This window comes from Devosia salina (assembly GCF_019504385.1).
GTDB lineage: Bacteria > Pseudomonadota > Alphaproteobacteria > Rhizobiales > Devosiaceae > Devosia > Devosia salina.
In genome coordinates this window covers 3,495,703-3,552,250 of sequence record NZ_CP080590.1, presented here as the reverse complement: position 1 = coordinate 3,552,250, position 56,548 = coordinate 3,495,703, and the positions used below count along the sequence as shown (strand labels likewise).

At 64.9% G+C, this 56,548-nt stretch carries 50 protein-coding genes and 2 tRNA genes (1 of these 52 cut by a window edge); 25 read left to right on the top strand and 27 right to left on the bottom strand.

Annotated features, from left to right (window positions below; all coding sequences use genetic code 11):
• Positions 1–174 precede the first annotated feature (174 nt).
• On the top strand, positions 175–1,359 hold the full coding sequence (locus tag K1X15_RS17415) for an alpha-hydroxy acid oxidase (protein WP_220304853.1): 1,185 nt from the start codon (positions 175–177) through the stop codon (positions 1,357–1,359).
• A gap of 33 nt (positions 1,360–1,392) precedes the next feature.
• Here the strand turns inward: K1X15_RS17415 and K1X15_RS17410 are convergent, their stop codons facing one another.
• From K1X15_RS17410 to K1X15_RS17400, 3 genes are all read right to left on the bottom strand, one after another.
• Positions 1,393–2,199, bottom strand: a complete 807-nt coding sequence (locus tag K1X15_RS17410) for an anti-sigma factor family protein (RefSeq protein WP_220304852.1) — start codon at positions 2,197–2,199, stop codon at positions 1,393–1,395.
• Positions 2,196–2,702 carry a sigma-70 family RNA polymerase sigma factor gene (locus tag K1X15_RS17405; RefSeq protein ID WP_220304851.1) on the bottom strand — a complete coding sequence of 169 codons (507 nt, stop codon included), beginning with the start codon at positions 2,700–2,702 and terminating at the stop codon, positions 2,196–2,198. The genes K1X15_RS17410 and K1X15_RS17405 overlap by 4 nt, the downstream gene beginning before the upstream one ends.
• Positions 2,703–2,801: 99 nt before the next feature.
• Positions 2,802–3,194: a COG4315 family predicted lipoprotein gene (locus tag K1X15_RS17400; protein WP_220304850.1), complete on the bottom strand. Its 393-nt coding sequence runs from the start codon at positions 3,192–3,194 to the stop codon at positions 2,802–2,804.
• A 249-nt stretch (positions 3,195–3,443) separates the two neighbouring features.
• Here K1X15_RS17400 and K1X15_RS17395 point away from each other — a divergent pair, with 249 nt between their 5' ends.
• Both K1X15_RS17395 and K1X15_RS17390 read left to right on the top strand, forming a co-directional pair.
• Positions 3,444–4,547 carry a TRAP transporter substrate-binding protein gene (locus K1X15_RS17395; protein WP_220304849.1) on the top strand — a complete coding sequence of 368 codons (1,104 nt, stop codon included), beginning with the start codon at positions 3,444–3,446 and terminating at the stop codon, positions 4,545–4,547.
• A gap of 301 nt (positions 4,548–4,848) precedes the next feature.
• Positions 4,849–6,471, top strand: a complete 1,623-nt coding sequence (locus K1X15_RS17390) for an ABC-F family ATP-binding cassette domain-containing protein (RefSeq protein ID WP_220304848.1) — start codon at positions 4,849–4,851, stop codon at positions 6,469–6,471.
• 75 nt (positions 6,472–6,546) lie between these two features.
• Here K1X15_RS17390 and K1X15_RS17385 read toward each other — a convergent pair whose 3' ends face one another.
• A complete protein-coding gene (locus tag K1X15_RS17385) occupies positions 6,547–7,938 on the bottom strand; it encodes a TRAP transporter large permease (protein WP_220304847.1) in 1,392 nt (463 codons plus the stop codon).
• A complete protein-coding gene (locus K1X15_RS17380; RefSeq protein ID WP_220304846.1) occupies positions 7,938–8,516 on the bottom strand; it encodes a TRAP transporter small permease subunit in 579 nt (192 codons plus the stop codon). The genes K1X15_RS17385 and K1X15_RS17380 overlap by 1 nt, the downstream gene beginning before the upstream one ends.
• 190 nt (positions 8,517–8,706) lie before the next feature.
• Here K1X15_RS17380 and K1X15_RS17375 point away from each other — a divergent pair, with 190 nt between their 5' ends.
• From K1X15_RS17375 to K1X15_RS17360, 4 genes are all read left to right on the top strand, one after another.
• Positions 8,707–9,651, top strand: coding sequence for a carbohydrate kinase family protein (locus K1X15_RS17375; RefSeq protein WP_220304845.1), 945 nt, complete (start codon positions 8,707–8,709; stop codon positions 9,649–9,651).
• Between the two features lie 86 nt (positions 9,652–9,737).
• Positions 9,738–10,454, top strand: a complete 717-nt coding sequence (locus K1X15_RS17370) for a cytochrome c biogenesis CcdA family protein (RefSeq protein WP_220304844.1) — start codon at positions 9,738–9,740, stop codon at positions 10,452–10,454.
• Positions 10,455–10,464: 10 nt separating this feature from the next.
• Positions 10,465–10,872, top strand: coding sequence for a thioredoxin family protein (locus K1X15_RS17365; RefSeq protein WP_220304843.1), 408 nt, complete (start codon positions 10,465–10,467; stop codon positions 10,870–10,872).
• Positions 10,873–10,943: 71 nt separating this feature from the next.
• A complete protein-coding gene (locus K1X15_RS17360) occupies positions 10,944–11,819 on the top strand; it encodes a c-type cytochrome (protein WP_220304842.1) in 876 nt (291 codons plus the stop codon).
• On the opposite strand, the gene K1X15_RS17355 is transcribed toward K1X15_RS17360, so the two are convergent.
• The gene (locus K1X15_RS17355; protein ID WP_220304841.1) at positions 11,820–13,406 is read right to left on the bottom strand and encodes an L-aspartate oxidase; all 1,587 of its coding nucleotides are present in this window, start codon (positions 13,404–13,406) and stop codon (positions 11,820–11,822) included.
• Positions 13,407–13,561: 155 nt separating this feature from the next.
• On the opposite strand from K1X15_RS17355, the gene K1X15_RS17350 reads away from it, so the two are divergent.
• A complete protein-coding gene (locus tag K1X15_RS17350) occupies positions 13,562–14,137 on the top strand; it encodes a TetR/AcrR family transcriptional regulator (RefSeq protein ID WP_220304840.1) in 576 nt (191 codons plus the stop codon).
• A complete protein-coding gene (locus K1X15_RS17345) occupies positions 14,134–15,303 on the top strand; it encodes an FAD-dependent oxidoreductase (RefSeq protein WP_220304839.1) in 1,170 nt (389 codons plus the stop codon). Before K1X15_RS17350 ends, K1X15_RS17345 begins: the two co-directional genes overlap by 4 nt.
• A gap of 93 nt (positions 15,304–15,396) precedes the next feature.
• Here the strand turns inward: K1X15_RS17345 and K1X15_RS17340 are convergent, their stop codons facing one another.
• From K1X15_RS17340 to K1X15_RS17330, 3 genes are all read right to left on the bottom strand, one after another.
• Positions 15,397–16,248 carry a fumarylacetoacetate hydrolase family protein gene (locus K1X15_RS17340; protein ID WP_220304838.1) on the bottom strand — a complete coding sequence of 284 codons (852 nt, stop codon included), beginning with the start codon at positions 16,246–16,248 and terminating at the stop codon, positions 15,397–15,399.
• A gap of 191 nt (positions 16,249–16,439) precedes the next feature.
• A complete protein-coding gene (locus tag K1X15_RS17335) occupies positions 16,440–16,874 on the bottom strand; it encodes an RbsD/FucU family protein (RefSeq protein ID WP_220304837.1) in 435 nt (144 codons plus the stop codon).
• 19 nt (positions 16,875–16,893) lie between these two features.
• Positions 16,894–17,643 carry a GntR family transcriptional regulator gene (locus tag K1X15_RS17330; RefSeq protein ID WP_220304836.1) on the bottom strand — a complete coding sequence of 250 codons (750 nt, stop codon included), beginning with the start codon at positions 17,641–17,643 and terminating at the stop codon, positions 16,894–16,896.
• A gap of 119 nt (positions 17,644–17,762) precedes the next feature.
• Here K1X15_RS17330 and K1X15_RS17325 point away from each other — a divergent pair, with 119 nt between their 5' ends.
• Positions 17,763–19,313 (top strand): UxaA family hydrolase, encoded by a 1,551-nt coding sequence (locus K1X15_RS17325; protein ID WP_220304835.1) that lies wholly within the window; start codon positions 17,763–17,765, stop codon positions 19,311–19,313.
• Positions 19,310–19,921 carry a class I SAM-dependent methyltransferase gene (locus K1X15_RS17320; protein ID WP_220304834.1) on the top strand — a complete coding sequence of 204 codons (612 nt, stop codon included), beginning with the start codon at positions 19,310–19,312 and terminating at the stop codon, positions 19,919–19,921. Before K1X15_RS17325 ends, K1X15_RS17320 begins: the two co-directional genes overlap by 4 nt.
• A gap of 123 nt (positions 19,922–20,044) precedes the next feature.
• Here the strand turns inward: K1X15_RS17320 and K1X15_RS17315 are convergent.
• The 6 genes from K1X15_RS17315 to K1X15_RS17290 all read right to left on the bottom strand — a co-directional run bounded on the left by K1X15_RS17315 (position 20,045) and on the right by K1X15_RS17290 (position 29,662).
• Positions 20,045–20,811 (bottom strand): IS5 family transposase gene (locus K1X15_RS17315; protein WP_420828345.1). Its coding sequence is split into 2 segments (ribosomal slippage): positions 20,045–20,467 and positions 20,470–20,811, totalling 765 coding nucleotides; the frame shifts between segments, so codons are not numbered across the junction.
• A gap of 132 nt (positions 20,812–20,943) precedes the next feature.
• A complete protein-coding gene (hpt, locus tag K1X15_RS17310) occupies positions 20,944–21,486 on the bottom strand; it encodes a hypoxanthine phosphoribosyltransferase (RefSeq protein WP_220304832.1) in 543 nt (180 codons plus the stop codon).
• A 353-nt stretch (positions 21,487–21,839) separates the two neighbouring features.
• Positions 21,840–23,267 (bottom strand): glutamate synthase subunit beta, encoded by a 1,428-nt coding sequence (locus K1X15_RS17305; RefSeq protein WP_220304831.1) that lies wholly within the window; start codon positions 23,265–23,267, stop codon positions 21,840–21,842.
• Between the two features lie 12 nt (positions 23,268–23,279).
• A complete protein-coding gene (gene gltB / locus K1X15_RS17300) occupies positions 23,280–28,010 on the bottom strand; it encodes a glutamate synthase large subunit (RefSeq protein WP_220304830.1) in 4,731 nt (1,576 codons plus the stop codon).
• A gap of 540 nt (positions 28,011–28,550) precedes the next feature.
• Positions 28,551–29,024 carry a DNA starvation/stationary phase protection protein Dps gene (gene dps, locus K1X15_RS17295; protein ID WP_220304829.1) on the bottom strand — a complete coding sequence of 158 codons (474 nt, stop codon included), beginning with the start codon at positions 29,022–29,024 and terminating at the stop codon, positions 28,551–28,553.
• Between the two features lie 182 nt (positions 29,025–29,206).
• Entirely contained in the window at positions 29,207–29,662 is a 456-nt protein-coding gene (locus K1X15_RS17290; protein WP_220304828.1) for an Hsp20 family protein, read from the bottom strand.
• Between the two features lie 419 nt (positions 29,663–30,081).
• Between K1X15_RS17290 and K1X15_RS17285 the strand changes: the two genes are divergently transcribed.
• Entirely contained in the window at positions 30,082–31,056 is a 975-nt protein-coding gene (locus K1X15_RS17285) for an alpha/beta fold hydrolase (RefSeq protein ID WP_220304827.1), read from the top strand.
• 5 nt (positions 31,057–31,061) lie between these two features.
• Here the strand turns inward: K1X15_RS17285 and K1X15_RS17280 are convergent, their stop codons facing one another.
• Positions 31,062–31,856: an inositol monophosphatase family protein gene (locus K1X15_RS17280; protein WP_220304826.1), complete on the bottom strand. Its 795-nt coding sequence runs from the start codon at positions 31,854–31,856 to the stop codon at positions 31,062–31,064.
• Positions 31,857–32,164: 308 nt separating this feature from the next.
• A complete protein-coding gene (locus K1X15_RS17275; RefSeq protein ID WP_240549538.1) occupies positions 32,165–33,004 on the bottom strand; it encodes an N-formylglutamate amidohydrolase in 840 nt (279 codons plus the stop codon).
• Between the two features lie 325 nt (positions 33,005–33,329).
• On the opposite strand from K1X15_RS17275, the gene cpdR reads away from it, so the two are divergent.
• The 4 genes from cpdR to K1X15_RS17255 all read left to right on the top strand — a co-directional run bounded on the left by cpdR (position 33,330) and on the right by K1X15_RS17255 (position 36,217).
• Positions 33,330–33,689, top strand: coding sequence for a cell cycle two-component system response regulator CpdR (cpdR, locus tag K1X15_RS17270; RefSeq protein WP_046105558.1), 360 nt, complete (start codon positions 33,330–33,332; stop codon positions 33,687–33,689).
• A gap of 292 nt (positions 33,690–33,981) precedes the next feature.
• Positions 33,982–34,056 (top strand) — tRNA-Val (locus K1X15_RS17265).
• A 29-nt stretch (positions 34,057–34,085) separates the two neighbouring features.
• Positions 34,086–34,160, top strand: a tRNA-Val gene (locus tag K1X15_RS17260).
• Between the two features lie 92 nt (positions 34,161–34,252).
• Complete coding sequence (locus K1X15_RS17255) at positions 34,253–36,217, top strand: hybrid sensor histidine kinase/response regulator (RefSeq protein WP_240549537.1); 1,965 nt, start codon at positions 34,253–34,255, stop codon at positions 36,215–36,217.
• A gap of 7 nt (positions 36,218–36,224) precedes the next feature.
• Here K1X15_RS17255 and K1X15_RS17250 read toward each other — a convergent pair whose 3' ends face one another.
• Positions 36,225–36,839 (bottom strand): pyridoxamine 5'-phosphate oxidase family protein, encoded by a 615-nt coding sequence (locus K1X15_RS17250; protein ID WP_220304823.1) that lies wholly within the window; start codon positions 36,837–36,839, stop codon positions 36,225–36,227.
• Positions 36,840–36,941: 102 nt separating this feature from the next.
• Between K1X15_RS17250 and msrB the strand changes: the two genes are divergently transcribed.
• A complete protein-coding gene (gene msrB, locus K1X15_RS17245; RefSeq protein WP_220304822.1) occupies positions 36,942–37,346 on the top strand; it encodes a peptide-methionine (R)-S-oxide reductase MsrB in 405 nt (134 codons plus the stop codon).
• A 31-nt stretch (positions 37,347–37,377) separates the two neighbouring features.
• On the opposite strand, the gene hrpB is transcribed toward msrB, so the two are convergent.
• On the bottom strand, positions 37,378–39,822 hold the full coding sequence (gene hrpB, locus K1X15_RS17240) for an ATP-dependent helicase HrpB (protein WP_220304821.1): 2,445 nt from the start codon (positions 39,820–39,822) through the stop codon (positions 37,378–37,380).
• A gap of 147 nt (positions 39,823–39,969) precedes the next feature.
• Between hrpB and K1X15_RS17235 the strand changes: the two genes are divergently transcribed.
• A complete protein-coding gene (locus K1X15_RS17235) occupies positions 39,970–40,836 on the top strand; it encodes an aldose 1-epimerase family protein (RefSeq protein WP_220304820.1) in 867 nt (288 codons plus the stop codon).
• Positions 40,837–40,981: 145 nt separating this feature from the next.
• Here the strand turns inward: K1X15_RS17235 and K1X15_RS17230 are convergent, their stop codons facing one another.
• Together K1X15_RS17230 and K1X15_RS17225 are read right to left on the bottom strand one after the other, a co-directional pair.
• Positions 40,982–42,505 carry a helicase HerA domain-containing protein gene (locus K1X15_RS17230; protein WP_220307592.1) on the bottom strand — a complete coding sequence of 508 codons (1,524 nt, stop codon included), beginning with the start codon at positions 42,503–42,505 and terminating at the stop codon, positions 40,982–40,984.
• Positions 42,506–42,634: 129 nt separating this feature from the next.
• Positions 42,635–43,258 carry a class I SAM-dependent methyltransferase gene (locus K1X15_RS17225; protein WP_220304819.1) on the bottom strand — a complete coding sequence of 208 codons (624 nt, stop codon included), beginning with the start codon at positions 43,256–43,258 and terminating at the stop codon, positions 42,635–42,637.
• Positions 43,259–43,354: 96 nt separating this feature from the next.
• Between K1X15_RS17225 and K1X15_RS17220 the strand changes: the two genes are divergently transcribed.
• Positions 43,355–44,242 carry a LysR family transcriptional regulator gene (locus K1X15_RS17220; RefSeq protein WP_220304818.1) on the top strand — a complete coding sequence of 296 codons (888 nt, stop codon included), beginning with the start codon at positions 43,355–43,357 and terminating at the stop codon, positions 44,240–44,242.
• A gap of 147 nt (positions 44,243–44,389) precedes the next feature.
• Here the strand turns inward: K1X15_RS17220 and K1X15_RS21465 are convergent, their stop codons facing one another.
• Complete coding sequence (locus K1X15_RS21465) at positions 44,390–46,936, bottom strand: ABC transporter permease (RefSeq protein ID WP_220304817.1); 2,547 nt, start codon at positions 46,934–46,936, stop codon at positions 44,390–44,392.
• A complete protein-coding gene (locus K1X15_RS17210; protein ID WP_220304816.1) occupies positions 46,936–47,667 on the bottom strand; it encodes an ABC transporter ATP-binding protein in 732 nt (243 codons plus the stop codon). The genes K1X15_RS21465 and K1X15_RS17210 overlap by 1 nt, the downstream gene beginning before the upstream one ends.
• 174 nt (positions 47,668–47,841) lie before the next feature.
• Between K1X15_RS17210 and K1X15_RS17205 the strand changes: the two genes are divergently transcribed.
• The 3 genes from K1X15_RS17205 (at position 47,842) to K1X15_RS17195 (ending at position 50,624) form a co-directional block, all read left to right on the top strand.
• A complete protein-coding gene (locus tag K1X15_RS17205) occupies positions 47,842–48,363 on the top strand; it encodes a lipocalin/fatty acid-binding family protein (RefSeq protein ID WP_220304815.1) in 522 nt (173 codons plus the stop codon).
• 179 nt (positions 48,364–48,542) lie between these two features.
• Positions 48,543–49,847, top strand: coding sequence for a Gfo/Idh/MocA family protein (locus tag K1X15_RS17200; RefSeq protein WP_220304814.1), 1,305 nt, complete (start codon positions 48,543–48,545; stop codon positions 49,845–49,847).
• A 99-nt stretch (positions 49,848–49,946) separates the two neighbouring features.
• Complete coding sequence (locus tag K1X15_RS17195; RefSeq protein WP_220304813.1) at positions 49,947–50,624, top strand: GntR family transcriptional regulator; 678 nt, start codon at positions 49,947–49,949, stop codon at positions 50,622–50,624.
• A gap of 10 nt (positions 50,625–50,634) precedes the next feature.
• Here K1X15_RS17195 and K1X15_RS17190 read toward each other — a convergent pair whose 3' ends face one another.
• Together K1X15_RS17190 and K1X15_RS17185 are read right to left on the bottom strand one after the other, a co-directional pair.
• Positions 50,635–51,096, bottom strand: a complete 462-nt coding sequence (locus tag K1X15_RS17190; protein ID WP_220304812.1) for an SRPBCC domain-containing protein — start codon at positions 51,094–51,096, stop codon at positions 50,635–50,637.
• The gene (locus K1X15_RS17185; RefSeq protein WP_220304811.1) at positions 51,093–51,446 is read right to left on the bottom strand and encodes an ArsR/SmtB family transcription factor; all 354 of its coding nucleotides are present in this window, start codon (positions 51,444–51,446) and stop codon (positions 51,093–51,095) included. Before K1X15_RS17185 ends, K1X15_RS17190 begins: the two co-directional genes overlap by 4 nt.
• 156 nt (positions 51,447–51,602) lie before the next feature.
• On the opposite strand from K1X15_RS17185, the gene K1X15_RS17180 reads away from it, so the two are divergent.
• On the top strand, positions 51,603–52,577 hold the full coding sequence (locus K1X15_RS17180; RefSeq protein ID WP_220304810.1) for an aldo/keto reductase: 975 nt from the start codon (positions 51,603–51,605) through the stop codon (positions 52,575–52,577).
• Positions 52,578–52,583: 6 nt separating this feature from the next.
• On the opposite strand, the gene K1X15_RS17175 is transcribed toward K1X15_RS17180, so the two are convergent.
• Both K1X15_RS17175 and K1X15_RS17170 read right to left on the bottom strand, forming a co-directional pair.
• Positions 52,584–52,904 carry a BrnA antitoxin family protein gene (locus K1X15_RS17175; RefSeq protein WP_240549536.1) on the bottom strand — a complete coding sequence of 107 codons (321 nt, stop codon included), beginning with the start codon at positions 52,902–52,904 and terminating at the stop codon, positions 52,584–52,586.
• The gene (locus tag K1X15_RS17170) at positions 52,840–53,142 is read right to left on the bottom strand and encodes a BrnT family toxin (RefSeq protein ID WP_220304809.1); all 303 of its coding nucleotides are present in this window, start codon (positions 53,140–53,142) and stop codon (positions 52,840–52,842) included. The genes K1X15_RS17175 and K1X15_RS17170 overlap by 65 nt, the downstream gene beginning before the upstream one ends.
• A 272-nt stretch (positions 53,143–53,414) precedes the next feature.
• Between K1X15_RS17170 and K1X15_RS17165 the strand changes: the two genes are divergently transcribed.
• On the top strand, positions 53,415–56,321 hold the full coding sequence (locus K1X15_RS17165; protein ID WP_240549535.1) for an insulinase family protein: 2,907 nt from the start codon (positions 53,415–53,417) through the stop codon (positions 56,319–56,321).
• A gap of 84 nt (positions 56,322–56,405) precedes the next feature.
• A protein-coding gene (locus K1X15_RS17160; RefSeq protein ID WP_220304808.1) for an exopolysaccharide biosynthesis protein crosses the window boundary here: on the top strand, positions 56,406–56,548 show its 5' portion. It continues 445 nt past the right edge of the window; the window shows 143 of its 588 coding nt (coding positions 1–143); its start codon is at positions 56,406–56,408; its stop codon lies beyond the right edge, outside the window.

Here is a 56,548-nt window from a genome sequence, read left to right as displayed (position 1 = left end):
GAGGGGGAGGGCTTGGCCGGTGATCGTTGCAGCATCGCGCATGCCATTCGCGCATAGCGCTCATGGCCTTCTCGCCTCAAATCTCTCCACCGGAGAGATTTGGCCCCTGGCACGGCTTGAAGACTAACATGTTAGTTGCTACAGCAGGCCGGAGATGACCTCGGAGCGCCCGACATGACCGCCATCGACAAGGTTCTGACCGTTGAGGACATGAAGCGGCTGGCGCATCGGCGCGTGCCCAAAATGTTTTTCGAATATGCCGATAGCGGCTCTTATACCGAGAGCACCTATCGGGAGAACGAGAGCGATTTTTCCAAGATCAAGCTCAACCAGAAGGTGGCGGTGAACCTTGAGGGGCGGAACCTCAAGGTCAGGATGCTCGGCCAGGAGATCGCCATGCCGGTGGCCATCGCGCCCGCCGCAACAGGCGGCATGCAGACGGCCGACGGGGAGATCAAGGCGGCGCGGGCGGCAGAGAAGTTCGGCATTCCGTTTTCGCTCTCGACCATGAGCGTATGCTCGATCGAGGACATTGCGGAGAACACGACGGCGCCGTTCTGGTTCCAGCTCTATGTGATGCGGGATCGCGACTTCATCAACCGGCTGATCGACCGGGCCAAGGCAGCCAAATGCTCGGCGCTGGTGCTGACCATGGACCTGCAGATCCTGGGGCAGCGGCACAAGGACATCCGGAACGGGCTCTCCACCCCGCCCAAATTCACGCCCTATTCAATCTGGCAGATGATGCAGCATCCGGTCTGGTGCATGCGCATGCTGGGGACGAAGCGGCATACCTTCCGCAATATTGTGGGGCATGTGAGCGGCGACCATGACCTGGCCTCGCTCTCGGCCTGGACGGCCAGCCAGTTCGACCCGACGCTCAACTGGAGCGATGTCAAATGGATCAAGGAGCGCTTCGGCGGTCCGGTGATCGTCAAGGGCGTGCTGGATGCGGACGATGCCCAAGCCGCCATCGACAATGGCGCCGACGCCATCGTGGTGTCCAACCATGGCGGGCGCCAGCTCGACGGCGCGCCCTCGACCATCCGCGTGCTGCCCGAGATCGTCGACCGGGTCGGCCACAAGACCGAGGTCTATCTCGATAGCGGCATCCGTTCGGGCCAGGACGTGATCAAGGCGCTGGCCTATGGGGCGAAATCGACCTTTATCGGCCGGCCCATGCTCTATGGGCTGGGGGCCGGGGGCGAGGCGGGGGTGACCCGCGTGCTCGAGATCATCCGCAAGGAGATCGACACGACCATGGCGCTGTGCGGCGAGCGCGACATCCTCAATGTCGGGCGGCACAATATCTATTCGAACGACATTCCACCGCGGAACGCGCCGAAGCCGCAGGGCTAAAGCACCTTCACCTCTCCCTATGGAGGAGAGGTGTCAGAGCTCGCGATAGATCGGGGCGGTCGGGGCCGGCCCCGGGGTCAATTGCGGGAACACCGTCTTGGCCAGGGCCTGGAGTGCTTCGGCCGGTTGGGGGCCGACAATGGTGCAGGTGATGGCGGCATTGGCCCAATAGAGGGCATTGTCGTCGCCCAGGCGCACCAGGTCGTAATCGGGGCCGCCAACGCCATTCGCTGGAGTGATGTAGAGCGTCACCCGCTGCCCGGCGGCGTCTTCATACATCAGCTGCGCCGCGCGACCGCCGGGAATAGCCGGGGCGGGCAGAAGACGCCCGCCGAGGAAGCTGAAACCGGCTGTGGCGAGATCGGGCATGGCCAGATCGGTCGAGAGGCGGTTGGAGAGCCAGCTCGAGAGATGCTCTGCATCATTGCCGGCCACCTCCACGGCGTGGCGGTTTTCGGCAACATAGACGGTATGGGCGCTGACCGCGTCGGCGATCAGACGATTGTACAGCGCCGGATTGTCCGCGGCCGGACGCAGCAGCCAGCCGGCCGCCATGCCGATCCCGAGCACGCCCACGACCATGGCGGCGCGGGCCAGGCCCTGCCAGCGGCGGCGAGACTGCATGACAGCCAGCCGATGGGGATCGAGCCGCGTGGGAACCGGTTCGGTCATGGTGGGCGCAAAGAGCGTGCGGATGGTGTCGCCCTGCCGCTGCAGCTGGGCGATTTCGGCAGCCAGCTCGGGATGGGCCGCCAGATGCGTCTCCACATCGGCGCGCTTGTCGGGCTCGAGCTGGCCGTCGAGATAGGCCATCAGATGATCGCGGTTGATCTCGCTCATTTGACGGTCCTCAAATGGGGTTCATGCGCCGTGCCGGTCATCTGGCGCAGTGTGGCCCGGGCGCGGCCCAGCCGGCTCATCAGCGTGCCGAGCGGCACTTGCAGAATGTCGGCCGCCTCGCCATAGGCCAGGCCTTCGAGCGTCACCAGCAGCAGGGCCTCCTTCTGGTCGAGCGGCAGGGTCTCGATGGCGCGGGCGAGTTCGCCGAGCGCCAGATATCCCGGTTGCGGCGCCGGCGTGCCCAGATCGGGCAGTGCCTCGACATCAATGGTTTCGCCGCGGCGGCGCTCGGCGCGCAGCGTATTGCGATAGAGATTGGTCAGCATGGTGAAGAGCCAGGGGCGCAGCGGGCCCCGTGGACGAAACAGCCCGCGGCGGGAAATGGCCCGTTCGAGGCAGTCCTGCACGAGATCGTCGGCGCGGTCGATATTGCGGGTGAGCGCGCGCGCGTAGCGGCGCAGGGCCGGTACATTGGCTTCGAGCTCATCAAGAAAATCGACCACGCCTGTTACTCGCTGATGGCCCCGGGAGCATGGCTCACCGGGGCATTGGGCTCCGGAAACGGTCCACCGGACCGTTCCCCCCTTCGGGACGCGCCAGATCTATTCGATGGCAAGATGCCAGACGCCGCCGACACCGTCACCCTTGGTGTCGCCGGGAGCCGCATCTTCGTACCAGTAATAGAGCGGCATGCCCTTATAGGCCCACATGGCCGTGCCATCGGTGCGCTGCACCACGGAGAAGTCGCCCTCGGCCATGGCGTCGGCATCGGCGAAGAGCGGCGGCCATTTTTCGGCGCAGGTGTCATAGCAGTTGGAGACGCCGGCCGTGTCCTTGTCGAAGATATAGAGCGTCATGCCGTTGAAATCGGTGAGCACCATCTTGCCCCCGATATCGGTCGACATGACATCGCCCCCCAGATATTCGGCCGACAGGGCCGGGGTGGCGAGCAGGGCCAGCGTGGCGGCGCCAGCGAGAAGTGAACGGAAATGCATGGGAAAGTCCCTCCTGTTGCGGGGCCGTGGCAGCGGCCTCCAGAGCGATCAACACCGCCGGGGGCGTTTTAATCCGTGGGTGATCGCAATTTTTTCGGCCCTGAGGCGCGCGGGCCAGATTTTGCTATAGCAGGCAACAACATGCTGGACAGGACGAACGCGGATTGCTTTGTTAGCGCCCAAGCATGCCGGGCCATCACAGGCGCGGGATGAAACAAAAGTGCTTTTAGTCCATCGGGAGGAAACCCAGTGAAAAGACGCGAATTCTTCAAGCAGGCTTCGGTTGCCACCATCGGCGCTGCCGCCGCCGCGACCACGCTCGCGACCCCGGCCATCGCCCAGGGCAACATCACCTGGCGCATGGTCACCACCTGGCCCAAGAACTTCCCGGGCCTGGGTGTCGGCGCACAGAAGCTTGCCGACCGCATCACCAAGGCCTCCGGCGGTCGCCTGACCGTGCAGGTTTTCGCCGCCGGCGAAATGGTGCCAGGCCTGCAGGCGCTGGATGCGGTGATCGACGGTTCGGCCGAAATGAGCCATGGCGCGGCCTATTACTGGCAGAACAAGAGCCAGGCGCTCTCCTTCTTCACCGGCGTGCCCTTCGGCATGACCAATCGCGAGCTGGGTGCCTGGGTGCGCTATCTCGGCGGCCAGGAAATCTGGGACAAGATCTATGACCAGTTCGGCCTGCAGGGGTTCCTGTCGGGCGATACCGGCACCCAGGCGGGTGGCTGGTTCAAGAACGAGCTGACCGGCGTGGCCGATATCCAGGGCCTGCGCTTCCGTACGCCGGGCCTGGGTGGCCAGGTCTGGGGCAAGCTGGGCGCTTCGGTGACCAACCTTGCCGCCGGCGAAATCTTCGCCGCGCTGCAGTCGGGCACGCTGGACGCCGCCGAATTCGTCGGTCCCTATAACGACCTGGCGCTGGGCTTCCACCAGGTTGCCAAGAACTACTACTTCCCCAGCTTCGTCGAGCCGGGCCTGGCCACCGAAGTGGTGGTCGACAAGGCCAAGTTCGCCGAACTGCCCGAAGACCTGCAGGAAATCGTCCGCATTGCCGCCCAGGCGTCCTATGACGACGTGTCCTCGGACATGTATGCCAATGATCCGCGCGCCCTCAAGGCGCTGGTCGACGAGCATGGCGTCAATGTGCGCCAGTTCCCCGAGGAGATCATCGAAGCCGGCGCCAAGGCGTCGATGGAGCTGATCGGGGAAATCCGCGAGGGCGGCGATGCGCTGACCAAGGAAACGGCGGAAAGCTTCATTTCGGCCTTCAACCTGCTGCGCACCCGCACCGAAGGCACCGACATGCCGTTCCTGGTGGCCCGCGAAAAGTACATCAAGTACGAATAAAGGCCGGCGCTTCGGCGCAAGGTTTGGACCCCGCCCATGTGGCGGGGTACTTTTTTATTGGCCGACGGCGCCTTCCCGCTCCCGTCCCGGTGGCCAGGCATCCCATGGACACCGACAGCATGGCTGATTGTCCTCAGGCTCTCTTGCCCCCGCAGCCTCGGGATGATTTAGGAGCGGCTCGTGTCGGACGCTTGAGAAATCGAGGTCGGCAAACCCCCACCCTCATTCCCTCCCCACAAGGGGGAGGGAGGCGAAGGCGCCGTTGAATCGCCGTCCCGCCAGACTGAAAGCATGCCTCCCCATGATCCGTCTCGAAAACATCTCCAAGCAGAACGGCAAGCAGATTGTCTTCATCGAGGCGTCGGCGTCCCTGCAGAAGGGCGAGAAGATCGGGCTTGTGGGGCCGAACGGGGCAGGCAAGACGACGCTGTTTCGCATGATCACCGGCGAGGAGCCGCCCGATGAGGGGCAGGTCTCGGTCGATCGCGGCGTCTCGATCGGCTATTTCAGCCAGGATGTGGGCGACATGGAAGGCCGCCCGGTGGTCAGCGAAGTGATGAACGGGGCCGGGCCGGTCAGCGAGCTGATGGCCGAAATGGCGGTGCTGGAGGCCGACATGGCCGACCCCGACAAGGCCGACCAGATGGACGCCATCATCGAGCGCTATGGCGAGGTGCAGGGGCGGTTCCAGGAGCTGGACGGTTATTCGCTGGACGGGCGCGCGCGCGAAGTGCTGGCGGGGCTCGGTTTTTCACCCGAGATGATGGACGGCGATGTGGGGGCGCTGTCGGGCGGCTGGAAGATGCGGGTGGCGCTGGCGCGCATCCTGCTGATGAAGCCCGACGTGCTGCTGCTGGACGAGCCGAGCAACCATCTGGACCTGGAAAGCCTGATCTGGCTGGAAAACTTCCTCGGCGGCTATAGCGGGGCGCTGCTGATGACCTCGCATGACCGCGCCTTCATGAACCGCATCGTCAACAAGATCATCGAGATCGATGCGGGCACGCTGACCAGCTATACCGGCGACTACGAGTTCTATCAGGGCCAGCGCGAGATTGCCGACCGCAACCAGCAGGCGCAGTTCGAGCGGCAGCAGGCCATGCTGGCCAAGGAAATCGCCTTCATCGAGCGCTTCAAGGCCCGCGCCAGTCACGCCGCGCAGGTGCAGAGCCGGGTGAAGAAACTCGACAAGATCGACCGCGTCGAGCCGCCCAAGCGGCGGCAGGTGGTGGCGTTCGAATTCCGCCCGGCGCCGCGTTCGGGCGAGGACATTGTCCGCATCGAGGGCGTCAGGAAGGCTTACGGCAGCCGGTCCATCTATGACGGGCTCGACTTCCATGTGCGGCGGCGCGAGCGCTGGTGCATATTGGGCGTCAATGGCGCGGGCAAGTCGACCCTGCTCAAACTCGTCGCCGGCACGGCTGAGCCGGATGCGGGGTCGGTGTCGCGCGGCCCGAGCGTGAAGCTCGGTTATTTCGCCCAGCACGCCATGGACGTCATCGATGGCGACATGACGATTTTCCAGACGCTGGAGGCGGCGTTTCCGCAGGCCGGGCAGGCGCCCCTGCGCGCCCTGGCGGGATGTTTCGGCTTTTCCGGCGACGATATCGAGAAGAAATGCCGGGTGCTTTCGGGCGGCGAGAAGGCGCGACTGGCCATGGCGCTGATCCTGTTCGATCCGCCCAATTTCCTGGTGCTGGACGAGCCGACCAACCATCTCGACATCCAGACCAAGCAGATGCTGATCGAGGCGCTCTCCAATTTCGAGGGCACCATGCTGTTCGTGAGCCACGACCGGCATTTCCTGGCCGCGCTCTCCAATCGCGTGCTGGAGCTGACGCCGGAAGGGCCGCATGCCTATGGTGGTGGCTACACCGAATATGTGCAGGCCACGGGGCAGGAAGCGCCGGGCCTCAGGAACTGAGACAAAGCTCGATCGCAATGCAAAGGGCCGGATGATTTCCCGTCCGGCCCTTTGTCGCGTCAGGCAGGCTGCAGCCTATTGGTAGAGCATTTCCGGTAGCCAGGTGATGAGCTGCGGGAAGGCGAAGAGGATGGCGATGCCGATCAGCTGCAGGATCACGAATGGGACGGCGCCGCGATAGATGGCGCCGGTGGAGACATTGCCGGGGGCGACGCCGCGCAAATAGAACAGCGCGAAGCCGAAGGGCGGCGTCAGGAAGCTGGTCTGCAGGTTCACGCCGACCATGACGCCGAGCCAGATCGGGTTGATGTCGAGCGCCAGCAGCACCGGGGCGGTGATCGGGATGACGATGAAGATGATCTCGAAGGTGTCGAGGATGAAGCCCAGGAGGAACATGATCAGCATGACGATGATCATGGCGCCGATGGCCCCGCCCGGCATGGACGAGAGGAATTCGTGCACCAGGTTGTCGCCGCCCATCATGCGGAAGACGATGGAGAACACCGCCGCGCCGAACAGGATGATGAAGACCATCGAGGTGATGGTTGCGGTGGAGATGACGGCCTGGCGCAGGATGGCGAAGTCGATGCGACGGCGGATCAGGGCCAGCAGCATGGCGCCGACCGAGCCGACGGAGGCCGCCTCGGTGGGAGTTGCAACGCCCCCCAGAATCGAGCCGAGCACGGCGACGATGAGCAGCAGTGGCGGGACCAGGGCAACCAGGACCTCGCGCATCAGATGCTGCTTCTCGTCCGCCGGGACCGGTGTGGCCGGACAGGATTTGGGGTCGGTGAAGGCCTTGAAGACCATGAAGGCGGCATAAAGCCCGACCAGCAGCAGGCCTGGAAGGATGGCACCGGCAAAGAGCGCACCGACCGAAACCGGTTCGGGGGCGAAATTGCCCTTTTCCATCTGCACCTGGGCGTTGATGCCCGAGAGCATGTCGCCCATGAAGATCAGGACCGTGGAGGGCGGGATGATCTGGCCCAGGGTGCCCGAGGCGCAGATGACGCCGGTGGCGAGCTTGGGATCGTAGCCGGCCCGCAGCATGGCGGGCAGGGAGATGAGGCCCATGGTCACCACGGTGGCCCCGACCACGCCGGTGGAGGCGGCCAGCAGGGCGCCCACGACGATGACGGACAGGCCCAGGCCGCCGCGCAGATTGCCGAAGAGCTTGCCCATGGTCAGCAGGAGCTGCTCGGCAATGCCGGAGCGCTCGAGAATGACGCCCATGAAGATGAAGAGCGGCACGGCCACCAGCACTTCATTGGTCATCAGGCCGATATAGCGCCCGGCCAGCGAGCCGTAATTGGAGGGGTCATAGACGCCCAGCCACCAGCCCACGAGGCCGAAAATGAGCGCGGTACCAGCCAGGGAAAAGGCCACCGGGAAGCCCAGCATGAGCACGCCGATGACGCCGAAGAACATGACGGCGGAGAGGATCTCGCCAAGCAATACGGGATCCATCAGGCAATCTCTCCGGCGGGGTGGTTGTTTTCGTCGGGCTGCTCATAGCGCAGATGCGGGGGCAGCAGCTCTTCCCTGCCGGCGAGCACGAGGACGGAGCGGGCGGCCATCGCCAGGCCCTGCAGGCCGACCAGGATGGCAAAGAGCAGGATGAAGCTTTTCAAGATGAACAGGCCCGGCATACCGCCGATATTGGCCGAGCCCTCATGGTAGCTCCAGGAGCGCGCCACGGCGGTATAGGCATAAGTCCAGACCACATAGACGAACGGCAGGAGGAAGGCGAAGACGCCGATCAGGTCGGCAATGGCCTTCCTGCGGACTGAGGCGGGTCGGTAGAACACATCGACCCGCACATGGTCGTTGCGCATCAGCGCGAACCCGGCCACGCCAGTGAACATGGCGCCGCCAAGCCAGACATAGAGATCCTGCATCCACAGGGTCGAGGTGTTGAAGACATAGCGCTGCACCACGACGGTGAAGCATACCAGGACACAGGCCAGAGCCAGCCAGGACAGTATCTGGCCCACGAGCCAGTTGACGGCGCTGATCGACCGGACCAGCACGGCGAGCGCTTGCATGGTATGTGTCCCCCCATTCCCTGACAGCAAAACCGGCGCTTTCCGCGCCTGTTCTCGGAACCGATTGAGCATTATCCGTCCACCGGGTCAACTTGATAGTCGGCGATTTGCGGGGGTGGCGGGCATGGCGCTGGTGACAAATGATACGAAAGTGGTATGCACCCGCCAGACCAGTGCTGGGGAGAAATGCATGTTCGTTGTCGGGGGAGAGAGCCTGATCGATCTGGTGCCGGTGTCGGCCGCGGCCAGGGCGGAGCGGATAGCGCTGCCGGGCGGTTCGCCCTTCAACTGCGCCATCGCGCTCAGCAAGCTCGGAAATCGCACCGGGTTCCTGTGCCCCATCAGCGCGGACCAATATGGCGAGCTATTGCTCAAGCCGCTTGCCGAAGCCGGTGTTTCGGTGCTGCTGAGCGAACGGGTGGCGGCGCCGACGACCAAGGCGATCGTCACCTTCAACGAAAAGATGCAGGCGTCCTATGTGTTCGAGCGGGGTGCCGATCGCGCCTTTACCCGCGAGAGCCTGCTGGCGGCATTGCCGGAAAATATCGAACTCTATCAGATCGGCGGCTTCTGTCCGATCCTGGCCGAAGACGCGGCCATCTGGTCCGATGTCGTGGACGCAGCGGCGGCGCGTGGGGCCACGCTGTCCATCGACATCAATGTCCGCGACAAGCTGGTGGACGACGAGGCGGGCTATCGGGCGCGGCTGGACCAGTTTCTCGACAAGGCGAATCTGGTCAAGCTTTCCGAAGAGGATCACGAATGGCTGATGCCAGGGATGAGCATCGAGGCCCATGCCGAAGCGCTGTTGGCGCGGCCCAATTGCGAACTGGTGGTGGTGACTTTGGGAGAGCAGGGCTCAAGGGCCTTCTCCAAGGCCGGCAGCGCCACGGCCCCGATCCACGCGCCGCCGGTGTTCGGCGACACGGTGGGGGCGGGCGACAGCCTGATGGCGGGCATCCTCACCTGGCTCGGTGAGGCCGGAGCGCTCCGGCGCGGCGGTCTTGCGGCGCTGGACGCGGCGCAACTTGAAAAAATGCTGCGCTTTGGCGCGGTCGTGGCGGGGATCAATTGCGGCCGCAAGGGCTGCCAGCCGCCCAGTCGCGCAGAGGTGGACGCCGTGCTCGGCGCGTGACGATCACGCGCTATTGAGCGTCACGCCGTAACTGTTTGGGCCTCCGTGCCGTATGGCATAGGAGTGGACCAATTGCGGAGACAGGCGTGCTCGATCTGGTTCTGGCCTTTGCGGCTGGGTTGCTGACGCTGATCAATCCCTGCGTCCTGCCGCTGCTGCCCCTGATCGGGGCGAGCGCAGTATCGCGGCATCGGCTGGCGCCCCTGGCCATGGCGGCGGGCATGGCCTTGAGCTTCACGCTGGCCGGGCTCGGTGCCTTTGCGCTGACCCGGGCGCTGGGCCTGCCGCAGGATGCGGTCACGCTGGGCGCCGGCTGGGCCATGTTGGGCTTTGGCCTGATCCTCCTCACCCCGCCCCTGCAGGCGCAGTTTTCCCGCCTCGCCGGCGCGACGGCCAGCGGCAGCACGCGGCTGCTGGGCCAGGTGGAGGGTCGCGGGTTATGGGGCGAAGCGGCAGCGGGCGCGCTGCTGGGCCTGGCCTGGTCGCCCTGTATCGGGCCCACGCTGGGCGGCGCCCTCGGTCTTGCCGCACAGGGCGAGGACATCGTTTATGCCGGGCTGATCATGGCATTCTTTGCGCTGGGCGCCGCGACGATCGTCCTGGCGCTGGCCTATGGCACCCGTGCTGCCCTTTCGGGGCGCAGGGCCCTGCTGATGCGCGCCGCTCCCTTTGCCAAGACCGCCCTCGGACTGGGACTTGCCGCCGTTGGCCTTGCCATCATCTTCCGCATCGACCGTCTGCTCGAAGCCTGGGCGGTGGGTGTTCTACCGACCTGGCTCATCGATCTTTCCGTCAGTCTCTAGGAGAAGTCTCATGATTACCCGCCGTCACCTGATCACCGGCCTTGCCGGCATCGGCCTTTCCGGCCTGCTTACCCGGCCGGGCATGGCGCTGCAGATCATCAACTATTCCGGGCCGGAACTGGCGCAACTGGCCGCCACCGGCAAGCCCTATCTGATGGATTTCTATGCGACCTGGTGCGTCACCTGTGCGGCACAGCAGCGCGTGCTGGACGATCTGCAGTCGGAGGCGGCCTATGCCGACATTCCGATCCTGCGTATCGACTGGGACACCTATGGCAATAGCGAACTGGCCCGCAACATGGCCATCCCCCGTCGTTCGACCTTGGTGCTGATGCGCGGCGAAACGGAGCTGGGGCGGCTGGTCGCTGAAACCCGGAAAGACCGTATCGGGGCGCTGCTGGACCTCGCAAGCTCTTGATTTGATGCGTCATTGCGTCCGTGCGGTGCATCTGGTCTGATCCCGCCCGGATGTGAATCGGGGACGTGCTGATGTGGAAGAGCTGGTGGGCCCTGGCGGCGATCACCCTGGTTGGCGCCGCCACGGGGGTCTATCTGCTCAAGCCTGTTGCCGGCCCGCCGCGCGACCTGACCCTGGTGGGCGACGTGGCGCGCGGCAATTATCTGATCCGGCTGGGCGGATGCGTGGCCTGCCATACGGACAGTGCGGCGGGTCGGGCGGAGCTTTCCGGCGGCGCCGGGCTCGAGACCCCCTTTGGTACGTTCGTGCCTCCCAACATCACCTCGGACCCCGATGCCGGGATCGGCACGTGGACACTTGCGCAATTCTCCGAAGCCATGAGCAATGGCATGGGGCCGCAGGGCCATCTCTACCCGGCTTTTCCCTATGAGAACTATACGCTGATGAGCGACCAGGAGATCGCCGATCTCTATGCGGCGCTGATGGCGACCGAACCGGTGGGCGATCCTGCGGCGGAGAGCGAAATTCTGTTTCCGTTCAATGTGCGCCTGGCCATGGCGGGTTGGCAGAACCTGTTCTTCCTGCCCCAGCGGTTCGAGCCCGAAACGGGACAGTCAGAGACCTACAATCGCGGCAAATATCTCGCCTATGGTCCGGCCCATTGCGTCGCCTGCCATACGCCGCGCAATGCGCTGGGGGCGCTGGACTGGGACAAGGCCCTCACCGGGTCGCCCGGTGGCACCGGCGGTCGCGCGCCGGACATCACGGCAGCGGCGCTGGTCGCGGCGGGCTATGACGTGCCAGTGCTGGTGCAGACCCTCAAGGACGGGTTCACGCCCGGCTTCGACGTGCTGGGCGGGGCCATGGGCGAAGTCATCTCGGACGCGACGTCGCACTGGACCGACGAAGACCTGACCGCGCTGGCGACATATCTGCTGACCGAATAGTCAGGCCTCCGCCCGGATGGCCAGGGCTTCGCCCAGCGTCATCTCGGTATGGTGCTCCCAAGCGTCGCTGGGTTCGGGGAAGTCGGTGCGGTAGTGGCCGCCCCGGCTTTCGGTGCGCTTGAGGGCCGCGGCCGCAACCAGCGTCGCCGACGTGGTCATGTTGAGATAGGCGCTGGTGACCTGTTCAGCGGTGGCTTCCAGATGGGCAATCTGGCGCAGGGCCGATCTGAGCCCGGCCGCATCGCGCTCCACCCCCACCAGATCGGTCATGACCCGTCGCAGGTCCTGCACTGCGACCGTATTGCGGAGCACTTCCTCGGCCCGGTTGCCTTCGGCCTCGTTCCACTCGATGCCCTTGAAGGGCGTCAGCTCGCGCTGCGGTTCGAGACCGCCAATGTCCTCGGCGATGCGGGCACCGAATACCACAGCCTCGAGCAATGAATTGGAGGCAAGCCGGTTGGCACCATGCAGGCCCGTGCAGGAGGCTTCGCCGCACACCCAGAGGCCGGGCAGGGAGGAGCGGCCGCGCTCGTCGACCTTGACGCCGCCCATGTGGAAATGAGCCGCCGGGGTCACCGGGATCATGCCATTGACCGGGTCGATGCCGGCATCGCGGCAATATTTGCTGACAGTGGGGAAGCGGGTGAGGATATCGGCGCCGAGCACCTGGCGGGTGTCGAGGAAGACGCGGCGACCGGACTGGATCTGACGGAAATTGGCGCGGGCAACGATGTCGCGCGGGGCCAGTTCCGCATCGGGGTGGATGGCGGGCATGAAGCGCTCGCCCAGGTCATTGACCAGGATGGCGCCTTCGCCGCGCAGCGCCTCGGTGGCCAATGGGGCGGGGTCGGCGCCGGTGGCGATGGCCGTGGGATGGAATTGCACGAATTCGGGATCGGCAATGATCGCCCCGGCGCGGGCGGCCATGCCCATGGCGTGGCCCCGCACGCCGGGGGGATTGGTGGTGACGGCGTAGAGCCCGCCCAATCCGCCTGCCGCCAGGATCGTGGCGCGGGCACGGATGAAGATGGGTTCGGAATAGCGGTCGCCCAGCTTGCGGCCATAAATGCCGACAATGCGGCCGTTGTCACGCGCCAGGCTCAGTGCCGTGATGCCTTCGACCACGCGAATGGATGGGGTCCGGCGCACTTGGGCGATGATGGCCTGCATGATGGCCCAGCCGGCGCGGTCGCCTTCGACCTTGACGATACGGTTGGCCGAGTGGGCCGCTTCGCGCCCCAGTTCGAAATTGCCGAAATCGTCGCGGTCGAAGGGTGTGCCCCAGCGGGCGAGATCCTCGATGCGGGCCACGGCCTCGGCGGTAACGCCTTCTGCCGTGCCATGATCGACAATGCCGGCGCCGGCCATCTCGGTGTCCTGGGCATGCGCCTGCGGACTGTCGCCCTGCCCAATCGCCGCGGCAACGCCGCCCTGCGCCCAGGCCGAGGAGGCGCCCACGCCCAGCGGCTTGGGCGAAAGCACCGTGACCGGACGCGGCGCCAGCTTGAGGGCAGTGAACAGGCCTGCCAGGCCTGCGCCGACGATGAGCGCGCCATCGGCGTTGAGCGTGTTGTCAAAGGTGGTCACGGCGTCCTCCCATCCCCGAAAGGGCCTTAGCGTTCCATTCAGGGAACCACAAGCGGGCTTGCGCTTAGCGACCGGACGCTCGGAGAAAAATTTCCTTCTCTACTTGCTGACCGATCGGTCGGTCAGTTATATGGAAGCGAGATGGAGAGGCGCAGATGATCAGATCCAGCAAACGGCAGGCCATTGTCGAGGCGGCCATGGCGGTGATGGCCGAGGGCGGCAGCGATGCCCTGACGGCCTCTGCCGTCGCCGAACGGGCCGGCGTGAGCAAGGCCAATGTGTTCCATCACTTCGAGCGCCTCGAGGATATCGTGCTTGAGGCCCTGGAGGCCTTTATCATGGCGATGCCAAGCATGTGGCCCGCGCCAGAAACCCGTCTCCGGGATTGGCTGGTAGCACTGGGTGCCGACACAACGGCACAGATGGAGGCTGATCCGGCCTTGTCGGGCGCCTATTTTGCCTTTGTCGGACGGGCACGGGGCAATCCTGCGCTGCGGCATCGGCTCGCAGAGATCGCCGAGGCCGCCCAGGCCCATTTCGAGGCAGTGCTGGCGCAACTGGCTCCGGACCGGTTCATGCCGGATGAGCGGCGCAGTCTTGCGGGCCTGATCCTTCTTACGGGCGATGGCCTGGCTTTGCATCGCCAGCTCTTTCCCGAACGCGCTGCCGAACAGGCCGCCGCCTGGTCGGCCTTCGTCGACCGCATCGCACCAGAGGAGCAAGCACCATGAAGGCCCTGATTTCCGGCGCCGGCATTGCCGGACTGACCACGGCACTGGCTTTGCACCGCGCCGGGTGGGACGTCACCATGATCGAGAAGGCACCTGGCTTGCGGGCGGGGGGCTACATGCTGGACTTTTTTGGTCCGGGCTTCGAGGCGGCGGAGGATCTCGGCGTGATCGCGGCGCTGCGCCAACACGCGCGGGGCGTGGGCCGTGTGGACTTCGTCAATGCCAGGGGGCAGACCGGCTCGAGCATGGATTATGACCGGATGGTCAGCGCTGCGGACGGCAAGCTGTTCCCGATCTTGCGTGGGGATATCGAGCGGGTTCTGCATGGTGCGCTACCCGATGGCGTGGACATGCGCTACGGGACCGAAATCGTCGCGGTGCAGGATCGCCCCGAAAGCGTCGCCATAACGACCACGGCGGGAGAGAGCATGGACGCCGACCTGCTGGTGGGGGCCGATGGCATTCATTCCCGGGTTCGGCGGCTGGTATTTGGCCCCGAAGAGCAGTTCATCCGGCCGCTGGGCTTTCATACGGCGGCCTATTTCTTCGAGAGCGGGGCCGTTGCCGCCGAATTGGCCGGCGACTTCAAGATGATGACGGCGCGCGACCGCATGGCAGGGCTTTATGAAGTCGATCCGCAGCGGATCATGAGCTTTTTCGTGATGCGTGCCGATACGCTGCAACGGCCCTCCGATATGCGAGGCGCGCTCGTCTCGTCATTCGGAAATCTGGGGTGGGTGCTGCCGGAGGTGCTGCGGGCGGCCCCGGAGAACGCCGACATCTACTACGACATCGTTGCCCAGGTGGAGATGGAGCGCTGGCACAAGGGCCGCACCATCCTTGTCGGCGATGCGGCCTATGCGGTGTCGCTGCTGGCGGGGCAAGGCGCCTCGCTGGCCATGGCGGGCGGCCGAGCGCTGGGACAGGTGCTGGACGGCGCCGAGGATGTCGAGGCAGCCCTTGCGCGGTTCGAGACACAGTTGCGGCCGCTGGTCGAGGAGAAGCAGCAGGCGGGGCGGCGCATGGCAAACTGGTTCGTGCCGGCGACGCCGTTTCACGCCCTGGTGCGTGATGTGGGGGTCAATGTGATGAACTGGCCGCCGCTGTCCGGGCTGTTGGGCAAGTTCTTTTCATTCAGCTCAAAGGGATTTTCCCTGGCGCGGTGAGGCTTGCCTGCGGAGCCCGCTCGCCGCGGATGGCCCCAATGGAGCCATCCGCCCTTCGGGTCGAAGCCCTGAAACCGCGGAAAGAGCAGGCGATCAGGCCGTGTAAGCCCGGACGTTCTGGCGTTGCTCGCCAAGGCCCTCGATGCCGAGGCGCATGACATTGCCCGGCTTGAGCCAGACCGGCTCGGGCTTGATGCCCATGCCGACGCCGGGCGGCGTGCCGGTGGTGATGATGTCGCCCGGCTGCAGGCTCATGAACTGGCTGACATAGGCAACGACATTGGCGACGCCGAAGATCATCGTCCGGGTCGAGCCGTCCTGGTAGCGCTTGCCGTCGACCTCGAGCCACATCTTGAGATTCTGCGGATCGGCGACTTCGTCCTTTGTCACCAGCCAGGGACCGATGGGACCAAAGGTGTCTGCGCCCTTGCCCTTGTCCCAGGTGCCACCGCGCTCGGTCTGGAAATGACGCTCGGAAACGTCATTGCAGACGCAATAGCCGGCTACGTAGTCCATGGCGTCGGCCTCCTCGACATAACGGGCCTCCTTGCCGATGACGACGGCCAGTTCGACTTCCCAATCGGGCTTGATGGCATTCTTGGGAATGATGACATCGTCATTGGGGCCGATAATGGCGCTGGTGGCCTTCATGAAGATGATCGGCTCTTCGGGAATCTTGGCGCCGGTTTCGGCGGCATGATCGGCATAGTTGAGGCCGATGCAGATGAATTTCCCGACATTGGCGACGCAGGGGCCGATGCGCTGGTCCGCATCCAGTTTGGGCAGCATGTCGATGTCGGTGCCGCGGATCCTGGCCAGGCCCTCGGGGGTGAGCGCCTGACCACCAATATCGGTGACGACGCCCGAAAGATCGCGAATGGAGCCGTCCGCGGCAAGAATGGCGGGCTTTTCAGCGCCCCTGGCGCCGACGCGAAGCAGTTTCATGGCAGGGTCTCCTCCGATTGCGATGAACGCGAGCATTGTGCCCGTCGTCACCCCCACCTAGCTTCGCTACGGCCGATTGGCCTAGCTGCGCTTGCCTCCCCCATCAAGGGGGAGGTGGCAGGGGCTTTGGATTTCTGGCTCGTCATAGAGCTAACATGTTAGTCTGTCGAGGGCCGCTTTGGTCGAAAGCGTCAGGCTTTTGGACGAATGACGCCCTTCTTGAGGATGATATTGCCGTAGAGCCGGGTTTCGCCGCTCTGGATCACGGCCGCAGCCTTGCTGGCGCGCTCGTAGAAGGCGAAGCGTTCGATCTTGGTGTAGCGCTTCTCCGGCTCATGCTGGGCAATAATAGCCTCGAATTCGTCGTCGATGGGCTGGCGGGCAGTCGGGTTGCCAACGACCTCCATGCCAATCGCGGTCTCTTCCACGAACTGATCGAGCGGCAGCAGGGTCAGCACCGCATCGAGCATGGCGGTGGCGGAAATGCCGTCGGCCCGGACGACCAGGGGGCCAAGGAACTCGGCCGGGAAATTGGCGTCGGCAATGACGATCTCGTCGCCATGGCCCATCGCGCGCAGGGTGGAGAGCAGTTCGGGGCCGAGCAGGGCCGGGATGAGCTTGAGCATGATGTCCTGACCTTTTGGGCTAGCCGAAGGGAAAATCGTTGTCTTCAGTGGTGAACTCGGCGCCGTCGGCGAACAGCTGCGGCCGCTCCTGCGCGAAGGCGAACAACTCGATCATCACCGCATCGATATGGGCACGGATGGCGGCGATGGCCTGCGGCGCGTCGCCGGCAAGGATGCCGTCGAAAATGGCCTGGTGTTCGGCGATGGTGTGGTTGAGGCGGCGTGGCGTGATGATGAGGCGGCGGGCGCGATCAAGATTGGCGCGGGCCTTGTCGATGATAGCCTTGACCTTGGTCAGCCGCATGGAGCGGAAGATGATGTCGTGGAAGTCGACGTCGATCTGGTGGAAAGTCTCGGCATCATCGCGGGAGGCGGCGTCGCGCTGGGCGGCCATATTGGCGTGCAGGGCTTCGATGACCTCGGCATCATGCTTGCCGATGAGGACGCGCAGGGCTTCGCTCTCTAACCCCTTGCGGATCAGCATGTATTCCCGGACATCGGCGATTTTCACCAGCGAGACGGTCGAGCCGCGCTGCGGGGCGATATCGACCAGCCCTTCTTCGGCAAGCCGTGCCAGGGCCTCGCTCACCGGGAAGCGGGAGACGCCCAATTGGCTGCAAATGGCGGACTTGTCGAGCATGGAGCCGGGGGGCAGGGCCAGCGTGACAATGGCGTCGCGTAGCGTGTTGGTGACGTCAATTGTGACGCTGCCACGCGAGAAAGTGCCCGCGGGGGGCAGAAAATCATAGGGACCGGCTTCCGTTTTCATGCTAACATGTTAGTTAGTGGCGCGTTGAATGACAATGCCGGTCCTCTCGATTGCGGGTGCAATCTGGCGAGAAAAACCGGCGGCGTAAAGCGCTTGATCGGACCTCCAGGACCCCTTTGATGAACGAACATGTCATCCAGCCGCAAGGCAAAACGCTCGTGCTCAATGCCGCCGACAATATTGCGGTGGCCCTGGCCAATCTCGATGTCGGCACCGAGACGGCGCAGGGGGTGAGCATCGTGCGGCGCGTGCCGCGCGGCCACAAGTTTGCGACGCGCGCCATTGGCGCGGGCGAGGCGGTGATGAAGTTCGGGCAGATCATCGGCTTTGCCAAGGAGGGGATCGCCCCGGGTGACTGGGTGCACGAGCACAATTGCGGGATGGGTGGAAAGGACGGCACGCTGAGCCATGACTATGCCTTTGCCGAGGGCGTGGTGCCGGTGGAGATGCTGGCGGCGAACAAGCGAGCGACCTTTGAGGGCTTCAAGCGCGCCAATGGCGATGTGGGCACCCGCAATTATGTCGGCATCCTGACCTCGGTGAACTGTTCGGCGACGGTCGCCAAGTTCATGGCCGAGGCGATCAACCGCTCGGGTGTGCTCGACGACCATCCCGAGATCGACGGCGTCATTCCCTTCGTCCATGGCACGGGTTGCGCGATGGACCTGACCGGCGAGGGCTACCAGATTTTCCGGCGCACGCAGTGGGGCTATACGTCCAACCCCAATCTGGGCGCGGCGCTCCTGGTGGGCCTCGGCTGCGAGGCCTTCCAGATCGACAAGATGAAGGAAGCCTATAACCTTTCCGAAACCGACACGTTCCAGACCATGACGATCCAGGAGATCGGCGGGACGCGGAAGATGATCGACTGGGGCGTCGAGCGCATCAAGGAAATGCTGCCGGTCGCCGCCAAGGCGCGGCGCGAAACGGTCGATGCCAGCCATCTGACGCTGGCGCTGCAATGTGGCGGTTCGGATGGCTATTCGGGCATTACCGCCAATCCGGCGCTGGGTGTGGCCGCCGATATCCTGGTCAGGAATGGCGGCACGGCCATTCTCTCGGAAACGCCGGAAATCTATGGCGCCGAACATCTGCTGACCCGCCGCGCGGTCAATCGCGAGGTCGGCGAAAAGCTGATCGAGCGTATCAAGTGGTGGGAAGACTATACGAGCCGCAATGGCGGGGAGATGAACAACAATCCCTCACCCGGCAACAAGCTGGGCGGCCTCACCACCATTCTGGAAAAATCGCTGGGCGCGGCGGCCAAGGGCGGCACGACGCCGCTGACGGCGGTTTACGAATATGCCGAAAAGGTCACCGAAAAGGGCTTCGTGTTCATGGACACGCCCGGCTTTGACCCGGTTTCGGCGACGGGTCAGGTGGCCGGTGGCGCCAATATCCTCGCCTTCACCACCGGTCGCGGCTCGGCCTATGGCTGCAAGCCGGTGCCGTCAATGAAGCTCGCCACCAATTCGGACATGTATCAGCGCATGACCGAGGACATGGACATCAATTGCGGCGACATCGTCGAGGGTGTGTCCATCGAGGCCAAGGGCCAGGAAATCTTCGACCTGATGCTCAAGGTCGCCTCGGGCGAACAGACCAAGTCGGAAGCTCTGGGCTATGGTGACAATGAATTCGTGCCGTGGCAGGTCGGGGCGGTGATGTGAGCGAGCGGCAGGACCACTGGCAGGGCGTCTATTCAAGCAAGGGCGAGAACGAGGTTTCCTGGTTCGAGGAAAACCCGGCCTTCTCGCTCGAATTGCTCGACACGGCGGGCCTTGCGACGGGGCATGCCGTCGTCGATATCGGCGGCGGCGCCTCGCGGCTGGTCGATGCGCTGGTGGCGCGCAGGCAGGACTGGGTCAGCGTGCTCGACCTGTCACAGGCGGCGCTCGACATTGCCCGTGCCCGATTGCCCGCTGATGCGCGGGTGGACTGGATCGCCGGGGATGTCACCCAATGGGTGCCGCAACGGAGTTATGATGCCTGGCACGATCGGGCGGCCCTGCATTTCCTGACCGCTCCAGAGGACCAGGCGCGTTATTCAAGTGTGATTGACAAGGCCCTCAAACCCGGCGGCTTTGCGGTGATCGGTACTTTTGCGCCCGATGGGCCGGAAAAATGCAGCGGGCTTCCGGTGGTGCGGCATGACGCTGAGAGCCTTGCGGCGCTATTGGGGCCGGGCTTTGAGCTGGTGGATCATCGCCGGCACGAGCATGTGACGCCCTGGGGCAGCGTGCAGAGATTCCAGTTCAGCACGTTTCGGAAGCGGTAGCGGGCGGTGGGGGCATCTGTGCCCTTGCGCCTCCCTCCCCTTGATGGGGAGGGAATGAGGGTGGGGTGGAGCAACGAGCGCTGCGCCTGCCATCACCCCACCCAACTCCGCTAGGGTCCGGACTCAATTGCACCAATAGGTTATGGCAGCAGGGATGAGCGCTGCGGCCAGGAAGTTTCTGGCGAGCTTGTCGTAGCGTGTGGCGATGCGCCTCCAATCCTTGAGGCGGCACCAGAGGCGTTCCACCAGGTTTCGGGCCTTGTAAGCATCGCGGTCATATGGGATCGGCGCGCGCCGGCTGGCGGTAGAGGGAATGACGACCTGAGCGCCCTGCGCAGTGATGGCGGCGCGGATGGCGTTGGTGTCGTATCCACGATCAGCAATGAGACGGTCGAAGCGACCGGCGGCCTTTTCGATCACGGCACCGGCCATGGTCATGTCGTTGATATTGCCGGCCGAGACCATGAGCAGGCGTGGTCGGCCCTGGGCGTCGGTCAGTCCGTGGAGCTTGCTGGTGCGTCCGCCACGCGAGATGCCGATGGCCTGCGCGAAGGCCCCCCTTTTGCACCGCCCGCCGAACGGTGCGCCTTGATATGGGTCGCGTCGAGGGCGACAGTGCCCCAGATGCCATTGTGCCCGGTCAGCGCCTCGAACATGCCCAGCCAGATGCCTTGCCGGCTCCAGCGGTTGAAGCGGTTGTAGATCGTCGTGTACGGCCCATATTCAGGCGGGCAATCACGCCAGCGCGCTCCGCTCTTGAGCATGTGCACGATGCCCGAGATCACCCGACGGTCATCGACCCGATGCGCCCCCTTGCGACCGCGAGGCAGTAAGGGCTCGATGCGTGCCCACTCCGCATCGCTCAACCACGTCAATTGTCGCTGTTTCATAACGGTCTCCTCTCGGAAACCTTGAATCACAACTCACGCCAGACGGGAATCCTTATTGAGTACAGACCCTAGGCCTGCGGCCAAGCTTCGCTACCCTCCCCATCAAGGGGAGGGAGGCTAAGGAACCGATGCTCAGGTGTTCACAAACCGCACCTTCCCGATATGCGGCAGATTTCTGTTGCGCTGGGCGTAGTCGATGCCGTAGCCGACGACGAATTCATCGGGAATGTCGAAGCCGATCCAGCGGGCGGGGACGTCGGTCTCGCGGCGGCTCGGCTTGTTCAGCAGAGCGCAGACTTCCATGCGGCGCGGATGGCGGGTTTCGAGGATTTCGAGCACGTGCTTGAGCGTGTGGCCGGTGTCGATGATGTCCTCGACCACCAGCACGTCGCGGCCGTGAATTTCGCCGCGCAGGTCCTTAAGGATGCGTACCTCGCGGCTCGATTCCATGGCGTCGCCATAGGACGAGGCCTCGATGAAGTCGACCTCGACCGGCAGGTCGATCTCGCGGACGAGATCGGCGATGAAGATGAAGGAGCCGCGCAGTAGGCCGACCACGACGAGCTTGTCGGTGTCCTTGAAGGCGTCGGTGATTTCATGGGCCAGGGCCTCGACGCGGGCGGCGATGGCCTTGGCGGAGATCAGCTGGTCGACGGTGTAGGGGGCTTGGGGCATTCCATGCACTCTCGCTTGGCGCACCCTCCCCCTTGAGGGGAGGGCCGGGGTGGGGGTGTCGAAGCCCCAGACAAGTTTTTGGGGGCGCCGAAAGACCGACACCCCCACCCTGCTCGATTCAACGGACTTGGCAAGGGCCAAGTCCTATCTCGCTTCCAGCCATTCGAGCTTAGCTCTTATGGCCTCCTTACCTCAAAATGGTCCACCGGACCATTTTACCCTTCGGGTTGGCTCGAAGCCCCACAAGGGGGAGGGTGAGAAGGAGCCGAAGCTTCCCGCCATTCGACCATAGGTCTCATGGCCTGCTCGCCTCAAATCGCGCCACAGGCGCGATTTGCCCGTTGGGACGGCTCTCAGCGAGGCAAATCCGTCTTGCCCATCAGGTCGAAATCGATGGAGCGGGCGGCCTGGCGGCCTTCGCGGATGGCCCAGACGACGAGCGACTGGCCGCGGCGCATGTCGCCGGCGGCATAGACCTTGGGAACCGTGGTCTTGTAGCTCATGGTGTCGGCGAAGAGATTGCCGCGCTTGTCATACTGGGCGCCCAGCTCGGTCAGCATGCCGTCCTGGATGGGACCGGCAAAGCCGATGGCGAGGAGGACTAGGTCCGCCTTGATGACGAATTCGGTGCCTGGAATGGGCTGGCGCTTGCGATCGACGCGGGCGCATTCGACGCCGGTGACATTGCCTTGGGCATCGCCGATGATCTTCATCGTGCCGGCGGAGAATTCGCGGATGGCGCCTTCGGCCTGGCTGGACGAGGTGCGCATCTTGACCGCCCAATTGGGCCAATTGGTCAGCTTGTTCTCGAGCTCGGGCGGCATGGGCCGCACGTCGAGCTGGGTGACGGCGATGGCGCCCTGGCGGAAGCTGGTGCCGACGCAGTCCGAAGCGGTGTCACCACCGCCCACGACCACGACATGCTTGCCGGCGGCCGAGAGCTGGAATTCGCTCGACACATCCTCGCCACCGACGCGACGGTTCTGCTGCACCAGGAACGGCATGGCGAAGTGGACGCCGGCGAAAGAGACGCCCTCGACATCCACGGGACGCGGCTTTTCGGCGCCACCGGCCAGCAGCACGGCGTCGTGGCTGTTCTGCAGGTCCGAGAGCGGCGTGGTGACGCCGACATTGACGCCATAGTGGAAGGTGGCGCCCTCGGCTTCCATCTGGGTGACGCGGAAGTCGATGTGTTCCTTTTCCATCTTGAAGTCGGGAATGCCATAGCGCATGAGGCCGCCCGCCTTGGGCTCGCGCTCATAGACATGGACATCGTGACCGGCGCGGGCCAGCTGCTGGGCCGCGGCGAGACCGGCCGGACCGGAACCGACCACGGCAACCTTCTTGCCCGTCTTGCTGGCCGGCACCTGCGGCTTGATCCAGCCCGATCGGATGGCCTTGTCGGCAATGGCCTGCTCGACGGTCTTGATGGCGACCGGCACATCCTCGAGGTTCAGCGTGCAGGCTTCCTCGCAGGGGGCGGGGCAGATGCGGCCGGTAAATTCGGGGAAGTTGTTGGTCGAGTGGAGGTTGCGGGCAGCCTCCTCCCAATCGCCGTTGTAGACGAGGTCGTTCCAGTCCGGGATCTGGTTATTGACCGGGCAGCCCGTATCGCCATGGCAGAACGGAATGCCGCAATCCATGCAGCGCGCGGCCTGGTCCACCACCCGTCCCTCGGAAAGGGGGATGGTGAACTCGCCGAAATGGCGGATGCGATCAGAGGCCGGCTCGTAGCGGGGCTCTTCGCGTTCGATTTCGAGAAAGCCTGTTACCTTACCCATTGCTCCCTCTCCTTATTCTGCGGCTGCATGGGCGCCCGATGAGCGCTTCTTTTCCATCTCGAGGATGGCGCGGCGATATTCGACAGGCATGACCTTGACGAACTTGGCGCGCATCTCGGCCCAGTTTTCCAGGATCTGCTTGGCCCGGGTCGAACCGGTATAGTGCAGATGGTTGGAAATGAGCTGATGCAGACGCTCGTCATCGTGCTTGGTCATGTCGCCCGAAATGTCGACACGGCCATGCCATTCGAGGTCGCCGCCATGGTGGTGGAGCTTGCGCATGAGGTCTTCTTCCTCCTGCACCGGCTCAAGATCGACCATGGCGAGGTTGCAGCGCGAGCGGAAGGTTCCGTCCTCGTCCAGCACATAGGCCACGCCACCCGACATGCCGGCGGCGAAGTTGCGGCCGGTCTTGCCGATGACGACGACAAGGCCGCCGGTCATGTATTCGCAGCCATGGTCACCCGTGCCCTCGACCACGGCGATGGCGCCGGAGTTGCGGACAGCAAAGCGTTCCCCGGCCACGCCGCGGAAATAGCACTCACCGGCGACTGCGCCATAGAGCACGGTATTGCCCACGATGATCGAATCTTCCGGCACGATACCGATCGTGTCGGATGGCCGGACGACGATGCGGCCGCCCGAGAGGCCCTTGCCGACATAGTCGTTGGCGTCGCCGATCATGTCGATCGAGATGCCCTTGGCAAGGAAGGCACCAAAAGCCTGGCCGGCGGTGCCGCGCAGGGTGATGGAGATGGTGTCTTCGGGCAGGCCCGCATGACCATACTTCCTGGCCAATGCACCCGAGAGCATGGCGCCGGCCGAGCGGTCGCGGCTGCGAATGGGCAGCTCGATCTGCACGGGCGTGCCGTTTTCGAGGGCGGGTGCCGCCAGTTCGACCAGCTTGCGGTCGAGCACGGATTCTAGGTGATGGTTCTGGGTTTCCGAATGGAACAGCGTGTCACCGCCGAGCGGCTCGGGCTTGTAGAACACCTTGGAGAGGTCGAGCCCAAAGCTCTTCCAGTGATCGTCGGCCCGGCGCTGGTCGAGCAGGTCGGAGCGGCCGATCAGCTCGTCGAGCGTCTTGGCGCCGAGCGAGGCCATGAGGCCGCGCAGTTCTTCGGCGACGAAGAAGAAGTAGTTGATGACGTGTTCGGGCGTGCCCTTGAAGCGCTTGCGCAGCACCGGGTCCTGGGTGGCGACGCCAACCGGGCAGGTGTTGAGATGGCACTTGCGCATCATGATGCAGCCGGCCGCGATCAGTGGCGCGGTCGAGAAGCCGAATTCGTCGGCCCCGAGCAGGGCACCGATGAGAACGTCGCGGCCGGTCTTGAGACCGCCATCGACCTGGAGCCGCACGCGGGCCCGCAGGCGGTTCAGCACCAGCGTCTGATGGGTTTCGGCGAGGCCTATTTCCCACGGTCCGCCGGCATGCTTGAGTGAGGTCAGCGGGGACGCGCCGGTGCCGCCATCATAACCGGAAATGGTGATGTGGTCGGCGCGCGCCTTGGCAACGCCGGCCGCCACCGTGCCGACACCGACTTCGCTGACCAGCTTGACCGAGATATCGGCCTGCTCATTGACGTTCTTGAGATCGTAGATGAGCTGGGCGAGGTCTTCGATGGAATAGATGTCGTGGTGCGGGGGCGGCGAAATCAGGCCCACGCCCGGCGTCGAGTGACGGGTCTTGGCAACGATCCAGTCGACCTTGTGGCCAGGCAGCTGCCCGCCTTCGCCGGGCTTGGCACCCTGCGCGACCTTGATCTGGATCTGGTCGGAATTGACCAGATATTCGGTGGTGACGCCGAAGCGGCCCGACGCGACCTGCTTGATGGCCGAGCGCAAGGGGTTGCGCGACCCATCGGGCAGGGGCTTGTAGCGATCGGGCTCTTCGCCACCTTCACCGGTATTGGACTTGCCGCCAATGCGGTTCATGGCAATGGCCAGGGTCGTATGGGCCTCGCGGCTGATCGAGCCGAAGGACATGGCGCCGGTGACGAAGCGACGAACGATATTGGCGGCCGGCTCGACCTCGTCGAGCGCGATGGGCGCGCCAAGCGGCTTGATGTCGAACAGGTGCCGGATGGCGAGATAGCCGTTCTCGCCGGCGTTCACGCGCGATGCAAAGCTGTCATAGCGCTCCTGGGCGGTTTCCGGGCTTTCCTCGGCAGTGCGGACGGCATGCTGCAGGTCGGCCACCACATCGGGGCTCCAGGCGTGCTTTTCGCCGCGAATGCGGTAGGCATATTCGCCACCGACATCGAGCGCCTTGCGCAGGACGGCGTCGCCGCCAAAGGCGTCTTGGTGGCGCCGGACGGTTTCCTCGGACACTTCGGCGAGACCGACGCCTTCGATCGAGGTCGCGGTGCCGAAGAAATACTTCTTCACAAATTCTGAGTTGAGCCCGATGGCGTCGAAAATCTGCGCGCCGCAATAGGACTGGTAGGTCGAAATGCCCATCTTGGACATGACCTTGAGGAGGCCCTTACCGACGCTCTTGATGTAGCGATAGACCACTTCATCGGCCGAGACTTCAGGCGGATATTCGCCTTCGGCATGGAGGGCCGCCAGCGCCTCGAAGGCGAGATAGGGGTTGATCGCCTCGGCGCCATAGCCGGCGAGCATGGCGAAATGGTGCATTTCGCGGGCTTCGCCGGTCTCGACCACCAGACCCGAGGAGGTGCGCAGACCCTTGCGGATCAGGTGGTGATGCACGGCCGCCGTCGCCAGCAGTGCCGGAATGGCAATGCGGTCGGCTGCGACCAGACGGTCGGAGAGGATGATGATGTTGTATTCACCGCGCACCGCCTCTTCGGCAATGGCGCAGATGTCCTCGAGGGCGGCTTCCATGCCGGCGGCGCCCTTGTCGGCCATATAGGTGATGTCGATGGTCTTGGTCTTGAACTGGTTGTCGCGCATGTCACCGATGGCGCGGATCTTTTCGAGATCCTCGTTGGTGAGAATGGGCTGACGCACTTCGAGACGCTTTTCGCGCGAAGAGCCTTCGAGATCGAGAATGTTGGGGCGCGGGCCGATGAAGCTGACCAGCGACATGACCGATTCCTCGCGGATCGGGTCGATGGGCGGGTTGGTGACCTGCGCGAAGTTCTGCTTGAAATAGGTGTAGAGGAGCTTCGACTTGTTCGAGAGCGCCGAAATGGGCGTGTCCGTGCCCATCGAGCCCACGGCCTCCTGGCCGGTGGTGGCCATGGGCGCCATCAGGAGCTTGATGTCTTCCTGGGTGTAGCCAAAGGCCTGCATGCGGTCGAGCAGGCTCTCCGAGCTCTTGGGCGCCTGCGGCTCGGTGGCCGGCAGGTCCTCGAGCACGATCTGGCTGCGGGCGAGCCATTCGGCATAGGGGTTCTTGGTGGCGAGGGCCTTCTTCACTTCCTCGTCGGAAATGATGCGGCCTTCCTCAAGGTCGATCAGCAGCATGCGGCCGGGCTGCAGGCGCCAGCGCTCGACGATGTCCTCATCGGGAATATCGAGCACGCCCGATTCCGAGGCGAGGACCACATGGCCTTCGCGAGTCACCAGATAGCGGGCCGGGCGCAGGCCGTTGCGGTCGAGCGTGGCCACGACGTAGCGGCCGTCGGAGAGCGACATGGCGGCCGGACCGTCCCAGGGCTCCATGAGGGCGGCGTGATATTCGTAGAAGGCGCGGCGCTCTTCATCCATCAGCGGGTTGCCGGCCCAGGCTTCCGGGATCAGCATCATGGCCGCATGGGGCAGCGCATAGCCGCCGCGCACGAGGAATTCGAGCGCGTTGTCGAAGCAGGCCGTGTCCGACTGGCCTTCATAGGAGATCGGCCAGATCTTGGTGATGTCGTCGCCGAACTTGGGCGAGGAGACCGAAGCCTGGCGGGCGGCCATCCAGTTGACGTTGCCGCGAATGGTGTTGATCTCACCATTGTGGGTGGTCATGCGATAGGGATGGGCCAGCTTCCAGGAGGGGAAGGTGTTGGTCGAGAAGCGCTGGTGCACCAGGGCAATGGCGCTTTCGAAATCGGGGTCGGACAGGTCGGTATAGAAAGCGCCCAGCTGATAGGCCAGGAACATGCCCTTGTAGACCAGGGTGCGGGCGGACATGGAGACGACATAGAAACCATTGTCGCTGTCGCTTTCCGGCACCGCCTTGTAGACGGTGTTGGAAATGACCTTGCGCACGATCAGCAGCTTGCGCTCGAATTCATCGAGCGTCAGGCCGTCGGGGCGCGCGATAACCATCTGCTCGATGATCGGCTGGGTGGCGATGACGCCTTCGGAGAGCCTGGAATTGTCGAAGGGCACGACGCGCTCGCCCAGCAGCGAGAGACCTTCCTGTTCGAGGCACTTGCGCACCAGCGTGGCACAACGATCGCGCAGGGCGGTGTCGTTGGGATAGAAGATCATCGCCACGGCATAGGCGTGCTTTTCGGGCAGGGCGAAGGGCAGGACCTTCTTGAAGAAGGCATGCGGGGTCTGCACCAGGATGCCGGCGCCATCGCCCATCAGCGGGTCGGCACCCACGGCGCCGCGGTGTTCGAGGTTCTCGAGGATTTCGAGACCCTTCTGCACCACTTCATGGCTGGGCTTGTTCTTGATGTTGGCGATCATGCCGATGCCGCAGGCATCGTGCTCCTGCGCCGGATCGTAGAGACCCTGGGCTGCGGGGCGACCTTCGACGCGCTTGCCGTCGAGAATCAGGGTTTTGCGATTGGCTTGTTCCGTCTGGGCGGGAATTCCGGTCCGTACGTTTGCCATGGCTCAACCTCGTTCTGTTCGGCCCGCTCGTCGGGCTGTTGCTCTATTCGCGCATCCTGGTGTTGCCGGTGTGCCGGCGGGGCGGATGCATGCTTACCTCTCGGGGCGCAGTGTTCAGCCGGGTCGTACTACACAGTACGGCTCGAATGAGCAACTTCGCGTCCATGCGTGGGGAGCGGCACTGCATCCAAATGGCCGCTCATAATTCGAGCTTGGGTCAAGCGTCCTTCCAAAGGAAGTCCTGTCAACCGCTGTTAGCTCCGCCTGTCCGTTTCCGTTATCGACTAACGGGCCAGCCGGACCAGCGTGCGCCGCTTGCCGCGGAGAGCGGGGCGATGCGTCAGATAGGACAGACATGCTGCCCTAACGACGGCACATTTGCACAATTCAAAACGGGGGGCAAGCGGTTTTGCCGCGGTTCGGACACAAAAAATAGGACTTGCCGCAAAAAACGATAGGAAACTGTAGGAAATTGGCCCCGAAAATGCGTGGGGCGCCCCGGTGGAGCGCCCCATTTGCTGACCGGACGGTCAAAAAGTCCTATTCAAGATGCGATTTGATGAACCAAAGGTTCTTGTCGAGGTCGCGCGAGAACGCCGTCAGGATGTCGGCCGTGTCGGCGTCGCCCGCCTCGTCGGTGGCGTCGATGTCTTCGCGCACCTGGTTGGCCAGCTTGCCGAAGCGCTCTGCGAGTGCGGCCAGATGGTCGGGCACCTTCTTGATATCGGTGGGATAGGCCGAAAGGCTGGTGGCCTTGGCAACGACCTGGCTGGTGCCGAGCGGGGTGCCATCAAGCTGGGCAATGCGCTCGGCAATGACGTCGACGTGGGTGTCGATGCTGGCGCGCATGGGATCGAGCATTTCATGCACGGCGATGAAATTGGGACCCTTGAGGTTCCAGTGGGCCTGCTTGGTGATGAGCGCAAGATCAATGCTGTCGGCAAGGCGCGCGTTAAGCACGTCGATTACCGCAGATTTCGCATTGGCCTTGAGATCGATGGATGGGGTTTTCATCGGGAAACTTCCTGACGCTGGTTGATGGGGCGGGCGCTTGGGCCTGTGCCTGATCAACTTTCTGACGCGCGGAGGGGTTCCATTGGACCGGTCGGCACGGCCGAGACATGGCGGCCTGGTGTGGGTCAAAAAGAACGCGGCCCCAGTGGGGCCGCGCGGAATTGCGTCGAGACTGCGGTGACTTAGTTGACCGATTTGTCCTCGATGGTGGCGGTGCCGCCATTGACGGGGATGGTGCGGGCCTTCTTGCTCTCGGGCAGCTCGCGCTTCAGTTCGAGATGCAGGAGGCCGTTTTCGAGCGTGGCACCCTGAACCTCGACGTAGTCAGCGAGCTGGAAGCGCAGCTCAAAGGCGCGCTCGGCAATGCCGCGATGGAGGAATTCCCTTTTGCTGTCAGCAGCTTCGGCTGGCTTGGCGCCCTTGACGACGAGGCTGTTTTCCTTGGTTTCGACGGCGATGTCGCCATTGGAGAAGCCGGCGACCGCGATCGAGATGCGATAGGCGTCGTCGCCGGTGCGCTCGATATTGTAGGGCGGGTAGGTCTTGGCTTCCTGGGCGCCCAGCGAATCGAGGCGGTTGAACAGCCGGTCAAAGCCGACGGTGGAGCGATAAAAGGGCGAGAAATCAATGGTCTGCATGGTCACATTCTCCGATTGAGCAACGTGGTTGATGGTCGACCGGTGCCTGCTGGAAGCGCTCCCTGATGCGGCGAGCGACCTGCCGGGGCAGGGCCGGTGTCCCCGGATATCCGGCGGACAGCATTGATGTAGGTGGGCCTGTTCCGGGTTCAAGAGGGGGCCAGGACTGCGTTGATGAACGGAACATGAATGGCGCGCTCCGCCCCCGTTCAGATGCGGGGGACTAGAACGGGGCATGTGGACGCGGCCGGAATGATCCGGTTCGGGAGTTCACGTCCTGACGGTTCCATCAACCCGCCCCCCGCATGGAGCCGCGCAGACCTGAAAAGCCAGCAGCCAACCCGGTTGCTGGCTTTTCTTTCTTCATCTCCCGCCATTATGGTCGCGCCATGTAATTGCGCATCGCGTGAGGCTTCGTCTTGACCGCCCAGATCGACCCCAATGGCCCCAGGCTGGTTTCCATTCCCACCAATCCGGTCCCCGAAGGCGCGCGGGTCGGGTTCTTCACCACCGCGGACAAGGTGCGCCTGCGCTATGCGCTGTGGCCGAAATCGGAAGGTCCGCAGCGCGGCACGGTGTGCCTGGTGCAGGGGCGCACCGAATATATCGAGAAATATTTCGAGACCATCGCCGACTTCCGGCGACGCGGCTTTGCGGTGGCGACCTTCGACTGGCGCGGCCAGGGCGGCTCGGACCGGCTGATCGGGGACCGGACCGTGGGCTATGTGGACCGGTTCGAGGATTATTGGACCGACCTCAAGAGCTTCCACGCCGATATCCTGCTGCCCGATTGTCCCGGGCCATTTTACCTGGTGGGTCATTCCATGGGCGGGCTGGCGAGCCTGATGGCGGCGACGCGCGACCGCATGATGTTCGACCGGGTGTTCCTCTCGGCGCCCATGGTGGGGCTGCATGGCATGGATGAGAGCCTGCCCCGCTGGGCGGCGATCGCCGAGACGGCGAGTTTCCTCGGGCTGGGCAGGGTGCCGCTCAAGCGCAAGGGCGACCGGCGGCCCGACGAGTCCATGTATCCAAACAACCCCCTGACCTCGGACATGCTGCGCTACAAGCGCATGGTGGAAACGGTGCGGGCCGATGACAGTCTCTATATCGGCTCGCCGAGTTTCCGCTGGCTGGCGGCGGCGATGCGCGCCATGCTGGAGACGCGACAGGACCGTTTTCCCGGCGAGATCCGCATTCCGCTCTTGATCCTGGCGGCGGCGCGCGAACAGATCGTCTCCACCCCGGCCATCGAGCAATTGGGGCTGCGCCTGCGCACCGGGCGGCACATGGTGATCGCCGGGTCGCGGCACGAAATGTTCATGGAGAACGACAACGTGCGCGGCCAGGTGTTCGCCGCCTTCGATGCCTTCATCACCCAGCAGAGCAGCTAGGGCGACTAGGCCCTGTTGACGACGTCCAGCGCCTGTTCCAGCAGTTCAGGGGTCGCGGCGGCGATGACATTGCCACCACCAGAGGGTTCGGAGCCGTCCCAGCAGGCAATGGCGCCGCCGGCCTCGCGGATGATGGGCACCAATGCGGCGATGTCATAGGTGTTGAGATAGGGCTCGATCACCAGATCGGCCTGACCGGCGGCGAGAAGCGCATAGCCATAACAATCCATGCCGAAGCGCTGCAGGCGCGTAATGGTCTCGATGGCCTGCCACTTGTTCCAGTGTTCGCCCTTGAACAAGTTCGGCGTGGTGGTGAAGACCCGTGCTGCTGTCAGATCGGTTTCGCCGCTGGTTCGGTTGGCGATGTGCTGGTCGCCGCGACGATAGGTCGAGCGGCCCGGGACAGCCAGGAATTCCTCGCCGATGAAGGGCTGGCTCATGAGCCCGGCCACGGCCACCCCATCCACGGCAAAACCGATCAAGGTGCCCCAGACCGGCGCACCCGAGATGAAGGCTCGGGTGCCATCGACCGGGTCAATGATCCAGGAGAAGCGGCTCTCGCCGGTGGCGCCCCATTCCTCGCCAATGATGGCATGATCGGGAAAGGCCTCGGCGATGACGGCGCGAATGGCCGTCTCGGCGCCCTTGTCGGCTTCGGTCACCGGGTCGAAGCCGGCGTGCAGCTTGTTGTCGATGGCGAGCGGGGTGCGGAACAGGGGCAATGTCAGCCGTGCCGCGGCCTCTCCGGCAGCGCGCAGGGTGTCTTCCACCAGGGAAAAGTCAATCTCGGAGGCGCTCATGAGGTGTCTTTCGAGGCAAGGTGCTGAAGTCACGGCAAATAATTCAAGTTCACGAGAAGTTGAAGGGCAAAATCGCGCGACAATGAAAGGACAATGCTGTGACTGTTCTGATTCATTTTTGCAACAAGACCGGTTTGATCTGCTGTGGGCAATGTTGTTCGCGCTTGTCGCGGGGCGAAAATAGGATCATCCCGAAAGGGCATGGTGCGTCACCGGGCACAGATCGCAGGTCGCGATGGCCGCGCCCGGTGGACATCGTTCCTCCCTTGACTGGGGCCGCCTTTGGGGGCGGCCCCCTTGTTTTTGGATTATTCGGCGGCCGCCTGCTCCGGCGCGGGATTGACGCCGGCCAGGGCCACGAGGTCGAGGCCGATCAGGGTGAGGATCAGGCGTTCGATCAGGCCCTTGATGCTGTCAAAGCCGGCATTCTTTTCCAGCGTTACCTCGTTCATGTAGAGGTGGCGGCTGATCTCGATCTGCAGGGCGTGGACGCCATGCTGGGGGCGGCCATAGGCGCGGGTGCAGAAGCCCCCGGCATAGGGCCGGTTGCGGGCCACCTTGAGGCCGGCCGAGGCAAAGACGGTTTCCACCAGATCGACCAGCGGGGAAGCGCAGGTGGTGCCGTAGCGGTCGCCCAGAACGATATCGGGCGTGGCGCGCTCGCCATGGCGCCCCAGGCGCGGCATGGAATGGCAGTCGATCAGCACGGCCAGGCCGAAATTGGCGACGGATTCGCTGAGCAGCTTCTGCAGGGCCGCATGGTAGGGGTGGTAGATGCCCTCGATGCGCATGCGCGCATCGTCCAGGGTCAGCCGCTCGCGATAGATGGGCTTGTTCTCGGCCACGACACGCGCCAGCGTGCCCAGGCCCGCCGCAACGCGGGGCGAGGTGGTGTTGAACCGGTCCGAGAGCGGCTCGACGAACATGGTGGGGTCGAGTTCCCAGGGCTCGCGATTGACGTCGAGATAGGCGCGGGGGAAATGCGCCCGCAGCAGCGGCGCGCCCAGATGCGGCGCGCGGGCAAAGAGCTCATCGACAAAGGCATCTTCGGACTGGCGGATCGAGAGATGGTCGAGCCGGGCCATGGCCAGGAACCGGGCCGGATAGACACGCCCGGAATGGGGCGAGTTGAAAACCACGGGCGCCACGAGCCGCCGGGGACGTATAGTTTCGAATGCCGGTTGATCCCAATAGTCGGACCGCACGCAGGTTCCCCCAAACCAGCGATTATCGTGTCGCTGGCAGTGATTGTTGAGCTTATGCCCGGGTCGAGCCCGAAGCCGCGAAGCAGTTCCGGGCGCCCGATGCACAAGTGTGGCGCGTGGCGAACCGAATGTCCAGAATGTCGCACAAACGCGAACAGCGCGGAAAACCGGCCCGAATGGTCAGCTAGAGGTTGCGAAAGCGGCAGGGTGGCATAAACATCGGCGCAAACACCGACTCAGCCGCCGGCATTGCCCAAGGGGTTATTTGATGAAGCGAATCCTGCTCGCCGAAGACGACAACGACATGCGCCAGTTCCTGACACGGGCGCTCAAGAACGCCGGCTATGAGGTGGTGTCGTTCGACAACGGGCTTTCGGCCTATGAGCGCCTGCGCGAGGAACCGTTCTCGCTGCTGCTTTCGGACATCGTGATGCCGGAAATGGACGGGATCGAACTGGCGCGCCGCGCCACCGAACTGGACCCCGACCTCAAGGTCATGTTCATCACCGGCTTTGCGGCAGTGGCGCTGAACCCGGACAGCGACGCGCCCAAGGATGCCTCGGTGCTCTCCAAGCCGTTCCATCTCAAGGACCTCGTCAACGAGGTCGAGCGGCTGCTGGCCGCCTAGGAAACCCTGCTGCGGCGGCCATCTGACGAGCATTTCTGCGCTTCCGGTGCTCACGTACTCATGTACGCTCCGCCAAAGCCCTGCGAGCGCAGCTCTGCGGGCGTTCTTACTGGAAAATGTCCACTGGACATTTTCCTTGCGCGCGAACTTCTCAAAATACCCGCCAGCTGACTCGCCGCAGCGAATTTCCACAGAGTTCCAACTCTGCGGTTTTGGCTCTTGACCACGCGTGAGGATTTGTGGTCTATCCGCGCCACCGGAGACGCCCCAGGGCGTTCCGTCCCGGAGAGATGGGCGTGTAGCTCAGCGGGAGAGCACTACGTTGACATCGTAGGGGTCACAAGTTCGATCCTTGTCACGCCCACCATCTCTCTTTCTTCCCTGCCCCCAGGCAGCGGGTGCGTAGCTCAGCGGGAGAGCACTGCCTTCACACGGCAGGGGTCACAGGTTCAATCCCTGTCGCACCCACCATTTCTCCAAATTTCACAAAGATTTGAGCGCTGGTGCAACCATTGCGCCTGCGCGCCGTTTGCCGTGCTGGGGAAGTCTGCGCGGTTAGCCGAATGAGTATCCATGAGACCGGCCAAGGGCCCGATATGCCGAGCGAGGACGCGCGGTTCCGGCTGCTGGTGAACTCCATCACCGATTATGCGATCTACATGCTGGACCGCGACGGAGTGATAACGACCTGGAACCGCGGTGCGGAACGCATCAAGGGCTATACCGCCGATGAGATCGTCGGGCGGCATTTCTCCACCTTCTATACTGAAGAAGACCGGGCAGCGGGATTGCCGGAACGGGCGCTGGCCAATGCGGCGCGGGAGGGTCGTTTCGAGGCCGAAGGCTGGCGCCTGCGCAAGGATGGCAGCCGGTTCTGGACCAATGTGGTGATCGACGCGATCCGCGACGCCGAGGGCCAGGTGATCGGCTTTGCCAAGATCACCCGCGACCTGACGGAGCGGAAAAAGGCGCAGATGGCGCTGGCCGCCAGCGAGGAACAGTTCCGCCGGCTGGTGCTCAATGTCACCGACTATGCCATCTTCATGCTCGACGCCAATGGCATCGTGTCGAGCTGGAACCTGGGGGCGGAACGCATCAAGGGCTATGCGGCCGAGGAAATCATCGGCCAGCATTTTTCCCAATTCTACCCGGAAGCGGAGCGGGCGCGGGGGACCCCCGAGGCGGGGCTCGAAACGGCGCGGCGCGAGGGGCATTTCCAGGCCGAGGGCTGGCGGGTGCGCAGGGATGGCTCGCAGTTCTGGGCGAGCGTGGTGATCGACGCCATTCATGACGAGGCCGGCGCGGTGATCGGCTTTGCCAAGATCACCCGCGACGTGACTGAGCGCATGGAACAGCAGAAGCGGCTGGACCAGGCGCGCGAGGAGCTGTTCCAGGCCCAGAAGCTGGAGGCGATCGGCCAGTTGACCGGCGGGGTGGCGCACGATTTCAACAATCTGCTCATGGTGGTGCTGGGGAGCCTCGAAACCCTGGGCCGGCGGCTGACGCTGGACGAGCGCGAAGCGCGGCTATTGGACAATGCGCTGCAGGCGGCGCAGCGCGGGGCGCAGCTGACCCAGCGCATGCTGGCCTTTGCCCGCAAGCAGGAGCTGGAGCAGAAGGAAGTGGACCTGCCCGAACTGGTGCGCGGCATGAGCGGACTGCTCGGCCGGACGCTTGGGCCCTCGATCCAGATCGAGACACGGTTCCCTCTGGCGCTGCCGCATGCATGGGCCGACGCCAACCAGATCGATTCAGCGCTGCTCAACCTGGCGGTCAATGCCCGCGATGCCATGCCCGAGGGCGGCACGCTGGTGATCGCGGCCCACGCGGCCGAGATTGGCCAGGGCGATCCGCAATTGGCGCCGGGGCGCTATGTGGTGCTGGCGGTCGATGACAGTGGCGAGGGCATGGATGCCGCAACCCTGGCCCGCGCCACCGACCCGTTCTTCACCACCAAGGGGGTGGGCAAGGGGACGGGGCTGGGTCTCTCGATGGTGCAGGGCATTGCCGAGCAATCCGGCGGCCGGCTCCGGATCGAAAGCCAGAAGGGACAGGGGACGCGTGTCGAAATCTGGCTCAGGGCGGTGGCGGAAAAGGCCGAGGATGTCGCCGCGCCGGCGCCATTGCCTGCGGCCGGGGAGAGCGGGCCGATGCGGCGGCTCAAGGTGCTGGCGGTGGATGACGACGCGCTTGTGCTGCTCAATACCGTGATGATGCTGGAGGAGCTGGGGCACGCCGTGGTGGAGGCGCATTCGGGGCAAAAGGCACTCGAGGCGCTGGCGGCGGCGACGGATTTCGACCTGGTGATCACCGACCAGGCCATGCCGCGCATGACCGGCATGGCATTGGCCGAGGAGATTGCGGCGCGCTGGCCGGGCCTGCCGGTGATCCTGGCCAGCGGCTATGCCGAAATCGAGGAGGCCAGGGCGCTCAAGCTGCCGCGGCTGGCCAAGCCCTTCGGACAGGCGGAACTGGCGCGGATGCTGCGCCGGGTCTGCGAGGGCGCGGGGCTGGTGCACCCGGCGTGACCGGGGCTCACCACATGGTCTGCTTCGCCCGCTCGGGCCAGGCCTGGTCATAAGCCTCGCCGCCGACCTGGTTCTGGGTCATGGCCGCCAGCATCTGGCCGGGCGTGGGGAGCGTCGCCGGATCGACATGGCGTTCCGGGTTCCACAATTCGGAGCGGATGATTGCCCGGGCGCACTGGAAATAGAGCTCGTCGATGGCAAGCACGATGACGGAGCGCGGCGCCTTGTCGTCCACGGCGAAGCTCGCGAGCAGGTCGGGATCGATGGAGAGGTGGGCGCGGCCATTGACGCGCAGCGTGGTGCCCGAGCCGGGAATGAGGAAGAGGAAGGCGCAGCGCGGATCGCGCACGATATTGCGCAGGCTGTCGATGCGGTTATTGCCGCGCCGGTCGGGCATCATCAGCGTCTTTTCGTCATGGATGCGCACAAAGCCCGGCCGGTCGCCGCGGGGCGAGCAGTCCACGCCCTCCGGGCCGATTGTGGCCAGGGCCACGAAGGGGCTGGCCTCGATCAGAAGCCGATAGTCCGGCGTCATGGCGCGGGCAACCTTGACGGTGGAGGCGGCGACAGGGGCGGGCTGGTAGAGCGCTTCGAGCTGGGCGAGCGAGGCAATGGTGGTCATGTTGAGGTCACGGGGGCGCGAGGGAATGAACGAATTGTGGGAAACAGACGTAACTAAGCCTATATGATCGGCGAATGACAGGCCGACGAAAGGAGCACCGACATGGACGCCCATGCTTTTCCCGTGACCCGGACCGATGCCGAATGGCGCGAACGCCTGACGGAAGAACAATATTACATCATGCGCCAGCATGGCACCGAGCGGCCGGGGAGCTGCGCCCTGCTGCATGAAAAGCGGCCGGGGACCTTTTCCTGCGCCGGATGCGAAACGCCGCTCTTTGCCGCGTCGCTGAAATTCGAGAGCGGCACCGGCTGGCCCAGCTTCAACGATCCCATCCCCGGTTCGGTGGAGACCACGACGGACCGCTCGCACGGTATGGTGCGCACGGAGGTGCATTGCGCCACCTGCGGCAGCCATCTGGGGCATGTGTTCCCGGACGGGCCGCCGCCGACCGGGCTGCGCTATTGTATCAATGGCGTGGCGCTGAATTTCGAACCCAACGCTTAGGCAAAGCCCCGGATGAAAATCCGGGGCTTTTTCATGTGCCGCGGGGCTTGGCGCGGCTGGTGGCGGGGGCGGCGATGGGGTCGTCGGGCCAGGGGTGGCGCGGGTAGCGGCCCTTGAGATCCTTCATCACATCCTTCCAGGAGCCGCGCCAGAAACCGGGCAGGTCGCGCGTGGTCTGGATAGGCCGGTGGGCGGGGGAGAGCAGGACCAGGAGCAGCGGCACCTTGCCATTGGCGATGGTCGGATGGCGGTCGAGGCCGAACAGTTCCTGCACGCGGATTTCCAGCGCCGGGCCATTTTCGGCACCATAGTCGATGGGCAGGTGACTGCCCGAGGGCGCGTGGAAGTGGCTGGGGAGGAGCTTGTCGATCTCCTGGCGTCGGGCCCAGGGGAGAAGCGTTTCGAGGGCGGCGCCGAGATGCTCGGCATTGATGGCGGCGAGGCGGGTTTCACCAACGAGATGCGGGGCGAGCCAGGCGGGGTCGGCGGCCAGGGCGGCGTCGCTGAGGTCCGGCCAGTCGTTGCCAAGGGTCTGGTGGAGGAAGGTGGCGCGGGCGCGCAGGGCCTTCTGGTCGCGGCTCCAGGGCAGGGTTTCCGGACGCTTCAACGCCGCTTCGGCCAAGAGGCATGCGGCGGTCTCGAGATCGGTGACCGGCGCGGTGTCGTCGGCCAGGCGCAGGGCGTCGAGGCGGCGCTGGCGCCGGGCGCGGACGGAGCCGGTGGCGGCGTCGAAGGCCAGAATGGTTTCAGCGGTGATGTGGCCAGCGAACAGGGTCTCAAGCTCGGACGGGTCGAGCGCCGCGGCCGAGCGGATGCGGCCCTGGGTGGCGCTGCCGGTCAGATCGGCGACGACAAGGAAGGGCGCCGCGGCAAGGGCATGGGTCTCGTCCAGCTGCGCCTGGCGGCCATTGGCGAGACGGAAGCGGCCGCGTGGCCCGGCGGGCTGGGCGACGCGATCGGGGAAGGCGCGGGCCAGATGGTGGCCGGGGGAGAGATTCTCGTTCGACATGCCGCCGGCGAGCCTGGCCCAGCGCTTGGCCATGGCCCGGGCATCCTCGGCGCGTTTGCCGCGATCGGCGCGGAAGCGCTCGAGACGGCGGCCGAGATCGATGTCGTCACCACCGAGACCGTGCTCGCCGATGAGGACGGCCAGTTCGGCGGCGGTGCGGGCATCGCCCTGCTCGGCGCCGGCCACCACCATATGGGCCAGCCTTGGGTGCAGCGGCAGATTGGCGAGTGCCTTGCCTGCAGGCGTGAGCAGGCCGGCGGCGTCGATGGCGTCAAGCCGGGTGAGCAGGGCCCTCGCTTCGGCCCAGGCCGGGGCGGGCGGGGGATCGAGAAAGCTGAGGCGCGCCGGATCGGTGACGCCCCACGCGGCGAGGTCGAGCAGCAGGCCGGAGAGATCGGCGGCCAGAATTTCTGGCGTATCGAAGGGATCGAGCGCCGCGGTCTGGCCGGCATTCCACAGGCGGATGCAGACGCCGGGGCTGGTGCGGCCGGCGCGGCCGCGCCGCTGATCGGCCCCGGCGCGGGAGACACGGCGGGTGGCGAGCGTGGTCATGCCGGTGGATGGTTCATAGACGGGCACGCGGCGGAAGCCGGAATCCACGACGATGCGGACGCCCTCGATGGTGAGCGAGGTTTCGGCAATGGAGGTCGCCAGCACCACCTTGCGACGACCTTCGGGCGCAGGCTGGATGGCGCGATCCTGTTCGGCGGGGGAAAGCTGACCATAGAGCGGGGCGAGATCGGTATCGGCAGGCAGGCGGGCGGCAAGGCGCTCGGCCACGCGGGTGATCTCGCCCTGGCCGGGCAGGAAGACGAGGGCCGAGCCCGGATGCTCGCGCAGGGCCTTCAGCGTGGCCGAGGCGACCTGGTCTTCGAGGCGCTGCAGCGGATCGGGCTCGGCATGAAAAGTCTCGACCGGGAAGGTGCGGCCGGGACTGTCGATGACCGGGCAATCATCGAGAAGCGAGGCAACAGCGGCCCCGTCGATGGTTGCCGACATGACCAGCAGCCTGAGATCGGGCCTGAGGGCGCGGGCGTCCAGGGTCAGGGCAAGGCCGAGATCGGCATCGAGGCTGCGCTCGTGAAACTCGTCGAAGAGGACGGCGGCGATGCCGGCGAGTTCGGGGTCGTCCAGCAGCATGCGGGTATAGACGCCCTCGGTGACCACCTCGATGCGGGTCCTGGCGGAAACCTTGCTCTCCATGCGGACACGGTAGCCGACGGTCTGGCCGACATCCTCCCCGAGGAGCCTGGCCATCTGCCGGGCGGCGGCGCGAGCGGCCAGGCGCCGCGGCTCAAGCATGATGATACGGCCATCGCCGCGCCAGGGCGCATCGAGCAGCGCCAAGGGCACGCGCGTGGTCTTGCCGGCGCCGGGCTGGGCCACGAGCACGGCGCTGGTGCCGGTGCGAAGCGCATCGGCAAGAGCCGGCAGGGCCGTATCGATGGGAAGGGGCGGCAGCGACATGGCTTGGCGATAGCCCTGCCCGGCGCGTCCCGCAAGGGCCGTGTGAGTCCCTTCAGGACTTGTTCACCGCGGGCGTACTTGTGGGTTCTCCTTTGTGATGGAAGGGGTTAGTGTGCGCGCCGACGCAGGATCGGCCCGGAGTGGCGCATGCAATTGACCCGTATCGCCAACGACCAGATCACGGTCGATGTCGCCGCGCTCGGCGCAGAAATGCAGTCGATCCAGACGCGGGATGGGCGCCATTGGCTCTGGCATGGCGACGCCAGCTATTGGACCGGGCGGTCGCCGGTACTGTTTCCGATCGTGGGCAAGGCGCCCAATGACACGGTGAGCGTGGAGGGCGAACGCTTCCAGATGAGCCAGCACGGCTTTGCGCGGCGCAGCAATTTCGAGCTGGTGGTCGAGGAGAGTGACCGCTGCGTCTATCGGCTGACGGCCTCCGAAGCGAGCCGGGCCATGTATCCGTTCGCGTTCCAGCTCGATGTGGAGCATCGCGTCGAGGGGCGCGCTGTGGTCGTGACGGCGACGGTCAGCAATCGCGACAAGCGTATCATGCCGTTCGGGATCGGCTTTCATCCCGCCTTTGCCTGGCCCCTGCCGGGCGCGGAAGGGCAATCGCATGAGGTCGCGCTCGACGAGGGCGGCGCGCCGGCGCTGCATCGTCTTTCCGGGGGACTGGTGGAGCCCACGGCCCTGCCGTCGCCCTTCGAGGAAGGGCGGCTGGTGCTCAACCACGACCTGTTCAAGGCCGATGCCATGCTGTTTCCCGAGGGCGCGGGCGCCGGGCTGCGCTATGGACCGGCAGCGGGACCGAGCGTGCATTTCACCTGGGAAAACCTGCCCAATTTTGCGCTCTGGACCAAGCCGGGTGCCGGGTTCATCTGTCTCGAACCCTGGCATGGGACGGCAGCGGAAGTGGGCGGCTCGGAGGAGCTGGCGGAACGGCCATATTCGGAGCTGCTGGGGCCGGGGGCGGTGGCGCGGTATGCGTTCCGGGCGGAACTCAGGGGGTAGGCCGAGGCCCTGGCCAAGGTGACCGCGTCACCCCACCCTCATTCCCTCCCCATCAAGGGGAGGGAGGGGCAAGACCGAGCTGACTGTGTTCATCGTCTCCCTCCCGCTTGTGGGGAGGGACCAAGGGTGGGGGTGGTTTTGCCGCCTACTCCGCGGCGCCGCGCTCTTCGCTGAGCGCATCGGGGCCGTTGGGGTCGCCGGGGGCAGTTTCGACGCCGAGATCGGGGAAGGCGGCGATGCGCGCGCCGCGGAAGTCGGTGCGAAGAACGATGAGGCCGCGTTCCTCGAACCAGGTGAGCAGGCGCCGGGCGCGGCTCGAAGAGTGGGTGCCGTAGAGGCGCGCCAGGGTCGCGTCGGACGGGCAGGGGGCGCCGGTGAGCGCGGCCTGGGCGATGACGAGGAAGACGCCCTGAACGTCGTCGGTGAGGGTTTCGGACAGGCTCAATGCCTGCTGCCAGCCATCGGAGGCGGCAACCTGCTCGTCCGGAGCGACGCGGGCGACAGCAAGCAGGCGCTTGAAGGCCGGCAGGGCCGGTGGTTCGCCCGGAACGCGGCGGATGCGGCAGCGCACCAGGAAATCCTGATAGAGCACGGCGGTGGTGCGGAAGCCGGCATCGGGATCGCTCATCAGTTCGGCCATGACCGCTTCGATCATCGCCGTGCGTTCCGCCTCGTCGATTTCGGGGAAGAGCGAGACCGGCTCGTCCGGGGCTTCGGCGCGCGCCCTGGCGCGGGCCTCGGCCACCTGGGCCAAAAGCTCGTTGGTCGAGGGGGGCGGCGGCGGAGCCGGGCGGCGCACCACCGGGCGGGCCAGTTCCTCGGGGTCCTGGGTGAAGATGAGATCGGCCGCATCGGCAGGCGCCTCGGGTAGAGGCGTCAGCTTGGGGCTGGTGGAGCGGGCCGAGGTTTCGACCGGGCCGATGGTGATGGGCAGCGGGCGACGCGAAATGGCCGGGCCGAGGGCGACGAAATGGCCGCGGGCCAGGTCGCGGAACTGCTCGGCCTGGCGGCGATCCATGCCCAAGAGGTCGGCGGCGCGGGCCATGTCGATATCGAGAAAGGTGCGGCCCATGAGGAAGTTGGAGGCTTCCGCGGCGACATTCTTGGCCAGCTTGGCGAGACGCTGGGTGGCGATGACGCCAGCCAGGCCGCGCTTGCGGCCACGGCACATGAGATTGGTCATGGCGCCGAGCGAGAGTTTTCGCGCCTCGTCCGAGACCTCGCCGGCGGCGGCGGGGGCGAAGAGCTGGGCTTCGTCGACCACGACCAGCACGGGATACCAGAAGTCGCGATCGGCATCGAACATGCCGCCGAGAAAGGCGGCAGCGGCGCGCATCTGCTGCTCGACATCGAGCCCTTCGAGATTGAGCACCACCGAGACGCGGTGCTGGCGCACGCGGGCGGCGATGCGGGTCAACTCGTTCTCGGTGCGGGTGGCGTCAACGACCAGATGGCCGAAGCGGTCGGCCAGGGTGACGAAATCGCCCTCCGGGTCGATGACGCATTGCTGCACCCATTGGGCGGACTGCTCAAGCAGGCGGCGCAGCAAATGGGACTTGCCCGACCCGGAATTGCCCTGCACCAGAAGGCGCGTGGCGAGCAATTCCTCGAGGTCCATATGGGCGGGGCCGGCAGCGCGGCTTTCTCCCATGTCGATGGCGACCTGCATCATCTCTCCGGCTGGATGCGTCACATTTCCAGCGGGAAGGCGGACGCACGGCTACTTGGCATTTGCATGACCATTAGCACAGAGCGTTCCCGATTCGCCCAATCAGGGAAAGGGCGGTTCCACAAGTGATCAGCCGGGCTTGCGGGCGATGAGGAAGACGGCGGCCTTCGGCTTGGGATGCCAATCATGCTCGATGGTGAAGCCGGCGCCGGTGATGGCGTCGCGTAATTGCCCGTGGGTCATGACATTGAGCATGGGCAGGAGGCCAAACCTGCGGCCCAGGGGCGCGATGGCACCGAGCCAGCGCATGCTGTCGCCGATGCAGGCCGTGCTGGAGACGAAATAGCCGCCGGGCTTGAGGATCTCGAAGACCCGGGCGATGACGGCGTCGCGGTCTTCGAGCAGGTGCAGGATGGACATGCCGAGCACCATGTCATAGCTGGCCGGCGCGATGGTCATGCCGGTGATGTCGCCCTGTTCGAAGGTGACATTGTCGATGCCCGCCTCACTGGCGCGGGCGCGGGCCTTGTCGAGCATGCGGGCGGAAAAATCCACGGCGCGGACATGGCGGACATGGGGCGCGTGCTGAATGGCGGTGCCGCCGGTGCCGCAGCCGAATTCGAAGAGGTCCATGTCCGGGGTGAGCAGGGCCTGGGTGCGCGCCAGCTTGGTGCGATAGGCCTGTTCATCGGCAATGGGCTGGGCGGCGTATTTCTCGGCCATCCTGTCCCAGAATGCGCTGAGTTCTGCCATGGCGTGCTCCTGCATCCTTCATTCCAGGGCCAAGACTAGCGGCTGGGCGACAAAAACAAAATTGCAGAAATAGGCAGAAGACCTATACATCAGCGTATGAATGATCAGCCCAATATGCCGGACTGGAACCAGATGCGCGCCCTGTTGGCGACGGTGGAGACTGGCTCGCTCTCGGCAGCGGCCAAGCGGCTGGGCCTGACCCAGCCAACGCTGGGGCGGCAGGTGGCGGCGCTGGAGGAGAGCCTGGGGCTGGTGATCTTCGAGCGGGTGGGGCGAAGCCTGGTGCTGACCGAGGCGGGGCAGCAGCTGATGACGGCGCTGCGCGAGATGGGGGCGGCGGCCGAACGGGTGACACTGTCGGCGGCGGCGCAGTCGCAATCGATCGAGGGCGTGGTGCGGATCACCGCGGCCGATATCTATGCCGGCCATGTGCTGCCGCCGGTGCTCGAGAAGATCCAGGCCGTGGCGCCGGCCATCCGCATCGAGGTGCTGGCCACCGGGTCGATCAGCGACCTGTTGCGACGGGAGGCCGATATCGCCATCCGGCATGTGCGGCCCGACCAGGACGGGCTGATCGCCCGGCGCTGCAAGGACACGGCGGCCTTCGTCTATGGGACGCCGGCGCTGTTGGACAGGCTGGGGCGGCCGCAGACCGGGGACGAACTGGCGCGGGGGAAATTTGTCGGTCCGCTGCAGGGCAATGACGATTTCATTGCCGAGATGGCGCGGCGCGGGGTGAAGCTGGGGCCGGAGAATTTTCCCTTTGCCACCCAGAGTGGCATGACCGGCTGGGAATGGGTGCGCAGGGGCATGTGCCTCGGAGCCATGGTGGAGGCCGTCGCCCGGCTGACGCCGGAGGTGACGGTGGCGGTGCCGTCGATCCCGCCGATCCCAGTGCCGGTCTGGATGGTGACGCATCGGGAACTGCATACCAGCCGGCGCATCCGGCTGGTGTTCGACATGCTGGTGGAGTTCTTTTCGTGAACATCTCTTGACGCTGCGTCGGCGTTTGCCACGTCACCCCACCCTCAATCCCTCCCCATCAAGGGGAGGGATGCAAAGGACCGCGCCGCTCGTGGTCATCGTCTCCCTCCCCCTTGTGGGGAGGGATCAAGGGTGGGGGTGTACTTCTTAGAGATCGCGCAGCAACAGGGCCGGCCGGGTGGAGACGGCGCGCCAGATGGTCATGGCCCCCAGAAGGGCGGTGATGGCAATGGCGACGAGCAGCACCACCAGGATGATGTCGAGCTTGATAGTAAACTGCACCGCCAGCATCAGCCCGCTTACCACCCGGCCCAGCCCGACGCCGACCACCAAGGCGGGCATGGCGGCCAGCAGCGCCAGCAGCAGATATTGCAGCGCGGCGGTGGCAACCAGTTCGAGGCGGGTGGCGCCGAGTACCTTGGTGATGACGGCATCGGCCTCGCGCTGGCGGCGCCCGGTGGCAAGGCTCCCGATCAGCACCAGGAGACCATTGCCCACCGCCAGGCCGCCGACCAGGGTCGCGGCGAAGGAGAGCTGGCCCAGGGCGTCGGTGACCTGCTTGAGGGTGTCGCCCACGGCGATGAAGCGGATATCGGGCAGTTCGGTGGCGAGGAGACGGGCGACGGCATCCTCGGCGCCGGGGGCCGCGGTGACGGCGGCGAAGAGGGTGGTGGGATAATTGTCGAGCACGCCGGGGGAGAAGGTGACGAGAAAATCGATGCCGCCTTGCCAGGAATAGTCGCGGAAGCTGGTGATGGTGGCGGTGACCGGCTCGCCGAAGATGGAGAAGGTGAGCGTGTCGCCCAGCTCGACCCCGAGGCCGTTGCGCAGGCTCTGGTGCAGGCTGACCTGCGCCGGTCCGGTATAATCGGCGGGCCACCATTGCCCATCGGTGACGCGCGAGGAGGACGGCAGATGGGTGCGGAAGGTCAGCGGTACTTCGCCGGCGAGCAGGAAGGTGGCTTCCGGGCCGCGGGTGACGAGGTCGGCGGCCGGGATGTCCCTGACGGATGTGAGGCTGCCGCGCAGCATCGGGGTGGAGACGAAGCGGCTCATACCATTGCCGGCAGCGGCAAGGGTCTCGAGCTGTTCGACCTCGTCGGGGAAGAGGTCTGAGCCGACCAGGGTCGGCGCATCGAAGGCGGAGGCGCCCAGGAATTCCTGCTGCAGATTGGCCTGCATGACCAGCACCACGATCAGCATGGCCAGCGCCATGCCGGCCGAAACGGCCACGGTGGCGGCATTCTGCCCGGCGGCGGCGATATTGCGCAAAGCATGGCGCCAGATGCGTGGCCCGCGATCGGGCAGGTGGCCCAGCCCGGCCTGGACCAGCCGGATGAAGAGCTGGAAGACAATGGCACCCAGCGCGCTGGCGAGGCCAAAGGCGGCGACGAGCGCGGGATCGCCGGTCATCAGCCAGGCGAGCAGGAAGAAGGCCAGGATAGCCAGCAGCAGCGGCAGTACCTGCGGGGACAGCAGCAGCGCGCCCCATTCGACCGGCGGCGCATCGAGCCCTTTGGAGCGGAACAGCAGCACCGGGCGGATCGCCTGCGCCTGCTGCAGCGGCAGATAGGCAAAGGCGAAGGCGGTGACGAGGCCGGTTCCCGCGGCCACCAGCAGCGGCTGCAGGTGAATGGCGGGGGCGAGCGGGATACCGACAGCCGCGCCGATCGAGGGCAGGATGAACCAGGCGACGCTGGCCCCGGCCACCAGGCCGATGCCGACACCGACAATGGCCAGCGCCGAGACCTGGGCGAGGAAATGGATGAAGACGCGGCTGCGCGTGGCGCCAATGGAGCGCAGCACCGCGATGACGCCGGAGCGTTCGGCGATATAGGCGCGCATGCCGGTCCAGACGCTGACGCCGCCGATCAGCAGCGAGCCAAGGCCGACAATGACGAGGAAACGCATGAAGAGGTCATAATAGCGCACCATCTGCCCCAGCCCGTCGCGGGCGGAGCGCACGGTCCAGCCGCTATCGCCGAAGCGCTCGGTGGCGCTGACCAGTCCGGCCTCGATATTGCGGTCGGTGAGCAGGATCTTGTAGCGGTACCAGGTGCCCAGGCCCGGCAGGGGCGAGGTGCGGTCGCTGACCACGCCAAAGCCATCGGTGCTGATCAGGGTGGGCAGGCCGAGGCGGAAGCCGCGCACCGGCGCGTCGGGCAATTGCAGCAGGGTGCCGCGCACGGAAAATTCGGTGCCGCCCAAGGCGAACTGATCGCCAATGCCAATGCCGAGCTGGTCGAGCATGATGCCATCGACAAGGGCTCCCGGCATGCCGTCCTCTTCGGCCAGGAAAGCGAAGACATCGGTCCCCGGGGGCAGTTGCGGGCTGCGCACGGCGCCGAGCAGCGGATAGCCGTCGCCGACGGCGCTGACATCGGCAAAGGCCTCGTCGGTGAAGGTCTCGGCGCGCAGATTGGTATCGATGACCGAGACGACCTGGCCCAGCGCCTGCATGGCGGCCAGTTCCTCGGCATTGGCGAGGCGGTCGGCGCGGGAGAGCTCGATATCGCCACCCATGATCTCGGCGGCGCCCACTTCGATGGCCTGGGTAATGCTGGTGCCGACCGAATTGACGCCGGCGATGAGAGCGGTGCCCACGGCCAGGCACACCACCAGCAGCAGGAAGCGCCGCAGGTCGCCCCGCATGTCGAGCAGGCCCGTGCGGATGGCCGGCCAGGCGGCGCGCATCACTTCACCGCCTTGGCTTTGGCCGGCCGGGCCCGGGGAGCCGTGGTTTCGGTCAGCTGGCCCTGGGTCATGGTGAAGACGCGGTCGGCACGGGCGGCAAGGGCCGGATCATGGGTGATCAGCACGACGGCGGTATTGTTGCGGCGCGCCAGGTCGAACATCAGCTCGACCACGATGGCGCCGGTCTTCTGGTCGAGATTGCCGGTCGGCTCGTCGGCCAGCAGCAGGGGCAGGTTGGCGACCGTGGCGCGGGCGAGGCCCACGCGCTGCTGTTCGCCGCCCGAAAGAGCGGTGGGGCGATGGTCGAGCCGGTCACCCAGGCCCACCGCGGCCAGCGCGGCCGCGGCCTTGTCGCGAATCTGGGCCATGGACAGGTCGGGCTCGGCGATTTCGAGCGCCAGACCGACATTGTCGAGCGCGGTCAGCGAGGGGATGAGGTGAAAGCTCTGGAAGACGATGCCCAGCGTGTGGCGGCGGAACCGGGCCAGGGCATCCTCGTTCATGCCGCCCAGTTCGGCGCCATTGACCGTGACCGTGCCGCCGGTGGCCTTTTCGAGCCCGGCCAGCAGCATCAGCAGCGAGGTCTTGCCGCTGCCCGAGGGCCCGACAATGGCGATGACCTCGGCCGGTGCAACGGTGAGGGAAACCTTGCGCAGGATATTGAGCGGACGCCCGGCAATCTCCAGGCTGTAGTCCACGTCGCGTGCGTCGATGATCGGTCCAGAAGTCATGACCGGCTTTCCCCCTCCTTGCCCCAGCGTGGTCGCGCATGCGCCACACTGCGGTTTTCACCCCATAGTGGTTTGTTGATTCGTAACAATGCCGTCAATCGCAGGATATATTTACTGGTGCTGGCGCTAGAGTGCTGGCAGACATGTTAGCGAATGCGCATTGAGGGGGTAAACGTGACGAACTGGCTGCGGGCCGCATTGGTAGCATTGACCTTTCTGGCACCGGTCGTCGGACCGGCACATGTGCAGGCGTCGAACGGGGAGCTTGCACTGCTCTCATCCTATATCGGAAACTGGCGCGGCGAAGGCGCCCTGGTGGGGGGCGACAAGCCCGAGCCGTTCCGCTGCCGTCTCGGCGTGTCACAGGGCAACCAGCTCAAGATCAACTATACGGGGCGGTGCACGCTGGTAAACGCCACGCTCTCGATCAGCGGTACGATTGCCTATAATGACGATGCCCGCCGCTATGAGGCGGTGATGAGTTCCAATGCCGGCTATACGGGCCTTGCCATAGGACGGCAGTCGAACAGCAGCATCAGCTTCGACCTGCGTGAGCAGCAAAAGGACAGGGCCGGCAGCGATGTGCGGATCGGCGCCCGTATCCTTCTCATCAATGACAGTATCACTGTCGATTTCGAGGTCGAGTTCAACAATTCGGGCGAGATCCTGACCGCTTCGGTGCCGTTCAGCCGCTGATCCGAGGGCCTGTCCCGCAGGTATTGGCGGGGGCGACCTGGTGCGTTCAGCGCGCGCCGGGGCATGTGGTCATGCTGCTCGCCGATTGACAGCGCGGCCGCTTTGGTCAATCTTGTATGGAAGATTGAACCGACCGGTTCAGGCCTCCCAATCCTCAAGACCATAGACCCCGGACTATCATGAAATACGCAATCGTCGGCACTGGCGGCCGGCACCAGATGTTCCGCGACGCGGTGACCCAGACCCATGCCGAAACCGCCGAACTGGTCGGGCTGTGCGATGTCAATCAGAGCCGGCTGGCCCTGTCGGCCGGCAAGGTGCCGGCCAAGGGCGGCAATGGGGTCGCGACCTATCTGGCCGAAGACTTCGATGCCATGCTCGACGAGCAGAAGCCCGATACGGTGATCGTCACCGTGCCCGACTATCTGCACGACGAATATATCGTGCGCGCGCTGCGGGCGGGCAAGAACGTGATGACCGAAAAGCCGATGACCATCGACCTGGCGCGGCTGAAGCGCATCATCGATGTGCAGCGCGAAACCGGCAAGAAGGTCACCGTCACCTTCAACTATCGCTATTCGCCGGCGCGCACGCAGCTCAAAGAGATATTGATGAGCGGCACGATCGGGGAGATCACCGCGGTCGATTTCCGCTGGTATCTCGATCGGGTGCATGGCGCGGATTATTTCCGCCGCTGGCACCGCTACAAGGACAAGTCCGGCGGGCTCCTGGTGCACAAGTCGACGCACCATTTCGACCTTCTGAACTGGTGGGTCGGCTCGACGCCCAAGACGGTGTCGGCGACCGGGAAGTTGGATTTCTACACGCCGGAAATGGCGGTCAAGCTGGGGCTTGAGGGCCATGGCGAGCGCTGCCACACCTGCCCGGTGGCGGACAGATGCGCCTTCCGCATGGACCTTGAGGCGGACGAACCGCTCAAGCAGCTCTATCTCGATGCTGAGAATGATGACGGCTACTGGCGCGACAAATGCGTGTTCGCCGACGACATCACCATCGAGGATACCATGCAGGTGCAGGCCCAATATGCCTCGGGCACCTCGCTCAACTACACGCTGGTGGCCTATTCGCCCTGGGAAGGGCTGGAGGTGAAGTTCCACGGCACCAAGGGTGAGCTGACGCACAAGCATATCGAGGTGCATGGCGTATTTGCCGGCGGGCATCGCGAGCGCTGCGGCGCCGAGGATGTCGAGGCCATGAGCACCGAACTGCACCTGGCAGGCGAATTGCCGAAAAAGCTCGATGTGTGGACGGGCAAGGGCAGCCATGGCGGCGCCGACCCGATCATGCTGGGCTATCTGTTCGACCCCAATGGCATGCCGGAGGACAAATATGGGCGCGCGTCGGACCAGGTGGCCGGTGCCTGGTCGATCCTGACCGGCATTGCGGCGAACCGGTCCATTGCTGCCAAGGGTGCGCGCATCGAGGTCGACCAGATGCTCAAGGAGGCCGGAATCGTGCTTTAGGACCTGGTTTGGGGGCAGAATCCTGTGGATGCTGCCCCCGCCGGGGGAGCCTTCCCGCCCGCAAGGCAGCAAGGTCGAGGCTGGGGGGAATCAGGAACCATGACGGCACAGGTGCCCGAGACCAATACTGAAACCATGGCGATGCGGGTCGTCACCGCCTTGCGCGACGACATCGTGACCATGAGCATGAAGCCCGGCGACGTGATTTCGGAAAGCGATATCGCCAAGCGCTATGGGGTGTCGCGCCAGCCTGTGCGCGAGGCCTTCATCCGCCTGGCGCAGCAGGGCCTGCTGCTGATCCGGCCCAAGCGCGCGACCGTGGTCAAGAAGATCTCGCCCGATGGCGTGCGCCAGAGCCGGTTCATCCGCGAAAGCATCGAGGTCGAGATCATCCGTCGCGTAGCCGCGCATCCGGGCAAGGAAGCGGCCGAAGTGCTGGAAAAGCTGATTGCCGACCAGGAGGCCGCATCATCCGCCAATGACAGCCGGCGCTTCCACAAGCTCGACGAGCTGTTCCACCGCACGCTGGCCCGGCTGGCGGGGGTGGAATATGCCTGGCAGCTGATCGACGACCACAAGATGCAGCTCGACCGGGTGCGCTATCTGACGCTGGGCGTCTCTTCCAGCCAGCGCGCCATTGCCGAACACAAGCAAATTGCCGAAGCGGTGGCCAAGGGCGATGTGGTCGGCGCAGAAGCCGCGATGCGGGCGCATCTGGCGCGGGCCGAAGTGCTGCTGGGCCAGACCATCGAGGATTTCCCGGACTATTTCGAATAGGCCGATGGGGCTACGAGGCGGGAGTTGCTGCCGGGCATGCGGCGCGCTCGGCATAGAGGCCCAGCACCATGATCCAGCCGGTTTCGTAATTGTCGCGCATGGTGGTCGCCAGATCGCCGCGCCGTTCCCAATTGCGGTGTTCGAGCACCAGACGCGTGCCGGTGGCGGATGGCGTGAACCAGATTTCAAGCTCGGTGCTCTGGGCGGGGTCGTGGCCGGGATGCCAATCGATGAGCACGCGGGCGCCTTCCTCGATGGCCAGAATGGTGCCCCAATGGGCAATGGCGCCATCGGGGCCCTGTTCGAGGATGCGGCCGCCGACCCTGGGCTCGACCGTGCAACCCCGGGCGGCCGCTTCCCACACCGAATGGGTCAGGAGCGGCCACCATTCGCCCATGCGCCGCAGGAAGAGATCGAAGGCGAGGGCCGGCGCCAGCGGCACGGTCAATTCGTGGCGGACAGGGGCGATCAATTCGGCTTCCTCCCTTTGGCATGTTCGATGAGGGCGGCGGCCTGGAAGGCGGCCAGCACATCGGTCCAGAAGCTGTCGACATAGGTGCGCAGCACCTGAAGCCCCGCGGGGTCGATAGCGTAGAAATTGTTGCGGCCCATTTTGTGTGCCCGCACCAGGCCCGCCGCGCCCAGCACCTTGAGATGCTGCGAGATGGCGGGGCGGCTGACGGCATGGTCGGCCGCGATGGCGCTGACGCTGCGGGGACCGGCGCGCAGCGATTCCAGGACCCGGCGTCTTGTCGGATCGGTTATCGCCGAGAGGACGGTTCCGATGTCGATCTGGCTATTTTCAGGGCTTTGAACTTGCATGATAAGTAAGTATACACTTACGTATGTAGCCAGTCAATGGGCGGGAACTGGGGCGGGCATGGCGCGCTGTTCTTGCCTTGGCGGGTCCGCAGGGCGTAAGCGGGGGAGCGATGGGCGCCACGGCGCATTGTGGTTGGGATGAACAGGGAGACGGGCATGAAGACGCGGCGACTGGGCAAGACGGGCTATGAGGTCAGCGAGATCGGTCTGGGCTGCTGGCAGCTGGGCGGGGATTTCGGCCCGGTGGGCGACGAGACGGCGGACGCCATTCTCGGGCATGCGCTCAATGCCGGCATCACCTTCTGGGATACGGCCGATGTCTATGGCGGGGGGCTGAGCGAGAGCCGCATCGGCGCCCATGCCAAGGGTCCCAATGTACGCGTGGCCACCAAGCTGGGGCGCGGGGGCGGGCTTTTTCCGGACAATTACAGCAAGCAGGGCGTGCGCGAGAGCCTCCTGGGGTCGGCCAAGCGGCTGGGCGTGCAGTCGCTGGACCTGGCGCAGCTGCATTGCGTGCCCACCCAAGTGCTGCGCGATGGCGCGATCTTTGGCTGGATGGACGAGCTCCAGGCCGAGGGGCTGGTGCGCCATTGGGGGGCGAGCGTCGAGACTATCGAGGAAGGCCTGATCTGCCTCGAGCAGCCGGGTTGCGCGACCCTGCAGATCATCTTCAACCTGTTCCGCCAAGATGCGGCCAAGGAATTGCTGCCCAAGGCGGCGGAAAAGGATGTCGGCATCATCGTGCGCCTGCCGCTGGCAAGCGGGCTGTTGAGCGGCAAATATGACAAGGGTACGCGCTTTGAGGAGAGCGACCATCGCAATTACAATCGCGACGGCGCGGCCTTTTCGGTGGGCGAGACCTTTTCGGGCATTCCCTTCGAGCGCGGGGTGGAACTGGTGCAGACGCTCAAGGGCTTTGCGCCCGAAGGTGTGCCGATGAGCCAGTTCGCGCTGCGGTGGATTCTCGATCATCCGCAGGTGTCGACCGTCATTGCGGGCGTTTCCAAGCCCGAGCAGATCGCCGACAATGTCGAGGCCAGCGACCGCAAGAGCCTGTTCCCGGCGCTGATCAAGCAGCTTGGCGAATGGTATGAGACCGAGGTGAAGCCGGAGATCCGCGGCGGGGTGTGATGCCGATCAACTCGCGCGACGGGAGGACTTCTTGCCGTCCTCATTTTCAGGGGTGGCGCCCTGATGCGCCTTCACATAGGCCTTGAGCACATTCTGCATGCGCGTGAGGTGGCCCTTGCCCTGGCGTTTGAAGAACTCAAAGACTTCGGAGTCGAGCTTGAGGTGGACAGAAGTCGTGCCCTTGGGCTCAACCCACACCGCATTCTTCCAGAACTCCTCACCGAGTTCGGGGCCTTCGGGGGCATTGGGGTTGTGATAGAGTTCACCCCTGTCCTTCATCAGTCGAATTTCGGCGAGCGTAGCCCGCTTCATATTTTTCTCGGTCACGTCGACCTCCTCTCCAGGCAGAAATCAGCCTGGTCATGCCGTTCCGTTCGGCATGGATGAGGACATAGCAGGTGTCATCCACGTAGCCGATGGATCGGAAACGGCGCTCGCCATAGTCAAATCGAACATCACGTTCCGTGAGAACCCAGCTCTCGAAAATGAGTAAGGCCTCCAGAATATCAACCTGATGCTTCTCGATATTCGAGAGTCGTTTGTTCTCGTCCCATTCGAATTCCACTGCGAGCTCCCGACTGGTCTAGATTTCGATTCCTCATCTCTCCGAAAACTAGACACGCGGAGGCGGCACAATCGCCGGGCGGGTGCATTTCGTGTACACGAAAAGTGTACACGCGTCAATACTCGACCTGCCGATCGAGCATGGCTCCCATGGTAATCTCACCCAAGTTCGCTCCATTAGCGTAAACTTGCCCTTGGCCGTTCGAAGCCCTAGCGGATCACCCCGGCCATACCTAGGTTAGGGCCAGTTAGAAATCCAAGAAGAGTAGCCTGATGTCCCACCCCGCGTTCGAGCTTGTCCGTGACGAGACCATTGCCGAGATCAATTCGCAGGCGCTGCTCTATCGGCACAGGAAGACCGGGGCGGAGGTGCTGAGCCTGGTCAACCAGGACGAGAACAAGGTGTTCGGCATCACCTTCAAGACACCGCCCGAGGATTCGACCGGGATCGCGCATATCCTGGAACATTCCGTGCTGTGCGGAAGCCGGAAATATCCGGTCAAGAAGCCCTTCGTGGAATTGCTGAAGGGGTCGATGCACACCTTCCTCAACGCCATGACCTATCCCGACAAGACGGCCTATCCGGTGGCGAGCCAGAACCTCAAGGATTTCTATAACCTCGTCGATGTGTATCTCGACGCGGTGCTGTTTCCACTGATCACCGAAGACACGTTCAGCCAGGAAGGCTGGCATTACGAGCTGGAAAGCGCAGAGGCGCCGCTGGTCTATAAGGGCGTAGTGTTCAACGAGATGAAGGGCGTCTATTCCTCGCCCGATTCGGTGATGCACACCCAGACGCAGACGGCGCTCTATCCCGATACCACCTATGGCAAGAGTTCCGGCGGCGACCCGAAAGTCATCCCCGAGCTGACCTATGAGCAGTTCAAGCGCTTCCACCAGACCTATTACCACCCGTCCAATGCGCGGGTGGTGTTTTCGGGCGACGATGCGCCGGAAAAGCGGCTCGCCATTCTCGATGACTTCTTCAGCCAGTTCGAGCGGCTCGATGTCGATGCCGAGGTGAAGCTGCAGCCGCGCTGGAACGCGCCGCGCAAGGTTCGTGGCACCTATGCCGGGACCATCGATGCGGAAAAGCGCCGCGACGGCATGGCGTCGGTCAACTGGATGCTGGACCCGCCCGAGAGCCGGGAGGAAACGCTGAGCCATGGGCTGCTGAGCTACCTGCTGGCCGGCAATTCGGCGGCGCCGCTGCGCAAGAAGCTCAATGAGAGCGGGCTGGGCGAAGGCGTGATCGGGGGCGGCATCTCCAGCTATCTGCGCCAGCCCATGGGCGGGTTCGGGCTCAAGGGCATCGATCCGGCCGACGCCGACAAGGTCGAAAAGCTGGTGCTCGATACGCTGGCCGAGATTGCCGAAACCGGCTTTTCCCAAGAGCATCTGGAAGCCGCGCTCAACACGTTCGAATTCAATTTGCGCGAGCAGAACACCGGCTCCTATCCGCGCGGCATGAGCTATATGTTCACTGCGCTCGGCGGCTGGCTGCATGGCGATGATCCGATGAACGCGCTGGTGTTCGAGGAGGCGCTGGCCACGCTCAAGGACAAGGCGGCCTCGGGGCATTTCGAAACGGAAATCCGGCGGTTGTTCCTGGACAATCCGCATCGCCTGACCTCGGTCATCGAGGCCGATCCGGAGCAGGGCGCACGTGAGGCCAGGGCCGAGGCCGACAAGCTGGCGGAAGTGCGGGCCGGGCTGGACGAGGATGCACTGGCCCAGGTGGTGGAGCGGTCCGAGCGGCTGAAGGCGCTGCAGGAGGCGGTGGATCGTCCGGAGGATCTGGCGAAGATCCCGACGCTGACGCTCAAGGATCTCGACCGCGATATCCGTACGGTGCCCACCGAGGAAAGCGTCGTGGCCGGGGCGCGCATGCTCTACCATGATCTGCCGACGCTGGGCATTCTGTACCTCGATCTCGGCTTTGACCTGCATGTGCTGGACAAGAGCCTTTTGCCCTATTTGCCGCTGTTCGGGCGGGCCCTGCTGCAGACCGGGACCAGCAGGGAAGATTTCGTTTCCCTCACCCAGCGCATCGGCCGCACGACGGGCGGCATTGCCCAGCATCGCGGACTGGCGACGCGCCAGGATGGAGCGGGCACGGCGGCGTGGTTCTTCCTTTCGGGCAAGGCGGTGCCCGATAAGTTTGAGGCCATGCTGGAGATCATGGGCGACGTGCTGGGCGATGCGCGGCTGTCCAACCGCGAGCGGTTCCGCCAGATGGCGCTGGAGGAAAAGGCCGGCATGGAGGCGCGGCTGGTGCCCGCGGGCAATGGGTTTGCCGACATGCGCATCAAGGCGGGGCTGACCGAAGCCGGGTGGATTTCCGAGCAGATGAGCGGGGTCAGTTATCTCGCTTTCCTCAAGGAGCTGGTCAAGCGCGTCGATAGCGACTGGCCGAGCGTCGAGGCGGCGCTGGTGCGGATCCGTGACACGCTGTTCAATCGCGGCCGCATGGTGGTCAATCTGACCGCCGAGGGATCACTGTGGGGCGCGGCGCGGTCTGCACTGGAGACGTTTGCAGGCAGCCTGCCGGACCGGCAGATGCCGGACGCCGACTGGCGCCATGATTTTGCGCCGCGCAATGAGGGGCTGATCATTCCGGCGCAGGTGAACTATGTGGGCAAGGGCGCCAATCTCAAGGCGCTCGGCTTCTCGCTGACGGCGGCCTCGGCGGTGGCGCTGCGGCTGCTCAACACCACCTATCTCTGGGACAAGGTGCGGGTGCAGGGCGGGGCCTATGGCGGGTCAAGCCGGTTCGATCTGTCATCGGGCAATTTCGCCTTCCTCTCCTATCGCGACCCGAACCTGTTGAAGACGCTCGATGCCTATGACGGCGCGGCGAAGGCTCTGCGGGCCGACATCGGCGAGACCGACCTGGTGCGTTCGGTGATCGGCGTGGTGGGTGATCTCGATCGGCCCGAATTTCCCGATGCCAAGGGCTATTCGGCCATGTGGCGCCTGCTCAACGGCACGACGGACGCCTTGCGGCAGCAGCGGCGCGACGAAATCCTCAATACCAGCCGGGCCGATTTCCTGGCGCTGGCCGAGGCTCTCGATGCGGTGGCCGAGAGCGGCCATGTGGTGGTGCTGGGCGGCGAGGCGGCGATCAACGCCGCCAATGAGAAGCGCCCGGGACTGCTCGAGGTCAGCAAGGCGGTCTAGCCCCTCCCGGCGTCGCTGGCCGACGGCGACCCAAGGGAACGGGGTGGCCCGCGCCGGCGTTGCCATGGCGAAAGGACACACGCCATGACCGTCGCCGATGAGGGGGCACTGGGTGATCTGGTGCAGAAGGTGGAGGATTGCGTCGACAATGGCGAGGCGGTTTCCATCGGCCTGATCCAGAGGATCGCCGGGCGTCGGGCGGCGGGGCCGATGTTGCTGCTGCCAGC

What these genes read in the sequence shown, in the direction of transcription:
- hpt (WP_220304832.1), bottom strand. Translation starts at nt 21,486, where the DNA reads ATGCCCCAAGCCCCCTACACCGTCGACCAGCTGATCTCCGCCAAGGCC.
- K1X15_RS17330 (WP_220304836.1), bottom strand. Translation starts at nt 17,643, where the DNA reads ATGAAAACGGAAGCCGGTCCCTATGATTTTCTGCCCCCCGCGGGCACT.
- K1X15_RS17200 (WP_220304814.1), top strand. Translation starts at nt 48,543, where the DNA reads ATGAAATACGCAATCGTCGGCACTGGCGGCCGGCACCAGATGTTCCGC.
- K1X15_RS17180 (WP_220304810.1), top strand. Translation starts at nt 51,603, where the DNA reads ATGAAGACGCGGCGACTGGGCAAGACGGGCTATGAGGTCAGCGAGATC.
- K1X15_RS17375 (WP_220304845.1), top strand. Translation starts at nt 8,707, where the DNA reads ATGTTCGTTGTCGGGGGAGAGAGCCTGATCGATCTGGTGCCGGTGTCG.
- K1X15_RS17340 (WP_220304838.1), bottom strand. Translation starts at nt 16,248, where the DNA reads ATGAAACTGCTTCGCGTCGGCGCCAGGGGCGCTGAAAAGCCCGCCATT.
- hrpB (WP_220304821.1), bottom strand. Translation starts at nt 39,822, where the DNA reads ATGTCGCTGCCGCCCCTTCCCATCGATACGGCCCTGCCGGCTCTTGCC.
- K1X15_RS17235 (WP_220304820.1), top strand. Translation starts at nt 39,970, where the DNA reads ATGCAATTGACCCGTATCGCCAACGACCAGATCACGGTCGATGTCGCC.
- K1X15_RS17380 (WP_220304846.1), bottom strand. Translation starts at nt 8,516, where the DNA reads ATGCAAGCGCTCGCCGTGCTGGTCCGGTCGATCAGCGCCGTCAACTGG.
- K1X15_RS17410 (WP_220304852.1), bottom strand. Translation starts at nt 2,199, where the DNA reads ATGAGCGAGATCAACCGCGATCATCTGATGGCCTATCTCGACGGCCAG.
- K1X15_RS17220 (WP_220304818.1), top strand. Translation starts at nt 43,355, where the DNA reads ATGAATGATCAGCCCAATATGCCGGACTGGAACCAGATGCGCGCCCTG.
- K1X15_RS17185 (WP_220304811.1), bottom strand. Translation starts at nt 51,446, where the DNA reads ATGCAAGTTCAAAGCCCTGAAAATAGCCAGATCGACATCGGAACCGTC.
- K1X15_RS17365 (WP_220304843.1), top strand. Translation starts at nt 10,465, where the DNA reads ATGATTACCCGCCGTCACCTGATCACCGGCCTTGCCGGCATCGGCCTT.
- msrB (WP_220304822.1), top strand. Translation starts at nt 36,942, where the DNA reads ATGGACGCCCATGCTTTTCCCGTGACCCGGACCGATGCCGAATGGCGC.
- K1X15_RS17415 (WP_220304853.1), top strand. Translation starts at nt 175, where the DNA reads ATGACCGCCATCGACAAGGTTCTGACCGTTGAGGACATGAAGCGGCTG.
- K1X15_RS17195 (WP_220304813.1), top strand. Translation starts at nt 49,947, where the DNA reads ATGACGGCACAGGTGCCCGAGACCAATACTGAAACCATGGCGATGCGG.
- dps (WP_220304829.1), bottom strand. Translation starts at nt 29,024, where the DNA reads ATGAAAACCCCATCCATCGATCTCAAGGCCAATGCGAAATCTGCGGTA.
- gltB (WP_220304830.1), bottom strand. Translation starts at nt 28,010, where the DNA reads ATGGCAAACGTACGGACCGGAATTCCCGCCCAGACGGAACAAGCCAAT.
- K1X15_RS17350 (WP_220304840.1), top strand. Translation starts at nt 13,562, where the DNA reads ATGATCAGATCCAGCAAACGGCAGGCCATTGTCGAGGCGGCCATGGCG.
- K1X15_RS17305 (WP_220304831.1), bottom strand. Translation starts at nt 23,267, where the DNA reads ATGGGTAAGGTAACAGGCTTTCTCGAAATCGAACGCGAAGAGCCCCGC.
- K1X15_RS17385 (WP_220304847.1), bottom strand. Translation starts at nt 7,938, where the DNA reads ATGGATCCCGTATTGCTTGGCGAGATCCTCTCCGCCGTCATGTTCTTC.
- cpdR (WP_046105558.1), top strand. Translation starts at nt 33,330, where the DNA reads ATGAAGCGAATCCTGCTCGCCGAAGACGACAACGACATGCGCCAGTTC.
- K1X15_RS17230 (WP_220307592.1), bottom strand. Translation starts at nt 42,505, where the DNA reads ATGCAGGTCGCCATCGACATGGGAGAAAGCCGCGCTGCCGGCCCCGCC.
- K1X15_RS17335 (WP_220304837.1), bottom strand. Translation starts at nt 16,874, where the DNA reads ATGCTCAAGCTCATCCCGGCCCTGCTCGGCCCCGAACTGCTCTCCACC.
- K1X15_RS17390 (WP_220304848.1), top strand. Translation starts at nt 4,849, where the DNA reads ATGATCCGTCTCGAAAACATCTCCAAGCAGAACGGCAAGCAGATTGTC.
- K1X15_RS17225 (WP_220304819.1), bottom strand. Translation starts at nt 43,258, where the DNA reads ATGGCAGAACTCAGCGCATTCTGGGACAGGATGGCCGAGAAATACGCC.
- K1X15_RS17250 (WP_220304823.1), bottom strand. Translation starts at nt 36,839, where the DNA reads ATGACCACCATTGCCTCGCTCGCCCAGCTCGAAGCGCTCTACCAGCCC.
- K1X15_RS17280 (WP_220304826.1), bottom strand. Translation starts at nt 31,856, where the DNA reads ATGAGCGCCTCCGAGATTGACTTTTCCCTGGTGGAAGACACCCTGCGC.
- K1X15_RS17345 (WP_220304839.1), top strand. Translation starts at nt 14,134, where the DNA reads ATGAAGGCCCTGATTTCCGGCGCCGGCATTGCCGGACTGACCACGGCA.
- K1X15_RS17400 (WP_220304850.1), bottom strand. Translation starts at nt 3,194, where the DNA reads ATGCATTTCCGTTCACTTCTCGCTGGCGCCGCCACGCTGGCCCTGCTC.
- K1X15_RS17165 (WP_240549535.1), top strand. Translation starts at nt 53,415, where the DNA reads ATGTCCCACCCCGCGTTCGAGCTTGTCCGTGACGAGACCATTGCCGAG.
- K1X15_RS21465 (WP_220304817.1), bottom strand. Translation starts at nt 46,936, where the DNA reads ATGCGCGCCGCCTGGCCGGCCATCCGCACGGGCCTGCTCGACATGCGG.
- K1X15_RS17255 (WP_240549537.1), top strand. Translation starts at nt 34,253, where the DNA reads ATGAGTATCCATGAGACCGGCCAAGGGCCCGATATGCCGAGCGAGGAC.
- K1X15_RS17290 (WP_220304828.1), bottom strand. Translation starts at nt 29,662, where the DNA reads ATGCAGACCATTGATTTCTCGCCCTTTTATCGCTCCACCGTCGGCTTT.
- K1X15_RS17325 (WP_220304835.1), top strand. Translation starts at nt 17,763, where the DNA reads ATGAACGAACATGTCATCCAGCCGCAAGGCAAAACGCTCGTGCTCAAT.
- K1X15_RS17360 (WP_220304842.1), top strand. Translation starts at nt 10,944, where the DNA reads ATGTGGAAGAGCTGGTGGGCCCTGGCGGCGATCACCCTGGTTGGCGCC.
- K1X15_RS17210 (WP_220304816.1), bottom strand. Translation starts at nt 47,667, where the DNA reads ATGACTTCTGGACCGATCATCGACGCACGCGACGTGGACTACAGCCTG.